The organism is Aliivibrio sp. S3MY1 (genome assembly GCF_028765575.1).
Classification (GTDB): Bacteria; Pseudomonadota; Gammaproteobacteria; order Enterobacterales; family Vibrionaceae; genus Aliivibrio.
The window spans coordinates 1-56,889 of sequence record NZ_JARACO010000021.1 but is presented as its reverse complement, the minus strand read 5'-3'; the positions used below and the strand labels follow the sequence as shown (position 1 = coordinate 56,889).

Here is a 56,889-nt window from a genome sequence, read left to right as displayed (position 1 = left end):
ATAATAGTTAATGGAAATGATAATGATATTCATTTTATCTATCCGTGAGGTCTATTACCCTGTATTATTTCCATCAATTTTTATTGCTTTGTTGTAGGAATTATTGTGGTCTTTGATTTTTCGATGTGGATTTGGCTATCGCTTGCTTTAGCTGTTGTTCTGGCTTTTGTCCAACAAATGAAAGTGAGCTTTATTTTACTTGGGATCAGTTTAATCGGAGCAATTATAGAGCAGAGATTAAACTTTACAGGGCTGGCAGGGGTAATAGTAGGCTTAGTCATTGCTTATAAAGCACCACGTTTAGAGCGTAAGTGGCAATATGGCGCTTATGCTTTTATGTTTATGTGGTCGATTGCATTATTCCTACATTTTATTCCCGGCTTTAGTAATGCTAAAGTTTTAGATTCTGTCGTTTCTGGACCATTAAGTATTCCATTTACGATGTATTTGAATTTAGATAAACCGCTAATATTTTTCGGATTATTACTGGCTTACCCTGCGTTATTAGGTAAAAAAGACACCATCAACAAACAAGCATTAATGCTTATTGCTGTTCCCTTATTGGCTTTGCTGCCTCTTGCGTGGGGATTAGGCGCATTAAAACCAGAGTTTACAATCCCTAGTTGGTGGTGGGTATTTGCTTTAAATAATTTATTACTGACTTGTGTTGCAGAAGAGGCCTTTTTCCGTGGTTTTATTCAACAAGAGCTAGGAAAACGTGTTGGTTGGGTTTCAGGTATAGCAGTAGCAAGTCTATTGTTTGGCTTGGCGCATATTGGCGGTGGTTGGTTGCTGGTTGCTTTTGCTACCTTAGCTGGTGTTGGGTATGGTTTAGCGTTTCATTACAGTAACCGTTTATGGGTGGCGGTCGGCTTCCACTTTTTGTTTAACTTTTTACATCTAGTGTTTTTTACTTACCCACTGATGCGTTGATAGCACCTTATATTTAGATAAGTATGATAGGCTTTAGTTAATGATTTATAATGTCATTAGTTAATGCCTCTCTATTTAAACAAGGATCTGTTATGTCTCTGGTTAACCAGCTTTCACTCTTTATTGATGTCGTACAACAAGGCTCGTTTACTAAAGCCGCTGCGCTGCATGATATGGATAATTCAGCCCTCTCTAAACAGATCAAAAAATTAGAGACAGAGTTAGAAGTTCAGTTACTTAACCGTTCGACGCGATCTTTCTCTCTAACGCCCGCAGGTGAAGAGATTTTAGAGCAAGCTCATCAACTGGTTAACACCATCAGTCATGTACAAAGCATTGCTGATTCTTACCATGTAGAGCCAAAAGGTCGAATACGAATTACAGCCCCTGTGCATATTGGACAACAATATTTGCAACCAGTGATCAGTAAATTCATGAAGTTGTACCCAGATGTAGAGATTGTGCTGCTAATGGACGATAAACGAACTGACATTATTACTGATCACTTTGATGTTGCTTTTCGTTTAGGCCGCTTGGATGATTCAAGTTTGATTGCCAAAAAGATAGCAGACATTGGTGCGGTTGTTTTAGCCTCGCACGAGTTCATTGAGCAATATGGCGAACCTACCACGCCAGAAGAGCTTATCAGTTTGCCTTCTGTTATTTACAGTAATGGCACGTTAACGGTAGACACACTTAGGTTTAGTGAAACACCAGATTCAAAACAGTATAAAAACTACAAAATGAAGGGTAACTACAAAGTGAATGACGTAAGAACACAGCTGGAAGGAGTGAAAGATGGCTTAGGTTATGCCGCAATCGCATCTTCTAATTTGGCGTGTTCAATCGAAGATATGAAATTAAAACCGTTATTAACAAACTATGCCATTTGCAATAAAGGGCTTGCAGTTTATGCTTTATATCCGCATAGAAAGCAGACCGCGTTAGTGAGAGAGTTTATTGCAGCAGTGCAGGAGTATATAGGCCAGCCGCCTCGTTGGGAGCAACATGTCCCAAACTTCGATACTATGTATCAAATCAATAAATAGAAACAGCCCAATAAATCAAAACAACCCCACGCAAAAAGAGCAGGGTTATTTTAAGAAACGGTAGGTTTTTTGAGTGTGAGATCTTAAAGAACCGTAATCACATCTTCCATGGCTAAACGTGCTTTTGGAAGACCATGGTTATAATCTTCAACGTCTTTGTGATATCCCAAAGCAAGTGCAAAATCACATACATAGCCATCAAGTTCATCTTTAAACTCTTCGCCAATCAATTGAGCATCAACACCTTCCATAGACGTAGAAGCAATACCCATACGAGCAAGTGTGTGCAGCGTGTTACCTAAAGCGATGTAAGATTGTGCTTTTGTCCAGTTGCCATTAAAGCCATTTTCATCAGTATTCAGTTCAACAAAACCATAAGCACCATCAAGCATATCGTTGTAACGTTCAGCAGGAAGGTGACCAGAGCTTACTTCAGCATCCACCACTTTACGGTATTGATCTTTATTAAATTTAGGATTGTGTGCAAACAAAATGGTATGCGATGCTTCTTTTGCGTGCGGTTGGTTAAACTGGAACATATTCGCAAATGTACCGTGGAAACGCTCTTTCGCTTCATCACTTTCAAGAACAATGAATTTCCATGGTTGAGAGTTAATTGAAGAAGCAGATAAGCGAATTGCTTCTTTAATAACATCCATATCTTCTGCTGAGATACGTTTAGTAGCATCGTATTTTTTTGCTGTATAACGAGTGTTTAAATCGACAATAATTGGGTGAGTCATATCTACTTCCTAAATTCGGTGAACAAAAGTGTCAGCGGGAATATCCAACCTACGCGCTGTTGATGGAAGTAAGATAAACAAAACACGCTAAGAGAAAAATAGCGTAATTATCCAATAACTATGGAAGAAAAGTACCACAATCATAATGTTTGTTTTCTTGGCTGCTAGATGATGTGAATGGGAGGGAAATGTTTCTTGTTTATCAGGACTCGTGTTTTTCTATAAGAGTCGAGCCATTTTTAAGAATAGGATAAATACAATATTTTAGATTATGCTTTATATATAAGCATGAGTTGTAACTTAAATGATAGATTTATCTTGATGTTTTATATGTATATACTCTCGATGGGCTGCATAGATGAGAGTATAAAAAACACACTCAGATCTGTTTAGATGCGCGATATAGGAAGGACAGATGTTAGCAAAGAAGATGGATGCGCCGTTAGATATGAAAAATGGCGTAAGGTTTAAAACCAAAAAGCACGGCTATGTTACCGTGATTGAATACTACAACACGCATACCGTGATTGTCGCGTTTGAGAATACAGGGAACATTCGTGCGATTAGTGCTGCTAAATTAAGAAGTGGCCAATTGGCTGATCGTTCAGTACCGCCGGAGTCCATTATGGTGGGTGAAATAATAGAGTCAGTAAAGCATGGCTTATTAACCATTGTTCAAGTGGAGTCAGAAAACATTGTTCTCTTAACCAATGAAAAAGGTGAAGAAGTACGGATGCTATTACCTGCAGTACAAAAAATGAAGCTCAAAGCAGGCGAAATACCAAAAGAAGAGCCGAAAATGCCAATGTCATTAAGCGCGCTTACAAAACGAAATAAAAAGACTAAAGACGTAAATAATTTATTGAAAAAAATGCTGACAGATTACGGGAAATAATTGACTAATACTTATTGATTATTTTTACAGTTCGAATTTAAAAACGCATCTATTTATAAATACAACACCCATCACAGTTTCAAATTCCTCAGAAAAAATTAACAAAGCATTTTGTTAATAAGACCGTATTAAGTAGATCTGCATCACAATCTCATTTTGGCTTTGTGATTTAGATCTATTTAAATCTGCGAATTACCCATTAAGATTCTCAGCATAATAAATAGGGAATGAAATATTACATTCCAAATTAATCCTACAGAGAGTATATAAAATGAAAAAGATCTTAGTTGTATGTGGTAACGGTTTAGGCACTTCATTAATGATGGAAATGGCGGTTAAAGAAGTAATCAAAAAAGTAGGTTTTGAAGCAGAAGTTGATCACGAAGATTTATCATCAGCAACATCAAGCAACGCTGATATCTGGGTTGCTGCAACGGATGTAGCAAGTCAACTAGAAGACGCGGGTAAACAAAATATCATTAGTCTTAAAAATATTTTTGACAAAGCGTCTATTGAAGAGCAACTAAAAGCATTCATGTAAGGTCTTATTATTATGATAAATTTCTTCGAATTCATGCTCGGCTTATTAAAAGAGCCAGCAATCATGGTGGGTTTAATTGCCTTTATTGGCCTTGTTGCCCAAAAGTCTGATATATCGACCATTTTAAAAGGCACCATTAAAACCGTAATGGGATTTTTAATTCTAGGTTTCGGTGCTGGTGCATTAGTTGGCGCATTAAATAACTTCTCAGTGGTATTTACAGAAGCGTTTGGTGTGAGTGGTGTTATTCCAAATAACGAAGCGATTGTGGCATTAGCACAAGAAGCCTTTGGTTATGAAATGGCATTAATTATGTTCTTCTCATTTATTGTGAATATCATACTGGCTCGCCTTACTCCTTTAAAATATATATTTTTAACGGGTCACCACACCATGTTTATGTCGATGCTTGTTGCGGTAATTTTATCAACAGCAGACATTACAGGTACAACATTAGTTGCAGTAGGCTCTATCATTGTTGGTTCGCTAATGGTTATCATGCCAGCGATTGCTCAAAAATATACTGAAAAAGTAATGGGCACAGACCAACTTGCAATGGGCCACTTCTCAACACTTTCTTATGTGGTTTCAGGCTATATTGGCAGCAAGTTTGGTGACACATCAAAATCAACAGAAGACATTAATGTACCAAAAAGCCTAATGTTCTTACGTGATACGCCTGTGGCTGTTGCTGCAACGATGGCACTGTTCTTCTTATTGGCTTCTAGCTTTGCTGGTGGTGAGTTTGTTGAGAGTGTATCTGGTGGACAAAACTGGGTGGTATTCACCTTTATGCAATCACTTACTTTTGCTGGCGGGGTTTACATCGTACTTCAAGGTGTAAAAATGTTGATTGCAGAGATTGTTCCAGCGTTTAAAGGCATTTCAGACACCTTAGTTCCAGGTGCAAAACCTGCGCTAGATTGTCCAATGGTATTCCCTGTTGCGCCTAACGCGGTATTAATTGGCTTCTTATCTTCATTCTCTGCTGGCCTATTAATGATGGGTGTACAAGGCATGATGGGATGGACAATTATTGTTGCTGGTGTGGTTCCTCACTTCTTCGTGGGTGGTGCTTCTGGTGTGTACGGTAATGCAACGGGTGGTTTACGTGGCGCTATCTTAGGTTCATTTGCACAAGGTATTTGTATCTCAATCTTACCAATGCTACTGCTTCCAGTGCTTGGTGGCTTAGGATTAGAAGCAACAACCTTCTCTGATTTTGACTTTGGTGTTGTTGGCCTACTACTTGGATGGTTTGTATCATGAGTTTATTAGAGTTAATTGGTGACGACGGTATTGTTATCACATCAGAGCGTAATTTAAGTGTCGATTCAGCGTTAGCGCTAACGTGTTCAGTATTGCTAAAAAATGGAAAGATTGAACCAAGTTACTTAGAAGCCATCAAACAGAAACACCATGAAATTGGTGCTTACTATGTGCTTGCTCCTAAAATTGCAATGCCACACGCAAGACCTGAAGATGGTGTAAACGAAGCGGCGCTTCAAATTACCGTGTTTAAGAATGGTGTGAACCTAGAGTCAGAAGACAATGGCGATGTGTACTTCTCAGTGACATTAGCTGCCATGGATTCAGACAGCCACATCAATACCATTATGGCGTTATCTGAGTTGTTCCAAAACGATGACGATATCGAGGCAATCATCAATTCAGATAGCCAAAGTGACATCGTTGAGATCCTAAAAAAATACTAGAATTCCCCCTCTAGTCAATCAAACTAAAACGCCGCGGTTAATACCTGCGGCGTTTTTTTATCTTAGCTTATAAATTTGAACAACAGGATAGATAAATAATCCCATTTTTGATTATGTGCGGTATTGATGTTCATATACTTGGGGAGTTTGAACAAGGCTATTTAGATGGTGGTTTAGTGAGGTGTGATCAAGTTTGTCAAGTTGAGAGTTTTATCAACTGACGTACCAATAAATGGTTATTTATGGTGGGAGCTTGTGGTTTATAAGATTTTTTAGATAAAAAAGTGTATGTTAGTTCCCTTGAATAATAAGGAATGACATTAAAAATTCTATAATTCAACAAACAGAACTACATACTTATAAAAGGTTATTCATGAACTCAGACAACCCATCAATTGCTCACATTCAAAGGACTGATTATGCCGAGCTAAATACTATTTTAATGAACAATGAACTTTTATCTTATTGGCAGTCAATTCAAAATATTCAAACCGGAGAACAATTTGGTTATGAACTGTTAATACGCGGTCCTATTGGCTCTCAATTACATACACCGGATAAGCTTTTTAGTGCAGCGATAGAAAATAATTGTGTCGATGAGCTAGAAATCAAGTGTCTAGAAACTCACTTATCTAAGATGCATGAGCTGGGTATTAAGCAAAATGTTACGGTGAATATATCGCCTAGAATGTTATTTAATGAAACGCTTCTTGAGATTTTATTTAATTATTCAACACCGGAACATATTAAGCTAGAGCTTACGGAGCATTTACCAGTCAAAGAATGGGATCCAATAAAAGAAAAAATGAATCAATTAAGAGCGGTGGGTTATGAGTTTTGGCTTGATGATGTAGGTTGTGGTTATTTTGATTTAGATCTAATCGATATTGTTCAGCCTGAAGTCGTAAAGCTCTGCATTAAACTGATGAAACGATTAGGCGAGGGTGACGAGTTTCTTAAAAAATTGCGAACAGTCGTCAATAAAGTACACCGTTATCATGGAAAAGTACTTGCTGAAGGCATTGAAGAGCAGTGGCAGCTAAATACAGTAAAACCTCTGGGTGTTAATTATAGTCAAGGTTACTATTTTGATAAACCTTGCTTGGTTTGTGCTTAATTGAGCATGTAACTAGACAAGTAAAGATCCTAAAAAATGCCACAGTGATTGTAAACTGCGGCATTTTTTATAACTTATCGATTTATAAACTTATCGATTTATAAACAAAATAAACTCTTACGCTTGGTCTTTCTTTGGCTTTCTCTTTTTATATACCACGCAGAAATTACCGCGTTTGGTACGACACTTAGAGCAACGCTCACAATCGACTTCTGCTCTGCTGCCTTCTTTCCAACGTTTAATTAACTGAGGCTCAGCAAGTAAAGGGCGTGATAAAGCAAAATATTGAATATTGGTGTTTTCAGCAATCGCTTCAATCGCACAAATATCGTTAAGACCACCTACCGTAATCACAGGGATAGAAATGTCTTCACTGATCACCGCACCATATTCACGAAAATAGCCTTCATCTTGCAAGGTATAACCATCGAACGATTCGCCAACCATGGTGCTTGCATTGCCGTGAATATTACCTGAAACGATAATGGCATCGACCCCAATCTCTTCCAGTTTTTTACAGATAAGGCGAGTGTCATCAAAGGTTAAACCGCCATCAAAAAATTCCGTGGCCGTTAGCTTAACTAAAATAGGGAAATCATTACCCACTAATTCTCTGATCTTGGCATAAATCTCAATTAAGAATCTCATGCGGTTCTCTAAGCTACCACCGTATTCGTCTTCACGACGGTTGTAATATGGGCTTAAAAATTGATTGATTAAATAAGTGTGCGCCGCGTGAATTTCAACACCATCAAACCCTGACGCTTGCGCTCGTCGGCTTGCTTGAGCAAAGGCATCAACAATGTAATCAATCTCCTCTTTAGTCATTGCTTTGCCAAGCGTTTGTGTACCTCTTTCGCATACGTCACTTGGTGCAAAAATAATACGCTCACCAACGTTATACGTAGTTTTAGTGCCACCATACGCCAACTGCATCGCAATTTTAGAATCATACTTGTGTACTAACTCTGTCAGCTTTTGGTACTCAGCAATAAAAGAGTCGTTGTACATCCCCATCATGCCAGCGTTGGGCTTTTCTTCCTCAACGATATTTGCATAACCTGTCACTATTAAGCCGACGTCACCTTGGGCTAGCTCTTCATAGATATCGTAAAGTTTGTCCGTCATATGGCCATCTTCAGTCGCCATATTTTCCCACGTTGCACTTCGAACAAAGCGGTTTTTTAGTGTCATGTTGCCAATCTGGGTTTGTGTAAACAAAGTGCTCAAGTGCAATCCTCTAGAAGTGTTTTGTCATGTCGTTGGGATAAAAGGGCGGCAATAGTAGCGCTAAGAAAAGAGCAAAACCTTAATCTATATTAAGAAGTGGGCATATAATTTATGAAGAAAGATGTTTGTCTCAATTTGCGCGATAAATCGCATGATGAAGCCCTTTAAATGGCGTTGCAAAACAATCACATGTGATAATGGCGGAGAGTCTACGGGTCATGCTAAGATAGCTAAGCATCTGAACTGTGGTATTTATTTTTCCAAACTGTAAAAGAGGTTAAATAGGCAGAGTTTTTGATTTATTCGAAACCTAGAAAGGCATTAAATTTTTGGACTATTGAACTCATGATAAATAAGCTTAAAAGTGCTGGAATAACCATCTTAGGCACGCTTGTCGTGGCGTTTTTCTTTTCATTATTTAAATCGGAAGGCATTAAGCTTTCTGGTATTGAACGCTATGCAGAAGAAATATCAGCACAAGAATCTCGGCAAGTTGGTTTTACTCTATTAAAGAATAAACAATATACCCAAGCGCGAGCGTTTTTTGAACAGGCTGCCAATAAAGGCGATATTCCTAGCCAAGTGACCTTAGCGACGCTTTATTATTATGACACGACTGTTGAGCAACACTTTAAAATTGCTTATCAATGGTTTAGCAAAAACTCAGATCATCCAATGGCGCAGTATTACCTTAGCCTTATGTATCACATGGGGGACTATGTCACTAAGAACCCTCAACTTGCACAGTATTGGCAACAAAAAGCGGCCTATCAATCTTTGCCTGTCGCGCAATATAACCAAGCGGTGATGTATTCAAATAATCAGCAGTACGCTGAAGCATTTATTTGGGCAAGCTATGCCAGAAATAACGATTTCTCAAGAGCAAATGACTTAGTGAAACAATCTGAAGGACACCTGACTCCTCAGCAAAAAGCGCTTGCCCAACAGCAATATAATGTAAACAAAAGTAAACACATTTGGCAGGGCGAAAGCAGTAATTCATTCAGTGCCTTGTTAGAAGGGGAATTTTAACTATGCATATCCAGTCTCTAACCTTACATGTAGACGATGATCAAAAATGTTACCCTGGCGTTATTACGAGTAAACGAGAATTAAAAGTAGCCCTCAATGACTTTTTGTCAGGCGTTGATGTTGATTTTTCAGCTATCGGTGAGCAGGGAATTGTACTGCCTTTACTTATAGCAGAGGTGCAAGTGAGTAATGGAAAAATTAAGGTCAGTTATGATCTTATTGATACTGATAGTGGTCTTCTCACTCTTTTCTATCAAAACAGTAAGGGGAAAATTCGTAAGAAAGAGTTCGGCCAAGTAACACGTAGCGAGCTTGAAGAACATCTCGAGCAAGTATTGATATTAGGAAAAAGGGCTTTTATTGAGCAATACTTTCCGCCCGTAGTGTTATTAGAGAAAGTGGCTAATGTAATGGCCATCAGTTTGTTTATTTTCGGAATATTCGGTGTAGGTTCGATGTTCTTTTTCTCTGATCTAATGTGGCATGATGAAGTGATAGACAGAATGTGGTCAGTTGTGGTGCCGGTTTATCTTATTAGTGGTGTAATGCTGCTGCCAAAAATGCTTTCTAAACAGACCCGAGAACGAGCCAGAATGATGGGCCAAGGCTTGCCGAAGCAAATATTTAGTTTAACGATAGGAAATTTATTACTGACGCTTAGTTTGATGTTGGGTGGCGCGAATGTTTGGCACTTCCTATACGCAAAACCGGCCCAAATTGATATTATTTTTTCCGATAAAGCACGTGATTACTACAGTAAAAATTGCAAAGGCTCGGTGAGCATAGATAAATTTTCAGGATCGATGTGTTTAGAAAATAAAGCCTATTGGCAAGTCATTAAACAAGGTACTCAAGCGAAAGCTACTGGACAGCTATCACCAATTGGTTTTGATTTTGAAGCGATTGAACTGAAATAATAGTACAAAGATGGAGTTGAAAAAACGTAACCCCATTGGGTGATTATAAATAATCAATGTTATTAGAGAGTGGGTCTAAAATATGTTATTTTTGAATAACAAATACCAAACACTCCCTCGGTATTAATGTAATGTCAGTTAAGTATTTCAAATTTTTCTTGTTTTACTAAAGGCAAGTACCATCATTAACAAAAAGTCATTTCTAGCTCTGATAATAGCGGTAAGCATATAGACATCCATCTATGCTCAACAGGAACCTGCTGTTAAAGGCAATAGAGAAAAATTGCGCTGTTAAGGTGGACGAAATGTTCGATATGAACTCCGTCCCAACATGACTATCATTTTTGAAAACTTATGTTACACGGGATGTGCCGCAAATATCTTGGTGTTTTTATCCTTGCTGTGTATGTTTAGCCAATATTAGTGAATAAGTACCAATAGAAAAATCATTGATACTTATTTGGGCAACCGTCATAGGGCAGCAGATGAACACGATCAAACAACCTAAAGGGCTATTCCACATTATTGCGATTCAAATGTGGGAGTTTTTCAGCTATTACGGCATGCGCTCTTTATTGATCCTTTTCTTAACCGAAAAGCTATTAATGTCAGATCAACATGCTTACGCCTTATATGGAGCCTATACCTCACTGGTCTACGTGACGCCAATCATTGGGGGTTATTTAGCGGATAAATATTTAGGTAACTATTGGTCAGTGATTTTAGGTGGTTTATTGATGGTCGGGGGGCACTTTGTTCTCAGTATTCCAAGTAGCGATCACACCACACTTTATATCGCACTATCATTGATTATCTGTGGTTATGGTTTCTTTAAAACTAACTCAAGCTGTTTGTTGGGCGAGCTATACCAAACTAAAGAGCAAGAGCACGGACGTGAAGCAGGTTTCTCTATCTCTTATATTGGTGGCAACATCGGCTCCATGATTGCGCCTATCTTATGTGGTTTTGCCGCCATGAAATGGGGATGGCACATCGGTTTTTCATTGGCAGGGGTAGGAATGCTTATTGGCTTGGGTGTCTTTATCTCAGGGCGTAAAAACTTTGCTCATGTAAGTCAACCGAACTTTACTGCACTACAACAAAAAAGCGCAGGCATTCCGCATTGGTCACTACTGATCATCGCTATTGCTGTCGCCACATTAGGCTTGGTATTTGTACTTGAAAACCTATGGGCAGGGTATATCTTATTTGTGATTTGTTTTATCTCAGTGATTCACATCATCAACTTATATCGTAAAAGTGATGCAGAAGATCGCCAAAAACTAAACGCAATTATGTACTTCATGCTCTTTGGTACTGTGTTTTGGGCTTTTGATCAACAAGGTGGCAGCTCAATCAGTTTATTCATCGAGCGTAACATCAACACCAATATTGGCGGCTTTACCATTCCAACCGCGTTCTTCCAAGCCATTAACCCCGTTGCGGTGATTGTTGGTGGTGCAGCGGTAGCATGGTTATGGAAAATATTAGAGTCAAAAAGTATCTCAGTAAGAACACTGACCAAACTAAATATCGGTCTTTTACTGTTAACCGCAGGCTTTAGTTTAATTACCTTGTCATCAAAATTAGCAATGGCAAGCGGTGAGACAACCTTCGTCTGGTTAATGGTTGGCTTATTGTGTATTGGTGTGGCAGAGCTGTTTATTGACCCTGCCGCCCTTGCCGCCATTACACGCTTAAACCCACAAGGCGCAACGGGTACATTAGCGGGTATCTATATGCTTGCAGGGGGCTCTGTTGCCAACTACTTGGCGGCAGATATCGCGCAGTTTACCTCAACAAATATTGGAGAAAATGCAGGAGCCCTAGATTTAATCGTCTCTGCAACGCAATATCATCACGTATTTCAAAGCATTCTATTTGTGACTATCGGTGTGTTTGCATTAGGTTTGATTGTGGATTTCAAACACCGCAAGCAAGCAGCAATGTAACAGATAGCCAATTTTACTTGGCGGATATAAAAGCCAGTGACATTCCTTTTTATTAAAGAGAATGCACTGGTTTTTTTGATCTAGCCTATAAATACGATGAGCAACCTATGTAAAAACACACAATCCAGATTAAAATAAGGCAAATTTTATTGAGCGTTTTTAAAGGATAATAAATGAAAATTAAAGCCGGATTATGCCTACTACTATCAATGCTATCTTTTAATGGCTGGGCATCAGAGCGCAGTGAGCAAGCGTGGGATCTTATCGAGCAAGGCGCATTATTAATAGACGTACGTACCCCAGGTGAATTTAACCAAGGACACCTAACCGACGCCGCAAACTTGCCATTAAATACCGCAGATACCGCCTTTGCCAATATCGATAAAGACACGCCTATTGTCGTGTACTGCCGCAGTGGTGCGCGCTCAGGTAGAGTGATGAGCTACTTACAACAAGCAGGCTATACCCAAGTACATAATGGTGGTGGTCTAGACGAAATGTTGTCGACCAAGCCATAAAGTTGTGCAAGTTGCTGAACTATTGCTTGACCAAAATAGCGCTTAGAATTAAATTTATAAAACAAGTAGGTAAGGGCTCAGAGACGTTATGAAAGTAGAAGCAATTGGCAAAATTCAAACCGAATCTATTGAAAGAGATAGAAGCCAAGAAGAGTTAAAAAACAGCATTAGTAACATGAAAATGCAGAACGAAGGTGTGTACGACCAAAAAGCCATTAACTTCGCAATGAAGCGCGGAGAATTAAGAGAGCAAGAAATTGAATCAAGAGTGAACCGATTAAAAGTCTACATGGACCAACAGCGTAATTTAAACAATATCGCCTAACGCTTGATGATTAAGACATTATTATAATAGCTTAATCATCAAGATATTTACTCGTTTATGATTAATCAAACCGAACCGCGACACCCACATAAAACGCATCATTATCATAAAACTCTTCATCAACGTCTTTGTATCCAGCTCTGATGGTCACACGTTCAAAATCGTACCCTACCTCAGCCCCAAGGCTGTAACTGTAATCAATATCGTCACTAAAATAGTGCATGCCGACAATTGGCGCTAGGTAGAATTGTTGCTTACGAAAAGCGGGCTTAATGTTGATACCAAATGAATGAACCTCTTGGTTCCATTGCGTGAAATCCATGTCATATCCAAAATCCAGCTCTGGGTTAACAGGGAAATAAAAACCAGACTGCAAAGAATAAGCACTGGAGTTTGAGAGGGCGTCAGCTCCAAAATACACCTGCGGCTTTGCTAAACAAACACCAGAGAATAGAGCTAATAATAAAGACCGCTTTTTCATTTAATACACATTATTCATTTTGGGAATACCTAATTCTAGCACGGCATAAAAGAAAGAAGCACCCTTCGGGTAATTATGCATTTATAGCAATAGCAGCCTCAAGGCTCTCACTTAACTCATTTTCTTTATGGTAAGTCGTTAGTAAATTATGGGTTGCTCTTGTCATACCCACATATAGACGACGAATATCTTCTGATCTATCGCTGCTTTTTTTAGGAATATTTGATGAGTTTAGAATGACAACAGTTTTAAACTCAAGCCCTTTACTACTTGGTATCGGCAGAACATTAACAACATTTGTGCTTGGGTTGTATTTTTTCTTATATTCAGATTTAGCGAGCAAAATATAAGGAATATCTTTAGCTTTTAATGCTTCAGATACTTTTTGTCCAATATGTTTACAGGGATAGATAATGGCAATATCACTCCACGCATAACCATTTTTTTGCCAATGAACTAAACATTTTATTGCATATTCAACTTCTTGATCCATTGTTGAAAACTTTTTAACAACAGGGTGTGTACCAGTAATGCCAGCAGATTCTGGGTGAATTAATGGGATTTCCTTAGCATCTGAATTTTCAAAATATTGCTTAGCAAAATTATATGAGAAAGACAGGATTTCTCTTGTATTACGATAATTTAAACGTAGTACAGTTGTTCGACCTTGAGCCTGAATACCAACGCTTGCTAGGCTAAAATCTAAATTATTTTTCTTTTTATAAATTGATTGAGCATCATCATAAAGCAGCAATAGAGAATTAGTATCAGGATCAATCATTTGAGTAACTAACGTAAGCCACTCAGCTTCAAAATCATGGCCCTCATCAATTAATAATGCACCGTACTGTCCTTTTGGAATATCTCCTTTTTCAACACCATTAATAACGGTATCAACTTGTCGCTCCCAGTAAGGTGCATCACCTTTAATGACATCTAAATGGTAGGTTTTGATCTGTTGCCCACACCAATCGTGGAAATGATAAACCTGAACTTGTCCTGAAATACCCTTTTCATCAATGAAACTGCGTAATCTTGCCGCTAACGTAATATTAAAACAAAGAACAAGAATTGGTTTTTTTAACTGTTCAGCTAAATGTAAACAGCGATAGCCTAAGATCAGTGTTTTTCCAGAGCCTGCCACACCATGAATAACACGGTGTCCGTCCCCTAAACTTCGAGCCAATTGCTCTTGTTGAATATCCATAATTTTAATGATGTCGGGAATATAGGCATTGGTATTTACTGATTCGTCATCACTCTCTAAAGGTAATAGAGTTTGTTGCTCTGGGCCTGAAATACGAATTTCAGGGAAAAGATGCCAACGGATTCGATCTATTTGAGGTAATGTTAATTTGTTCCCAAACTGATAATTAAACATATGCCACAGCTTCGATTGAAAACGCTCAGGATCTATTGTGCTTATCATCTCATCTTTACAGATAACCAAATGATGAGGGAGTATCGAGTCTTGTGCCTCTAATGGAATAGCTCTGTCTAATTGCATTCGAGTGATGTTGGTAAGTACAACACCATAACCGTAAGGAAGGCATAAGTTTCCTTTGTATTTCCCTTCTTGGTTAATGAGTAATTTATCGCGTTTAAGTTTATCGATTACTTGGTAACTGCATTGACGAACTTGCTCAATAGGATTGCTGGTTGTTTCAATGCCTTTAGGGGTCAGCAATTCAACTCGAACGGCATCAATATTATTGATGTTATCGAGCTTCCAGTCTTTCACTTCAAGAAATAGTAACCCACGAGCAGGGTGCAAAATTATAAAGTCTGGATAGCGACGTAAACGCCCTACAGGAATGTCATACCAACATATATAATCATCTTCTAATAAGTTCTCTAGACGCTGTGCAAAACGTCTTTCACCTGATGTCATTTTTGGTAAACAGGTATTTAATGTTGGTATTAATTCAGCCATGTACTACTCAGAACAAGAATTTTGGCCTGATTATAGGGTAATATTCCATTAAAAAAAGTGATGGATAACTAAATAAAGTAACTTTTTGATTTAGTGATGCTTTTCATGTTTTTTTTGTTTATTTACGATAAGATTAGTCCATTATTAATAAGTTTTAGAATGTATAGGATTATTAATCTTATGCTTTTAATCTAACTTAAATTTATTTATAGGATGAAGTATGTCCGTTGAGTATTATGTAGACAAGTTCCGTAATTTAAACATGAATAGTAGTAAGGGAAAGAAAAGCCCTCATAAAGTATGCATGTTACTTGCTGTTATGGATTTAATACAAGCAGGCTATATCTATGAGAATAAAATTAAACTTGATGCTACTTTGAAAAATCGGTTCACATATTTTTTTAATGAACGTAAACAAGGTCAAGATAGAGATACACCAGAAAACCCTTTTTATCATTTAAAAAGTGAAGGATTTTGGCATTTATCTTACCAAGAAGGTATTGATGTTTCCCTGATTAAAGGGTATTCAAATAAAGCAGTCGATTATGCTTATTTGGATTGTGATCTTTTTGATTACTTAAAAAGTTCAATAGTAGTTAATGATTTTAAAGATGCATTAGTAGAAAATTTATCAGACTTAACTGAGCTTTATATTCAATGGCTTATTGATATTGGTAAATCAGAGAAAACAGCGAAGAATTACTCTCAAGCGATTCGTGGGTCTATTTCTAATTGGATGGTGCAAGAGGGGCTTATAGATGCACCATTAACTGAGGTGAAGTCTTTTCGGGAGTTTTGTCGTCTTTCAGAAAGTGCTCGTTCGCTTGAAAAATTTAAAGAATTTAATGTTAGAGGGAATAGTATGTACAGTGCAGCATTAAACTCATATCAACATTTTCTTTCTGATTTATCCCAAATAGACGTAAAAGCAGATATTCAAGAGATTTTTGAGAATACAAAATTAACCCAAACTGAAAAATCAATAATGGTTAATACCAGAATGGGACAGGGAACATTTAGAAAGCAACTTATAGAGATGTGGAAGGGATGCTCAGTAACTGGATATAAAAATACACAGATGTTAGTTGCGTCGCATATTAAACCTTGGCGAGATGCTAATAATGATGAACGACTAGATAAATTTAACGGTTTGTTATTGCTTGCTAATTTAGATAAAGCTTTTGATCTTGGATTTATTTCGTTTGAAAATTCAGGAAAAGTAATGGTTTCTAGTCACTTGGAAAGACCCGAAATATTAGGTATTACTGACGGAATGTCTTTTCATGTAAATCGAGAACATGAAAAATATTTAAAGCATCATCGAATGACTTTATTTAAAGGGCGATAAGTACCTATAAAGAAGTTATCGGGAATTTAAGTTCTATAATTTAACATAATATCAATCACTTAAGTATTGATAACTTTCCCGTTAGTACTTAATAGAGCTTATACTAGAAATATTTTCAAATTGAGACTCTCAATAGGCTAACAAGGTAGTACATAGCACTTATGAAAAATATTCAATTCTATAATCAACATTCAGAAGAACTACTTCAAAATTACACATCAGTAACGTTTGAGAAAGTTCATGCCAGTTGGAAGCCATTTTGGCCGTTTTCTGGTGAGAAGATTTTGGATGTAGGTGCAGGTGTTGGTCGAGATGCCAAATGGTTTTCAGATCAAAAATGTACTGTTATTGCGCTAGAGCCCGCAAAGGAAATGCGAGAGTTAGGTAAAATACACACGGGTGAACAAGTGCAATGGTTGGATGATTTGTTACCTGAATTAAATCATACCATCGGATTAGGAATGCGCTTTGATGTGATTTTGGTTAGTGCTGTGTGGATGCACATTCCACCAAGTTCACGTGCTCGTGCTTTTAGAAAACTCTCAAATCTTCTTGCTCCAAATGGACGTTTGGTCATCAGTTTGCGTCATGGTGATTTTAGTGATGGCCGAAGCTCGTATTCATGTTCAATTGAGGAATTAGCTCAATTTTCAAAAGATGCCTGTTTACATACTCGTTTAGTCACCGACGTTGAGCCTGATGCATTAAAGCGTGATGAGGTTCAATGGCAAACGGTCGTCATGAGTTTACCTGATGATGGCTCGGGTGATCTCAATAAAGTTCGTCACATCATTGTTAATGACAGCAAAAGTTCAACCTACAAATTAGCACTACTGCGTGTGTTATTGCGTATTGCAGATGCTCATTCTGGCTGTGTTATGGATAGGACTGATGGTGAAGTTTCAATTCCACTAGGGTTAGTCGCTCTGTATTGGATTAAAGCATATAAACGATTAATTGATGTCGGCAATATTCAGCAAAACAGCAATACCAAAAAAGGCTTAGCGTTTATCACTGAAGATGGATGGGAGAAATTGATTCATTTATCAGCGGATGATTTAGCTATTGGCGCGGTATTTTGTAATGAAGATGCTAAAGCCTTACAAAAAGTAATGCAAGCGACGATAAAAACCATGAAAGATGGACCTATTAAGTTTATTTATTCAGGAGCTTTAGAAGATAATAATCAAGAGTTTTCTACAGTAGCCCCTTCTAAAAGACGTAAAGTAGAATCCAGTATCGTGCTTGATTCTGATTTTTTTGAGAGCTTTGGGTCGTTTGTTTTAAAGCAAAATCTTTGGGAGTGCTTCCGCCTTTATTATTCGTGGATTGAACCATTAGTTGTAAACCAGTGGATTTCTGAAATGCAGCGCTTTGAGGCGAACAGAGAGAATAATATAACGCTACAAACCTATCACGATTGTTTGGTTTGGTTAGATAAAAAGCATGATACGAATCGTATTCGGTCGAAAATAGAAGATTTAAAATCAAAGGGCCATTCAATTCAATGTGTTTGGGGGCAAACTAAAATCAATGACGAGTATCATGTAGATCATTGTTTACCCTTTGCATATTGGCCAAATAATGATCATTGGAATTTAATGCCTTCGAGCAAAGCGTTAAATTTGAAGAAAAGCGATAGAGTCCCCTCACTAAATAGACTTGAAAAATCTAAACCAACAATTTTGGCTTGGTGGGAAATGGCATGGAAAAATCCGAATGAGCAGCAACGCTTTTTTAATGAAGCCGCTCTTTCATTACCAAATATACCTCCTCAATGTAGAGATTTTGAGGAGGTATTTGATGCAATGGGATTTCAAATCAAAGGAGTTCAAAGCCGTTTGTTAGTTAGAGAATGGTAATTTCTGGTGGGAGACCCATCACTCCCACTTTTTAATCCTCCGCTTCTCTTTCTTTGGTATATCGGCTTTCTTTACTTTTAATCTTAATTCTCCATCTACTCGCTCTCTGGTGGGTATGGCTAACCTATCAATATCACCTTGTAGGGTGTGCGCTAAATCTTCGGAAAAATGGGTGCAGTGAAAGTGCCAAGAGTGCGTCCAGTTACCAATGGTTTGCTCTTCATTAGGTTGTATTAACGCTTGCCAATGGTCGCCACAATTTATGTTAACCACATTGCTTGGTGCATCCTCTGGTAAACCGACGCGTCCGCAGCGTGGGGCTAGGCCTGCTCGCTTTATGTTTGATATTTTTAAGGCGTTATCAAACGGGCTTTGGTAGTTGGTTATGCGACTGGCTTGGGCAAACAGAGGCTTTGATTTGTTGTCATCATGGCTGAGTGATTGTCTGGCAATGTCTCCACCTATAAAACACACTTGGCTTACGTTCCAGTGAATGCGCTGTAAGCTGCGGTTTTTACTGGCTTGGTAAAAAGCCTCTCGTATCACATAAGCCCCTGTTGAGTGACCCAGTAAATGCACATCAATATCACACTGGTTTTCATGCTCCTTAAGTTGATTTATCGCCAGTGGGGTAATACCTGCCGTGACCAATTTTAGTGCGCTTTGGTAGGCGTCCATTCTGTCTTCAAGGTAGTTGAGTGTATTCGTTGCACAAGGCCAATCAAAACTGACAATGGTGCCAGAGAATCCGTGTTGTTTTAGATGGGTATCTAATAATTTATGGCGTTCAATGACTTCTTCTTGGCTGTTGTTGTAGCCATGAGCAAAGAACAGAATATTACCTGTTTTAAACTCGGCGAGTGGGTGCTCGCTAGGGTGATGGCCTGTGGTGGCGTCTTGGGTTAACTTCTTTATCCACTGTTCTTGCGTTAATTGATGAGAGTTTGGATCGGGAGCGGTGGCGTTGTTGGGGAGCATAAGATAGTGCGCATCCCCTGGCTCATTTGAGTATTGATTATTTGGAATAGTATTCTTGATTTGTCGAGTGCTTAATATGAATATCACATAACATCCTTGTCACTGTATTTGAGTAGTAACTAGAGTAAAAGTTTTTATAAAGGTAACAAACTGCAATAAAAGAAATTGCGAACGAGGATGAAAGAGCAATGAAAGCGATGTCGAACTGTATCATTTTTAAGATTTCATGGCCTGAATCTAAATTAACTATTTGTTATATCAATAAGTTAAATTATATTTAAATTTATGAATCTAGATCATGGGATCGTGAATAAATCGTTTCAATTCAAAGGTAAATAAAGCATAATTCGGCGGTAACGACGAGATAAAACGCTTTTAAGTGAAGGTCCAGTAAATAGATGCATATAAGCACGGCTGGTCTAGGTGATATTGGCTTAATTAGTAATAAGACAAGGGTACGTTTTATATGGGTGGACAAAGCACATTCATGATATTTATGGGTTTTTTAATTGCAGGTTTAGCTGTAGTTATCATTCCTATGATAATAGACACCATTCGCATATTAAGAGAAAAAGAGTAATTTCTTAATACGTAGTATCAGTTAAACTAGGGCTTTCTTTTTTAGATCGGAAGCCCTAATGTCTCACTATTCTCTTATCGATATTCCTTTTAATCTCCGACATACCTGTTGGTTTTGTGGTGAGCCTTCGTTCGATCTCCTCTCTTTTCCTAAGTCATCACATCAAGTCAGTAAAATTGCTCATCAACCGATTGAATTGCCTGCATGTAAAGAGTGTTTGGCGCTGCCGTCGGCTGGGGTATCTGAATCTATCTGGTCGTTTCGTGATCACATTAAACACGCATTAATGAACAAGTACGCTAAGCATTTGGGTATTGGTTTGCAGTGGACGAAAGAAGAGCTTGAAGCTTCTGAGTTTCATGGGGCAATACTGGAGGGCTTTGGTAAAAGTGCATGGCCTATGTATGAAATTGCGAAAGAGCGTGTTGAATATATTGGTTGGGATTTAATGGTGAATGGCGAGCCTTTAGATGGGTTTGATGAAAGTTATGGTTATGAATTTAACGGTGTGCGTTATTTAAGTATTCAAGCGTGTATTGAGTACCATGTAAAAGCGATGTCGTTGGATCTGGTGTTGCTAGAAACCTTAATCGAGATTGTCGGCTCTGAGCGTTTTGCTTATGCGCTGCGTATTGCTGAGCTAAACCGTGATGTCTCTTATAAAGAGCGTTTGTCGATTATTGATGAGATAAAAAACCAAGAGCAAGATAAAGACGATCTTCGTGCGTTGAATGAGGCTGAGAAATTACGTGTTGTTCTTCCTCTTGTTGCTGTTGTTATGGATGAAGCGACGGCTCAACCAGAGGCGATTGAGTGGGCGATTACCCATTCATGTACCACATTAGAGTGCTTAATTGAGCAAGAAGATGCTTTTTTTGATGCGTTTGAGCATTTAGGTGGACCAACGGCGTTTGCGCTGTTTGATGGGTTGCAATGGTATTTGGCGGCACGTCGAGATAATGCATGGTGTGAAGAGAGTGATCCAAATGACGAATTTTGGCGTCAAGTTTAGCTCTGTGTTATCAATTAATATCTAGAGATATGATACGGCCTCTGCAGTTAGCAGAGGCCGTATTTTTATCATATAGAATGTTATGCCCAGAAGATGGAAGCAAACGCCGTTAAAATAACAACACAAACTAGATTTAAGTAAATACCTACGCGCATCATTTCTGATTGTTGTATGTGGCCTGAGCCAAACACAATCGCATTTGGTGGTGTTGCAACGGGTAGCATAAAGGCACAAGAGGCTGAAATAGCTATCATAGCTGAAAGTACCACAGGGGAGATCCCAAGCACTTCAGCAACACTGGCAAATACAGGTATAAGCAGCGCCGCACTGGCAGTGTTACTGGCAAATTCGGTTAAGAATACAACGAACGCCGCAACGGTTAAAATAGTAAATAATATGCCAGCTTGCGATAAAATATCACTTAGGCTGTGTGCTAAAAAGCTGCTTGTCCCTGTTGCTTTTAAAATATTACTTAAACAGATACCACCACCAAATAATAGCAGTACGCCCCAATCTGTGGTTTTTTCAACGTCTTTCCAGTGTACGACTCGAGAGAACCCAAGTAAGACAATCGCCATCAGTGCAACTAAGGTATCGAATTTTGAGAACCCACCTAACATGGCATTAATTGGTTTACTGAATATCCATAAAGTAACAGTAAGACCAAAGATCATAAGGGTAACGATTTTACCTTTATCCCACGTGACAGGCTCATGGTTTAGCTCGAATACGTCATTTAGATTGGGTTTTAGCATGACATACAATAGAGCAACGGTAACAGGTAATAGAATTAAGGTTACAGGAACACCAAATGCCATCCACTCCGTAAAGCTTAACCCTACTTCTGCCGCTGCAATTGCATTTGGCGGGCTACCTACAATCGTTGCTATCCCTCCAATACTTGCACAGTAGGCGATACCTAAAAGTACAAATACGTAAGTGTTATGGCCTGTTTTCGAATTTACTTTACTTAGTACCCCCAAAACCAATGGCAACATCATAGCTGTGGTAGCGGTGTTGCTTATCCACATTGATAAACCAGCGGTGACACCAAATAGCATATAAACCGCAGTACTCATTTTACCATTGGCTAAGATCAGTACTTTATCTGCGATGACTTTATCAAGTTCTTGTCGATGTAGAGCTGCAGCTAGAGCAAAGCCACCTAAAAATAAGAAGATGATTGGGTTTGAAAAATTACTTAGAGCTTTGGTGGTATCAAAGATCCCAAAGCCAACGGCGAGTAGGGGGACGAGTAATGCCGTAATACTGACGTGCAGTGCTTCAGTTAGCCACAAAATGGCAACAAAAACCAAGATACTTAATCCGAGAACGACATTTTGCTCAAAGGGTAAAAAATTATATAACAGGGCAAAAAGAGTGATATCGGCAAGAATGATTAAACTGTTTTTATTCAGAAACCATTCCTTGGTATTGGTGGGTAGGGGTAGATGTTCATTTTTGTGCATGACGAGCTCCATTCTAACGATGAATTTCAGACTAACTTGGCCGCCATTGTTACAGAATATTAACCGGAGTAAATGAGAGGCGATTAAGATTGTCGTTTTGATCGTTTTGTTGTTTTCATAATTATGCGAAAACTCACTTTTTAAACAGATTTCCATCTAAACTTGTTATTTTTGTGTTAATAGTATTTGCTGGGGTGACGTTGGTTGGAGAGGTTTTTTCGCTGTGTTACGTGGTATTTTTATCCATTTACAGTAGGGTAAATCAAAAAACCAACGCCATTACAAATAATGAACGTTGGTTTTAATTCATAAAAACCGCAGTTCTGTTTTTGTGCATATATTAATGAGGGGGGATCATCTTATTTTTTTAATCATTACGTTGTTTTTATGTAAATTATCACCGTATTTTAGTTTTATTTCGATAAAAATATAGACGATGTTTATTTCAAATTCGTTGGTTTTATAAGGTAAATAAAATGGATTTATGAATAGCGAGATGAACTAATTGTAAGTAAGTTTGTTGTTGTTATTTGTTTTGTGATTTCACTCCCAATAAATGGGTTTATTGCTCGTTTAGGCACCTATCTTCAACTAGATTCCTGCGCGCACAACGGATTTGGAAACTATTTGTGAGTAGGTCAAAAATAAAACGTTCAGTCTGTGTGTTAATAAAATAAAACTATAATTCTAATAAAGGAAAAGTAATGAATAACAGCTCAACAAAAACAATATTAGCCTTATCATTAATGGCGACGAGTATTGGTGTGTCTGCACATGGTTATGTGTCTGAATCAAACGGTGGCATCGCAGGCTCTCGTGCAGCATTGTGTAAGTTCCCAACCTCTGATACTCAAGAACAAAATAAAAATTGTGGCTCTGTACAATGGGAGCCTCAAAGTGTTGAAGGCCCTGAAGGTTTCCCTGAAAACGGCCCTGCAGATGGTCAAATCGCAGGTGCAGGTTTAGTTCAGTTCTCTGAGTTAAATGAACAAACGTCTGATCGTTGGGTTAAGCGTCCAATTACTGCTGGCGCACAAGCGTTTGAATGGACGTTTACGGCTAACCACGTAACAAAAACGTGGAAGTACTACATGACAAAACAGAACTGGAATCAAAACGCAGTATTAACGCGTGACTCTTTTGATTTGACGCCGTTCTGTGAGCTTGAATACAACATGGAAAAACCGCCACTATACCCACAAACATTCTCTCATGAGTGTGTGGTTCCTGAGCGTGAAGGTTACCAAGTGATCCTTGCTGTTTGGGATGTGGGCGATACGGCTGCTGCATTCTATAACGTAATTGATGTGAAATTTGAAGGTAACGGCGATGTTGTAGACCCAACGTGGACTCAAGGCGGTCAAATTAACCCAACACGTGATCTAAATGTAGGTGATCGTGTGTTTACTCGTGTATTTGATGCATCGGGTGAAAACAGCCGTTTATCGACAAGCGTAACGATTGAAAATGCGACTCAAGGTCAAGCAAATAACTGGACGCATGCATTAGCAACTAAGGTGAACCAAGAGCAAAAAAATATTGGTGCTGGTCAGCTAAATGAGAAAGGTGAATTTGTTCCTGTATTTGGTTCAAACCCTGTGTATTTAAAAGCAGGCAGTGGTCTAAAGAGTGTTGAGATTGGTTACCAAATCGAAACGCCAGAGCCAAGCTATGAGTTAGATATTCAAGGTCTAGAGTCTATGTATACTATTGGTGATACGGCGACAGAGTTAGATCTTAGCTTATACGCTGTGGGTGACATGAATGTAGAGCTAACTGTTTACAACCATGCAAAAGAAGCGTTATCAAATGCGGTTGTTGATCTAAAAGATGGTGATAATAAATCGGTATTAATGACGTTATCTAAATCAGAAAAAGGTCATCATATGCTTGTTTCTCGCATCAAAAATACAGAGGGTGAGTTAATTGAACAAGCGACGTCTGATTTCCATTTGATGGAAGAGCAAACACCGCCACCAGCAGGTGATTATGATTTCGTGTTCCCTGAGAATGTAAAAAATTACACAGCAGGAACAAAAGTACTGGCTGAAGATGGCGCTATCTACCAATGTAAGCCATTCCCTTATTCTGGTTACTGTGTTCAGTGGACTGAAACCGCAACAAGTTTTGCTCCTGGCGTTGGCTCTGATTGGTCAATGGCATGGGATAAAGTGAAGTAATTATCTCACTATAATTATCAGTGTAACTAAGATAATAATCAGGCCTATTCAGTAATGAGTAGGCCTGATTTTTTTATAGGTATTATTAAGACTAAATAAAAGGTGAGTTGAAAAGGTAGCGAGAAAGAAACTCATGTACAATAGAGAGACGTCGTGGATTTAAATCAATGAGTAAAAATAATGACAACACTGCGCTATTTAAAAGGCTACCCTGAGCATATTTTGGCACAAGTTGAGCCTATGATTGCAAATGGTAAATTAGCGGAATGGGTGAAGAATAAATACCCTACAATGCATGACATTACTTCTGAAAAGGCATTGTTTGATTACACTCAAGCATTGAAAAACAAGTACATCAAAAAATCTTCACCATTAAGTAAGGTGGTGTATGATCCTAAAATTCATATTGTAAATAATGCGTTGGGTTTACATACGTTTGTATCACGTATTCATGGCAATAAATTAAAAGCTAAAAATGAGATACGTATATCGAGTGTCTTTCGTAAAGCGCCAGAGCCATTGCTTCGTATGCTGGTGGTGCATGAATTGGCTCATATTAAAGAGAAAGCTCACAACAAAGCGTTTTATGCGTTATGTTGCCATATGGAGCCTGATTACCACCAGCTAGAGTTTGATGCGCGTTTGTATTTAACGTATTTAGAAACGATATAAGTTTGACTTAGAACTTGAAGGTCTATTTATCGATGCCCTGTTCTTTGCGCTCTTCTTCGCATTCGTAAGAGGCCATTTCAAACTCACGGCAGATCCACGGTCGGTTTTCATAAATAGTACACATTAGGGTGTCGCGATCTACAGCGGCACACCAACCATCATCTAGGCGTAACATCACTTCGCCTCCCCAATCATCATGATCAATATACTCTTCAGGTACGCCTGTATCGGTAATGATCATCACTTCTAATTTACAGCAGCAGGCTTGGCAGTTTTCACAAGTGATGCCAGAGGCGGTATTTGATGAGGCTGATGTTAACAGTGATTCTGTCGACGATGATTCAGTCAGGACGGTGATGTCGATAGCGTTGATGGTCATAGGTATCATTATTTTTATCAATATATACGCTAGGATAACTCAGAAAAGGGAAGGAGTAAAAAAGTGATGTAGCGCAATCACTTTTCTCTAGGGTAGAACTCTAAATGTAGTTCAATTGATATAATTAAGGATAGTGTTTTTTAGAAAAAAAATCACAAATATTACTCAGCTCACATTATGGGATAAATAGATTTAACAATGGTAATCGGCTTTGCTAAATATACACCCGAAGAGTATGGATTTAGGAGGTTATTATGTCTATTAATTCAATTGATCACGGTGAAATCACCGATATGAAAGGCAAGTATGAGATTGCTGATGAAGTAGTAACAAATATTACAGAGTGTCAGAAAAAAGCAGCAGCGCGTCGTCGTATTGAAGCAATGCAAGAAATTAGAGAAAGTGGTCTTACGCTGGAAGAAGCGAAAGACTTGGGCCTTATCCATTAATTATTGAGTTCTACCTTCATACCTTCAGTGTTTTATTATTAATGCGTCTATTACGGCGCATTTTTGTTGCCGGTAAGAAAAGTCTCCCTTTAGTTTTAGAGGTAGATAATATAACGATGAAGCATTACACTTTGTGGCTACTAAAAGATGTGATTAATTAAATGAGCTTGTTATGAAAAACTTGTCACTATTACCCCCAAAAGAAAAAAATGAAATCGAACTTGATAAACAAGCAGCGTTCTTTGTTTGGAAGGTAAAAAATGCAAAAGCAGGCCCAGACCTTTGGATTGTTGAAGCGGAAAAGCTTGAAGATGAGACGGAACGCCTGTTTTTTCAGCAATCTATCGAAAAATATAAATCAAAAATGGGCGTAGCGTAAGGTTCCTTGATCTTTACTAGCCTACAGCCTCAGTAATTTGGTAGAATCTGCCGATACTTTTTAAGTCCATAAACAACAAAGAGAGAATTCCGATGGGAAGAAGTTTTGAAGTGCGCAAGTCTTCAATGGCTAAAACACAAGGCGCAAAAATCAAAGTTTATTCTAAATACGGTAAAGAAATTTACATGTGTGCTAAGAATGGCGGTCCTGATCCAGACATGAACTTGTCTCTAAAACATCTTATTTCGAAAGCGAAAAAAGATCAGGTTCCTACACACATTATTGATAAAGCAATCGACAAAGCAAATGGCGGCGGTGGTGAAGATTACCAACACGCACGCTACGAAGGTTTTGCTCCAGGCGGCGCAAGCGTAATCGTTGACTGTTTAACAGATAATGGTAACCGTACTTTCCAAGACGTTCGTCAATGTTTCGTTAAGACTGGCGCTAAAATTGGTAGCCCAGGCACAAGTGCTCACATGTTTGATCACCAAGCTGTATTCCAGTTTAAAGGCGACGACGAAGAAGCAGTACTTGAAGCGCTTATGATGCAAGATGCTGACGTGACTGATATCGAACTTGAAGATGGCGTGATCACTGTATTCGCACCAAACACTGAGTTCTTTAAAGTGAAAACGGCACTGGCTGCTGAATTCCCAGATCTAGTTGTAGATGTGGAAGAAATTACGTTTGTACCTCAAAACCCAATGGCGGTTACAGGCGAAGACGTTGAGAAATTCCAAAAATTCTTAGATCTACTTGACGATTGTGATGACGTGCAACAGGTCTATCATAATGCGGAATTAGAAGATTAATTGATTCGTTTCGATTAATACGAAAAAGGCCGAGCTATTATGCTCGGTTTTTTTATAACGGTACTTTATCGGTTATGGTAATCAAAGATTGAGTAATCTCTCAGTTACTGTATCCTACAGCGCTCGCAGTTTTGCGCTTAATGAACATTATAGAGTACATATTAGTATGGGTTTTACCTCTCTGGGCTTATCTGCCCCTATTTTAAAAGCTGTAGAAGCTCAAGGTTACAGCACACCTTCACCAATCCAATTACAAGCTATCCCTGCGGTAATTGAAGGGAAGGATGTTATGGCGGCAGCTCAAACGGGTACAGGTAAAACAGCAGGCTTTACTCTTCCTCTTCTTGAGCGTTTATCAAAAGGCCCTACACGTAAGTTTAATCAAGTCCGTGCATTGGTATTAACACCAACACGTGAGCTTGCAGCACAAGTACATGAGAGTGTTGAAAAGTACAGTGTAAACCTTCCTCTTACTTCTGATGTGGTTTTTGGTGGCGTTAAAGCTAACCCACAAATGCAGCGTCTTCGTAAAGGGGTTGATGTATTGGTTGCAACACCAGGTCGTTTATTGGATCTTGCTAATCAAAACGCGATTAAATTTGACCAACTAGAAATCCTAGTTCTGGATGAAGCTGACCGTATGTTAGATATGGGCTTTATTCATGACATCAAAAAAATCTTAAATAAATTACCTAAGAATCGCCAAAACTTACTGTTTTCAGCAACGTTTTCTGATGAAATTCGTCAGTTAGCAAAAGGGTTGGTAAATAACCCTGTTGAGATCTCAGTTGCACAACGCAATACAACCGCAGAGACCGTTGAACAATCAGTATACGTTGTAGATAAAACGAAAAAAGCACGTGTGCTTACTAAGCTAATTAAAGACAACGACTGGAAGCAAGTATTGGTGTTCAGTAAGACTAAACATGGTGCCAACCGTTTAGCAAAAACACTTGAAGAGAAAGGCGTTAGTGCGGCTGCTATCCATGGTAATAAGAGCCAAGGTGCGCGTACTAAAGCGTTAGCTAATTTCAAATCAGGTCAGGTTCGTGTGTTAGTTGCGACAGACATTGCAGCTCGTGGTCTAGATATCGAACAACTGCCTCAAGTTATTAACGTTGATTTACCAAAAGTACCTGAAGATTATGTTCACCGTATTGGCCGTACTGGTCGTGCTGGTGCAACGGGTAAAGCGGTTTCTTTTGTGAGTGAAGATGAAGCTAAAGAGTTATTCGCTATTGAGCGTTTAATTCAAAAAATATTACCTCGTCATACGCTTGAAGGTTTTGAACCTGAAATGAAAGTGCCAGAATCTAGATTAGATACTCGCCCTATTAAAGCGAAGAAACCAAAGAAAACACACGCACCAAGACAAGAACATAAAGATGGCCAACGCTCTGGCGAAAACCGTAATGGTCATAAGCAAGGTGCAAAACCAGGTCAACGTCGTAATACTGATAATAAAGACGGTGGCGCTAAAAAAGAAGGCGGCGCGGATAATAAGCGACGCTCTATCATTAGCAAGCCTACAGGTTCAGGCAAACCAACTAGCTCTGGAAAACCAACTAGTTCTGGTAAACCAAGGTCAAAAGGCAACGGTGAAAATCGTGGAAATGGCAGCAACTTCAGTGGTGGAAAGCCAAAGACTGGTGGCTCATCAACCAGTAACTCACAGCCACGTCGTCAAGGCCCGCGCCCTGCTCGTAAGCCTCAACCGCAGCAATAATGGTTAGGTAACAAAGATAAACAGAAGCCAGCTCATGTCGCTGGCTTTTTTGTATATTCTATTTTTATATTTAGATTAGAAAAACTAATCCAAATCATATAAAAAATCTCTCCTGAAATAGCCGTGAATTAGATTGCCTGATTTATATAATCACCTTATTATCTCGCCCTATAAAGGCTTGGCTATATTCATAGTCGACTTAACCTATTTTATTGTTAAATGTTAACAATTGTTAATTTCATTAGCGTATCTTATTAATACTTTGCTTTTTTTCGGAGAGCAGTCATGCAAAAGTCGTATTCACTTGCGACGTTCAGTTTCCTGATCGTTATTTTAGTTGCTGTTGGTCAAATGAGCCAAACTATGTATGTGCCATCCATTGGCTACATGGCAAGTGAATTCAAAGTAAGCCCTGCTTCATTACAAGCGGTTATGGCTGTGTATTTGATCCCTTATGGTTTATCACAATTTTTCTACGGCCCAATCTCTGATCGTATTGGCCGTCGAGTAGTGATCTTATCAGGTCTTACTTTATATATTGCTGGCACAATCCTAGCGTTATTTGCTCATGATTATTCGTTATTTTTAGCGGGCTGTTTTGTGCAAGGTTTAGGTATTGGTGCTGCTGGTGTGATGTGCCGTACTATTCCTCGTGATTGTTTCTCTGGTGATGAACTACATAGAACCAACAGTATCATTAGTATGTGTATGATGTTTTCACCACTTTTGGCTCCTGTGTTAGGTGGTTATTTAACAGAAGCATTTGGTTGGCGTTCAAGCTACTTATTCTTGGCTTTGTTCAGTATTGCGGTATTGATCATCATGACAACGTCAATGAAAGAGACGTTACCATTAGAAGTGCGTCGTAAAGAGCCAGTATTGAAGAGTTACCGTCACGTATTATCTGAGCACCGCTTTCAAGGCTATTTGATCTGCTTGGTTGCTACATTTGCAGGGGTTGCCGTATTTGAAGCAGCAGCAGGGGTATTGCTGGGTGGTAAACTTAAATTAGCAGCAACAACAGTGAGTATTCTGTTTATTTTACCTATTCCAGGCTATTTAGCGGGTGCTGGTTTATCAAGTGTGATTGCAAAGCGTTGGTCTGAGAAGAAGTCATTAGATGTCGGTCTTGTGTCTATTGTTTTAGGTGCGGCGATTGTGTTGGTTCCTGGCATTATGGGATTAACAACAGCACCAACTCTAATTGGCGGTGCAGTATTGTATTTCTTAGGTGCGGGTATTTTATTTCCTGCAGCAACAACAGGGGCGTTATCACCATTTCCACAACATGCAGGAACGGCTGGTGCATTACTGGGCGGCATGCAAAACTTGGGGGCGGGTTTAGCGACAATGGTAGCGTCGATGATCCCTGCTAATAGCCAAATGCCTGTAGGGTTAATTATGTTCTTAATGGCGTTACTTGCGGTGTATGGTTTACGTAAAGTGCATTCAATTCCACCATCAAGCGAGATGCCATTAGCGGTGTAATACCAATCGTAGTAAATAATTGATTGCAATTAAAAAAGGCCGAGTAGAAATCATCTACTCGGCCTTTTTTGTATGTGACGCCAACTAAGCGATGTATCGAATTAGTTGACGTTACCTGTTTTGTATTCGCTATTAACCGCGCATACGGCTTACACGGAATGTACGGCCTTTCATTTTGCCTGTTGCGATCTTATCTAGTGCTGCTTTAGCAATTGAGCTGTGAACGGCAACGTAAGCGTGGAAATCAAACACGTTGATTTTACCTACTTTTTTACCGTCAACGCCATCTTTACCTGTTAATGCACCAAGGATATCGCCAGGGCGTAGTTTGTTTTTCTTACCGCCATCGATCCAAAGCGTTACCATCTCAGGGTAGTGAGGACGCTCATTTAGGTAATCTTCACTTGGTAGTGGCTCGTCATTAATAGTCATGCTCATGTAATCTTCAATTTGAGCAAAGCTGTTTGTTTCTTTGTTATTGAATAAGCTTAATGCGATGCCTTTTTTACCAGCACGGCCAGTACGACCGATACGGTGAACATGAACTTCAGGATCACGAGATAATTCAAAGTTGATGACGGCATCTAGAGATTCGATATCAAGGCCACGAGCAGCAACATCTGTTGCAACTAGGATAGACGTACTCTTGTTTGCAAAACGAACTAACGCTTTATCACGGTCACGTTGTTCTAAATCACCGTGAAGTGCCGTTACGCTGAAATCAAAGTGACGAAGTTCATCAGCCACTTCTTGAGTAACACGTTTTGTATTACAGAAGATAACCGTTGATTCTGGACGGTGTTTAAGAAGCAGGATTTGAAGTGCGCGTAGGCGATCTTCAAAATCATCTACTTTGTAGAAATGCTGTTCAATAGAGGTATTTTCTACTTTATCTTCCGCTTTTGCCATGATCGGATCATTCATGATGCGATCAGCAATTGATTTGATTTGTGGTGGGAACGTAGCACTAAACAGTAAGTTTTGACGCTTAGCTGGTGCGTGATCCAATACCATATCAATCGCGTCTTGGAAGCCCATTTCTAGCATACGGTCAGCTTCATCAAGAACAAACGTATTTAGGTTATCTAGGTTTAGGTAGCCTTTACGCAGATGCTCTTCAACACGACCAGGAGTACCTACGATGATGTGTGCACCGTGCTCAAGTGAGCCGATTTGTGGACCAAATGGAACACCACCGCATAACGTCAGAACTTTGATGTTGTGGATAGAGCGAGCAAGCTTACGGATTTCTACCGCAACTTGGTCTGCAAGTTCACGTGTTGGACACAATACTAGTGACTGAACGCGAAAACGTTTTACATCTAGGTTAGCTAATAAGCCTAAACCAAACGCTGCTGTTTTACCTGAGCCCGTTTTTCCTTGGGCAATGACATCTTTCCCTTTCAGCATGAATGGTAAGCTTTGAGCTTGAATTGGAGTCATCTCGTTGTAGCCTAAAGTTTCTAGGTTTTGAAGAAGAGATGGGTGTAGATCTAATGATGAGAAAGATGTTTGGCTCAAGGTGATTTCCTATAAACAAGTAGAAGCAAAGTAAGATTTGCCTAATGGAAAGCAGAGTAAAGAGAAGAGGCCTAAAAAGCAAGGAGGATCACACTTTTCAGCCTAAAAAATCAGCAAGTGAAGGCTCTGTTGAGGTTTAAATTGATAAAACTATTATCTGAGATTGTTCGGATCTATGGGGGGGGAATTTTGAACGTTAATTTTAAATTATTTTCGTTGCTATTTAAAACGAGCTTATTGGTTGGAAAGACAATTATTTACTATTAACAATCAAAAGTAATTAAATTGTATTTTTAGGGTGACTTTTGTGAATAACTGTTTGTTGTGTCCGTGTATTTGTAAAAAAATTGAGTATTATGAATATATAATCAACAGATGGTTAGTAAATGTTGGATATATTTAGATAATTATCAATTAGAGAAGGATGACAAATAATGGCATACGATACATTAATAACGATTGGGGTTCTGGTTTTCTTAGTGCTGGCATTAATAGCACTAGGTGTTAAGACGGTTCCCCAAGGCCACAACTGGACAGTAGAACGATTTGGTCGATATACCCAGACGTTACAACCGGGTTTGAATTTGATCATTCCATTTATCGATACGATTGGTCACAAAATAAATATGATGGAGCAGGTATTAGATATTCCTGCGCAAGAAGTGATTTCAAAAGATAACGCGAATGTAACCATTGATGCTGTGTGTTTTGTGCAAGTGGTGGATGCGGCAAAGGCTGCTTATGAAGTGAGCGATCTTCAGCATGCCATCCGTAATTTAACCCTTACGAACATGCGTACGGTGTTAGGTTCTATGGAGCTTGATGAAATGCTGAGTCAACGTGACATGATCAACGTCAAGCTTTTAGCTATTGTTGATGCGGCAACTAATCCGTGGGGCGTAAAAATTACACGTATAGAGATTAAAGATGTGCAACCACCAGCAGATCTAACGGCAGCGATGAATGCACAAATGAAGGCGGAGCGTCATAAACGTGCCGATGTACTAGAAGCTGAAGGTAAACGTCAGGCTGAAATACTAAAAGCAGAAGGTCATAAACAAGGTGAGATCCTAAAAGCGGAGGGTGACAAACAAGCGGCAATTCTTCAAGCCGAAGCTCGTGAACGTGCCGCCGAAGCCGAAGCAAATGCAACAAGAATGGTATCAGAAGCGATTTCTCAAGGTGATATGCAAGCCGTGAATTACTTTATTGCGCAAGGGTATACCGAGGCACTAAAATCAATAGGGCAGGCAGAAAACAGTAAGATTATTATGTTGCCTCTAGAAGCGACAGGCTTGATGGGATCGGTTGCAGGCATCGCCGAGATGTTTAAAGTAGATAAAGAGGGTTCTAAATAGGAGTTTATAATGGAATTTTTTGAGCAAATGAATCACTGGCATTGGCTAACTCTTGGTTTACTGCTACTTGCTGGTGAATTATTAGGAACGGCGGGTTACTTTTTGTGGATAGGACTATCCGCTGTAACCGTCGGTGTATTGTATGCCGTTATTCCACTTAGTTGGCAATTGCAGTGGGTTAGCTTTGCTGTATTTTCTCTTTTTACAACGTGGTTGTGGTGGAGATATCAGCATAAAAAAGATGAAACATCGGATGCTAAGCGGGCATTGAACCAAAAAGATAAGCAGTTAATAGGACAAACTTCTCGTTTGGAAGAGGATGTTATTGCAGGTTCTTGTCGAATTGTTTTAGGTGATACCACGTGGTCTGCAAAAAGTTTTCAAGATATTTCAAAGGGTACGTTGGTTTGTGTCGTCTCTGTTGACGGTATTATTTTGACGATTGAGCCAGTGGAGAGCTGATTTTACATTAGATCAAATTAACATGAGCAATTAATTAGCGTAATGCGTTAGTAAACTGCTCATTTTTTCACATCTGAAATTTAAATGTTAATAGCTCACCTTTGTTGTGGGCTTTTTGTTTCTTTATTAACATATAGCACGTTATAAATTAGTGTGATTTTTGTGGCTTTTTATTTAATGTTTTTTGAGTTTTGGTCGATATAGACTAAAAGCATTAAAAATAATTTCTATTATCGTAAATACTCATGGAGCGAGTTATTAATAATCAGTTAAGGTGTAAACATGAGTTATAAAAATTTAGCCGTTAGAAATAAAATTGCCGTTGTATTCTCGGTGATTGGCTTGGTGATGATAGCGTTCGCTATTTTCTTATTACAAGAATTAAATAAAGTAGAATCAGAAGTAATTAACTTTACTGATTCTACGATACCAAGTGTGATTTCTGTTGAGGATTTATATTTTGAAATGAATGTATATCGTCGTAATCAATTTGCTACGCTAGTCTATTCTAATGATAAACTAGGTGACTTGTTTGCTACCATAGAATCACAAGGCAATCGTATTAATACAGGGCTTGCTAATTATGGTGCGACAGTAGTAAGTGGAAATGAACGCAGTGTGTTTGATCGTCTTAACAATGCATGGGAAGAATATCTGCGTGTGTTAAATAATTTTAAAGCTCAAGTAACATCAAATCAAAAAGACGCTGCTCAAGTGGAATTGATAGCCTCTGCTCGTCAATTTAATGAAGTAGGCGAAGCAATGGATGCCTTGGTTAAGGTAAACTTAGGTTTTATTGCTAGTAACCGCACTAGAATTATGGGGAGTGTTGATAATGTAACAACAGCGACTCAAGTGTCGTTTACTGCGCTTATTGGTTTTATGGTCTTCATTACGTTCTTCTTAGCTCGCCAAATTTGTCGCCCATTAAATTTAGTTGTAGAACAATCTAAAGCGATTGCTGCGGGTGATTTAACGTTCAATCTTGCACGTAACGAAATTGGTAATGATGAGCTAGGTGAATTAGCCGATACTAATATCGAAATGCAAGATCAGTTACGTACATTAATCGAAGATACGATATCAGCGGTAACTCAGTTATCTGCTGCTGTAGAAGAGATGAGTGCGATTTCAGAGCAATCTGCTCGTGGTATGCAGCAACAACAATCTGACATTACAACGGTAGCCGCTGCAATGGAAGAAATGAAAGCAACCGTAGCAGAAGTAGCAAATAATACTGAAACTGCGTCTACGTCGGCTTTAGAAGCGTCTGAAGAAGCAAAACAAGGCAACCAAGATGTTCAGTCGAACATTGAGCAAATCCAAGTTGTGTCTCGTGATATTGAACAAGCTGGTGAGTTGGTTGAAGAGTTAGAGCGTGAGTCAAACAATATCAGCGTTGTGGTTGAAGTTATCCGTGGTATTGCTGATCAAACCAACTTACTTGCATTAAACGCGGCAATTGAAGCGGCGCGTGCTGGTGAGCAAGGTCGTGGTTTTGCTGTGGTTGCCGATGAAGTTCGCTCTCTTGCGGGTCGTACTCAATCATCTACCACTGAGATTGTTGACATTATTGAGAAACTGCAAGCAAGTGCGGCACATGCTAAAAATGCAACGGATCAAAGTTGTTCTAAGATCCGTGTTTGTGTAGAGCAAAGCGTTCAAACGGATCAATCAATCCAAATGATTGAAGAAACCATGATGAAGGTGACGGACACAAGTATTCAAATCGCAAGTGCGTGTAGTCAGCAAGATTCAGTAACAGAAGAGCTTGGTCGCAACATTCAAAGCATGAGCTTATCAGCAAGTGAAGTGGCGTTAGGTGCAGAGCAAACTGCACAATCAAGTGTTGAGTTAGCGCAGCTAGCAACAACGCTGCAAATGTCTCTATCTCGCTTTAAAGTGTAAGTAGATTTAGCGTTTATCGTTGACATCAAAAACTAAAATAAAAAAGGAGATCGTATGATCTCCTTTTTTTGTATCTTAGTTACATTAAATTGGTATTAGCTTTTTGCTTTAACCGCTTTGATAAGCACAGAAGTATCCATTCGACCTAACCCTTGTTCTTGAAGGTTTTTGTATTCTTGATCAACATCTTCAGTCAGTGGCAGTTTAATCCCATGAGCTTTTGCTTCATCTAAACAAATGCCTAAATCTTTTCTCATCCAATCAATGGCAAAGCCAAAATCGAATTTATCTTGTGCCATGGTGCTTGCGCGATTTTCCATTTGCCATGAACCCGCCGCACCGTGTTTTAGCGTATCAACTACAAGATCAATATCTAGATTGGCTTTTTCAGCAAGAATAAGCGCTTCGCTTAGGCCTTTTAATACGCCAGCGATACAGATTTGGTTTGCCATTTTACAGCGTTGGCCTTGGCCATTTTCACCCAGAAGAGTAATCGCTTTGGCAAAGCTTTGGATAACCGGTTTTGCGATATTGAATGCAGCTTCATTACCGCCACACATCACGGTTAATACCCCGTTTTCAGCACCGGCTTGACCACCAGAGACAGGCGCATCAATAAATTGGTTACCTTGTGCTTCACACGCTTTCGCCAGTTCAACCGCTAGAGTGGCTGATGTGGTGGTGTTATCAACTAAAATAGCGCCAGGTTTTAGGCCTGAAAGTACGCCATCGTCACCATAAATAACACTGCGAACATCGTCATCATTACCGACACAAACAAAAACGATGTCTGAGCCTTCAGAGGCTTCACGAGGAGTTGATGCTGATAGACCTTGGTATTTCGCAGCCCATTGCTTTGCTTTTTCTTCAGTGCGGTTATATACCGTGGTTGAAAAGCCTGCAGTTTGCAGGTGACGAGCCATTGGGTAGCCCATAACGCCTAAACCAATGAAGCTAACGTTAGTGATTTCCATGTCATTCCTTATTATGTGCTGTCGTTATTAGTGATTAAAACACAGCTTGTAACCATTTGACATAGGTCAATATTGAGATTGTTTATAATATTGTTATGAAATTAATTCATGAACAGTTGTATCTATTACTAATATCTATCTAGCAAGTCGACAGTAAAATCATCAAGCTCAAGCGTAAGGTTCATCTCTGCTGCTTGCTCATATACTTCATTTAAGCTTTTTTGAACCGCAGTAATGGTAAGGGTGTTGTTATCTAAGGTGAAGACTTGCTGTTGGGTAGTGTAGTAAAAAGCGAGAATTAACAAAGAATTATGCTCATTTCTTGTTGCTTTTTCTTTAATTTTTGCTAGCTTACGATAAATACGATAAATACGATAAATACGATAAATACGATGATGGGCTTGTTTTAATTTCCATACGTACATTATCTCATCAAAATAGGGGTGGCTTTTGACTTTATTCATGATAAAAGAGCTTGCTATGACTGCTAAGATAACACCCAGAACATTGAGATGAAAATTACCAGTAGAGCCTGATTCAGTAATGCCTTCTGAGCCAAATAACGCAATAAGAATCGAACCAAATAAAATGGCTAATACGGCAAGGCAGCCAACAAAACCTACCATGACCAAGTTAGTTTTTTTACGATACGTGTCTTTGTCTATTGTTAAGATCTTCATGGTACCTCTTCTCGATTAAAGTAAGTAGAAGACCAAGTGTAGTGCAAAAAGAAATGAAATTGGAATTAACAAAGAGTAACCGTTAGTGTCACCAACGTTTTATTTAAAATAGATGAGATTAGGAGACAAAAGCCATATCAAATTGAGTGATATGGCTTTGTTAGTATTGCGTATTATTTTTGAGGTGTTTAATCTTTAGAAGATAAATTGATATAAATAACCAGCACTTACTGCCATGCCTAGAATGACCACTAAGAACGCTGCAATCATTTGATTTTTGAAGATAGATTTAAGCAAAATCACTTCGGTTAAACTTGCCCCTGCGCTGCCAATGATTAACGCCATAACGGCACCAAGGCTCATTCCTTTTGCGGCTAATGCTGCACTTAGTGGGATAACCGCTTCAGCACGAATATAAAGAGGAATACCAATGACGGCCGCAACTGGGATAGCAAATGGGTTATTCTCACTTGCGATACGAGCAACGAATTCTGTTGGCATAAAGCCATAAATCATTGAGCCAAGAGCAATACCACCAATTAAATAAGGCAATACTTTCTTAAAATCAGTCCAAGTACTGTTCCAAATTTTCACCCATTTACTTTCTGGTGCTTTTTTCGCAACGCCACAGGTTGAACCACAACATTTTGGCTCAGGTGCGATATACGCGCTTTCTTTTACGTATTTTTCAAAGCCCAGTTTTTCTAGTGTGTAGCCTGCAATAATTGATACACCCATTGCAATCGCAAAGTAGAATACCGTTACTTTGAGACCAAATGTGACAGCGAATAGACCAATAATGATTGGGTTTAATAGTGGACTTGCGAACAAGAATACCATCATGGTGCCAAACCCCGCTTTTGCTCGTAGCAGCCCTTTTAAAAAAGGGATAGTTGAGCATGAGCAGAATGGGGTTATTGCGCCAAGTAAACCGGCAACAATATAACCTCGGCCATTTTTCCCGCTCAGAATACTTTGGATCTTCGCTGGTGGAATGTATTCCTGTAATACACCAACAAGGTAGCTAATTAATAGGAACAGTACGGTTAATTCTGCCGCTAAAAAAGCGAACATGTTTAAGGTGTCCATCACCATATCTTGTGTAATTGTAAACATAACCTAAATCTCTATATTTCTGGAATAGTCGAAATATACGCTTGGGGATTAGCATGATCAAGTTATTTCTAGTATTATCGAAATATAAAGTTAAAGAGGGCAACACTATGGACATCGAAATTGTCGCTAAAGCACTGAAAGAATTAGGTCATCCAACACGTTTGGCTATTTATAAAAGTGTAGTGAGAGCGGGCTACCAAGGGATAGCCGTTGGCGGACTTCAAGAAAAATTGGCTATTCCGGGTTCTACCTTGTCTCATCATGTATCGGGCTTAGCGTCTGCTGGGCTGATCTCACAACGTCGAGAAGGCAGAACTCTATTTTGTGTGGCTGAATATGAAAATCTGTCCTCAGTGATAGGCTTTCTACAAGACGAATGTTGCTTTGATGAAAGATGTAATAACGAGGAGTAATAAGATGAACGTATATACTCAATTTGACAGCCCAATAGGGATGATTACGGTTAATGGCAATGATGATGGCTTGTTGGGCGTTTGGTATGAAAGTCATGCTAGGGCGCTTAGTGATTTTGGAACGCAGGCAGATGATCACCCTATTTTGAAATTAACAGTCACTCAGTTACAAGAATATTTTGCAGGTACTCGCCGTGAATTTTCAATTCCTTTAGCAGCAAATGGCACAGAGTTTCAAAATAAGGTATGGAAAGCACTAACAACAATCCCTTACGGTAAAACTTGGTGCTATAAAGATCTCGCCATTGCTGTTGGTAATCCAAAAGCCTCTCAAGCGGTTGGTGGTGCTAATGGTAAAAACCCTATTTCGATAATTGTACCGTGCCATCGTGTGATTGGTAAAAATGGCAGCTTAACGGGCTATGCCGGTGGCGTTGATATCAAGCAAGCATTATTAGAGTTAGAAGGTCTACGTTAAGTTGGTTGGGGTTACAAGAGCAGGGCTGTAAAGGTAACCCAAGCTTAGAAACACAACTGACTTCTGGTGCTGTGATTTATTATATTGCTGATGAGCGCATTGTGGATCTAAATTGGCAGAAGACCATACTTAATTAAAGGTTATTTAGGGTTTTGTAAAAAGTGCTATTGCACAAGGCTTCGCTCAAGATTAGAATGCGAACGATTTACATTTGATTGGTGAGTAAACGTGTCCCGTATTTTAGTGGTTGATGACGACATTGCGTTATGTAATTTATTACAAGAAGTATTACAAGATGAAGGCTACGATGTTGATTGCGTGCATTGTGGCGAAAGTGCGCTAGAATTTATTCAGACACATTCCGTTGATCTTGTTTTGCTTGATGTCATGTTACCAAAATTAGATGGTTATCAAGTAGCCCGACGCATTTGTCAGCGCTTTGCTACCCCTATTCTTATGCTTACCGCTTTAGGTGATGAAGAGTCTATGCTTGATGGTTTGCAAGCAGGCGCGGATCATTTTCTTGCTAAACCTTTCAATGTCCCTGAATTATTGGTGCGTATTACGGCTATCTTACGTCGTGTCGGCTTAGAGCGTCAGCGCCAAAATTATGTGGGTGCGACCGAAGGTCTGGCAGAGCAATTTTTACGTTTGCCATTGACTGAAACAGAATCAGAATTACTGCAATATCTGATTAAGAATGCTGATGTAGTGGTATCTAAATCGGATCTTCAAATTAATATCCTTAAAAAAGAGCTGTGCCCGTTTGATCGTAATTTAGATATGCACATCAGTAATATCCGTCGTAAGCTACTGCAATCTGGTTTATCTAAACAACACATTAAAACGGTTCGTGGGCGTGGTTATAGCTTTATCAAAACGGTTAATAGTTGATGGATAAGGTTGAATGAAAATGTTTCGTTGCTTTGGTGCTTGTCCCTCTTTTGTACGTAAGCATAAAAATGGATTAGCGTTTCGTTTATTTAGTGCGTTCGCTGTCAGTTTATTTTTAATTATATCGTTACAAAGCTTGGCTGAAATTGCCTTAATGAAATCAATGTTGCGCATTCCTGCATCTATTCAAACCAAGATGTTAGATTTGGCTGAGCAAGCCAATGTGATGATTGAAGAGGGGGATATGGATGAGTTAGCTGATTGGGCAAGAGCGCAAGAGTATCATCTTTTTGTTCTTGATGAGAATAAGCGGCCAATTACTCATCGTGATATGCATCCTCATTTTGCATTTAAGCTCAGATATTTGCGACCATTAGATACGCAATTAGATAATCAAGTGAATCGTCCGATCATCGGTATTCCATTAAACGATGGGTTAACGATAGTGATTCAAATGCCGTATCAGTATCATCCCGCAAAAGATTTTCCTCTTTATTTTGGTATTATAAAGTTCGTTATTTCAGGGTTGATCTTAGGATTGTTCTCTTGGGTTATTGCTTACTATTTACAGCAACCATTAGCGAAATTACGCGAGGTCAGTCATAAATTAGCGCAAGGTGATTTTGAGGTTAAAGTGGGGGATGAGATTGGACATTCGGTTCGAGAGTTTAGTGAATTGGCCCATGACTTTGACAATATGACGTATGAGATCCACTCTTTGGCTGAAAAGCAGCAACGCTTGATCCGTGATGTTTCTCATGAGTTACGAACGCCATTAGCTCGACATAATTTAGCGTTACATTTACTAAGAAAGAAAGTAGACAGTGAACATCAACATTTATTGGATAGGTTAGAGAACGAATCCAATGAGATGAATGATTTAGTGGGTGAGATCCTAGAGTTTAGCCGTTTAGAGAATGCACGTTACTCCACAAAATTAGAAGCGATTATGCTAGAGAGCCACTGCAGTGCTCAAGTGGCTCAACGTCGTGTCGATTTAAAGTCAAATCAACGCTTAGAAATGACTGCTGCACAACCTATCCCTATGGCGATGGCAGACCCTCGCTTAGTGACTCGGGTTATCAGTAATTTGATTGGCAATGCAATTAAGTATGCTGGTGACAATGCGACGATTCAGGTTATCGTGACGCCATATACAGAGCAAGATAAAGAGTATGTCGCGATAATCGTAGAAGATGATGGGTTAGGTATTCCTGATCATCAGCTATCAGATATATTTTCTCCATTTACCCGCTTAGAGTCAGCCAGAGATAAGCAATCTGGTGGCTATGGGTTAGGCCTTGCGATTGTTAAAGAAGCGATGTCAGTAATGAAAGGGAAAGTAGTGGCTGAGAATCGAAAAGAGGGCGGCCTAAGGATCTCATTGTTGTTTCCTGTTTCTTAGGCATCAATCTAATTATTTATTAAAGTTTTTTAAATCAGTAATATATTTCATTCTGGCTAATTGGTAATGATAATCATTTAAACTTTGATGTGTGTCAATTTTTATGTTGATATAGTTCTATGTAGATTAATAAACTAGAGGTATAAATAAGGTTGAAGAAGCGGTTTGATTTTTTAGGGAATTTTATGAAAAATATAGTTAAATCAATTTTATGTATTACTTTAATTTCGACTAATGCATTTGCTGAACATGTTATTGGTGCAAATGTTGGCTATGGGAATCAAACGTTCAAATTAAATAAAACAACGAATGACGGTGATGCATTTAATATTGATGCCTATTACCGTTATATGTTAACACCGTTTGCTGGACTTGAAGGTGGATGGACATCTTCTATGGGGGGAATTGGCAGCATTATTGTTGGGGAATTTTCAGAAATAAAAGATGCAAGTTTTTCAGGTCCAAAGGCGAGTTTATTCTTGCAATATCCGCTAATAAATAATAATTATATTTATACTAAATTAGGGGTAAATAAATATACCGTCGATTACACCATAAATGATGTATCTAATGATGAATCCAAAGTGGGTTTTGAGGCATCGTTAGGCTTTGAAAGTCGCTTCAGTTCAGGTTTTGGTATTAACGTTGAGTATCGAAATATTAATAATGAAATCATTAAAGCTAACCAGTTTATGCTTGGGGCAAGTTATAAATTTTAATTTATGGTAATGCGGCATTTATTAACTGGAGGCAATGAGCCTCCAGTTTTTTATGCTATGTGATAACGATAAGATCACCCATTCATTGGTGGTGTAAACGCCGTTAATGTTGGTGCAACACCGGTGTATTTTTCAATTTTAACCACACCAGAGTTACCACAGTTACCATTCGCTAAACGAGAGGTTGGAATATCCATCGTTAATACGTTTGGTCCGCCGTTTTTACACATACCTGTTTTAGGATCTAAATCAGGCCATGCGCCTTCGTGGATACATACACTGCCTTTTTTGATGCCATCAGAAACATGTGCGCCCACGAGTACTTGACCACGTTGGTTATAAGCGCGAACTAAATCGCCATCTTTAATGCCACGTGCTTTTGCATCTTCAGGATGAATCGTAATAGGCTCACGATCTTGAATCGCATACTCTTTACGAAGGTCCGCATAGTTAAATTGGCTGTGCAAACGGTGTGCTGAGTGCGACGTCATTAACTGTAGCTCACCATCCGTGTAGTTAAACATCCACTCGGTTGGTTCCATCCATACTGGGTGTGGAGGACAATCATCCAATTTGTAACTTTCGATAGTTTTAGAGAAGATCTCAATCTTACCACTTGGTGTGCCTAGTGGATTCATGATCGGATCGCTGCGGAAATCACCAAAGCGAACAAACTCAGCATTCTTTGCATTCCACTTCATTTCGATAAGCTTGTTCGCTTCCCAAAACTTAGAGAAATTCATCATAGGTATACGTGCGTTACGACCGCCTTGCTGTGCTGTTTTATAGAAATCACGAAGCCATTCCATCTCCGTTTTGTTTTCCATATACACATTTCGGCCACCCGGTTTTAGGTACTCTGCCATATCAGCGAATACGTCAAGATCACTACGTGCTTCGTGTTGTGGCTCAACGGCTTGCTTCATAGGAACAAGGTGTTGGTTAGAGTAATCACCTGTCATCGTCATATCATTACGCTCAAATGAAGTCGTAATTGGTAGTACGATATCCGCATGTTTAGCTGCTGCAGTCCAGTACGGTTCTGAAATAACGATCATCTCAGGTTTTTGCCATGCTTTGATCAAACGGTTGGTATCTTGGTGATGGGTAAAGTTAGCACCGCCCGCCCACCAGATCATTTTCAACTCTGGGAAAGTTAGCGTATGGCCATTGTGTTGGTATTCTGTTCCCGGTTTTTCTAAACATTCAACAATGCGAGCAACAGGGAAAGCGGTAACTGAGCCTTGAATAGCCCAATCATTACCACCTGCCGAACTGCCACCTAGCGATGGAGACATTGCAGGTAGTACGCCTGCGTCACGTGTTGGGTTACCGCCATTTGAGTAGTGGTATGAATAACCAAAACCACCGCCAGGTAAGCCAACTTGGCCAAGCATTGAAGCTAAAACTGTCAGCATCCAGTGACGTTGTTCACCGTGTTGCTGACGCTGCATACCCCAACCAGCCATTAGCATGGTGCGGTTTTCTTTGAAGATCTTAGCCAGCAATTCCATCTGTTTTGCAGGAACACCACAAATAGCTTCAGCCCATTGTGGGGATTTCTCAATACCGTCTTCTTTACCCATTAAGTATGCTTCAAATTGCTCGAAGCCTACGGTGTATTTAGCAAGGAAGTCAGTATCGTGCTGTTGTGTTTTAACCAATTGATGAGCAATACCCATCATCATCGCTACATCAGATTGTGGGTTAGGAGCTATCCATTGTGCGTTATCACCAAAGAATTCAGCGGTTTCTGAACGCATTGGGTCAATGATAATCACGGTTTTGCCTGATTTTTTCAGTTGGTGGAAAAACTCAAGGCCTTGACCATCGGTTGAAGACCAAGCAATTTTTAAGGTGTTTAGTGGGTTTAAGCCCCACAACACAACCACTTCACTGCTCTCTAGAATTACAGGATAAGTGGTTTGTTGTTCATATACTTCGATAGAGCCAACCACGTGCGGCATGATAACTTGAGCTGCACCAGTAGAATAATCACCTAGGTGACCAGCATAACCACCAGACATACTCATGTAACGTTGCAATAATGTTTGAGCTTTATGTAATACGCCACTTGATCGCCAACCGTAAGAGCCTGCAAAGATAGATTGAGGGCCGTAAGTTTCACGAATACGCATATGCTGTTCGTGAATTAGCTTATAAGCGTCATCCCATGATACTTGTACAAACTCATCACTACCACGAACCCCTTGAGGGTTGCTTGGGTTTTCTAAATAACCCTTACGAACCATTGGGTATTTAACACGGGCTTTAGTATAAACCTGTGATGGACCCGTTTGTTGTAAGCTGTTTGGAACGGTTTGCGCTAAGCCACTTTTGGTTGAGATAAGTTGCCCATCTTTGACTTCACAAAGTAATGGCCCCATACGTCCAGCGGTTAGAATTAATGAATCTGTACGGCCAAGCGTAGAGGCGTTGACAGATAATGGAGCGATAGACGTGATCGCTAATGCACCAGCAGATGCACCTGCGCCTTTTAAAAAGCCGCGACGAGTAATGTTAGTCATAGTCACTCTCTCTTATTCGTGATTAGCCACGTCTTTCGCGTGGTTTTGGAAGAATTTAGTTAAGATCTCAAGATTTAGCTCAGAGATATCAGTACGTGCGCCCATGCTTTTTGCAACAGGACCCCAAGAGTTAACCGTGAAATGATTTGCTGGAATTTTCGCGTGACAGGTTGCACAGTAGACGTTATCTAGCTCTTCTGCGTAATCCCATAATGGTTGATTTGATGCAAGAACAGGGGCTTCAATTGTGCCTGTTAGCTCAGCGGTGCGCCACTCGTTTCCATAAGCATCTGTGTTCGCTTCACCTAGTGTCAGCGCTTTGATGCCGGTATCAGTAAGAGTCGCAATGATTGAACGTTGGCCTTCACCCATGTAAATAACCGATTCAGCGCCTTTCATTTGGTAACCTGAAACGGTAACAGTGCGTTTACCTTCATCGTTACTAACCGTCACTAGTTCAACAGTCGGGTTGATTGTTGCTAGGTCAGCCATTTTGATACTTTCAATTGGGTAGACTTTTTTGGCATCGGCTTTGGTGTTTTTCGCCATATCAAAAAGATGGTCAAATGCAGAGGTATCTAAGGTTGCTTGTGGTGCAAAGTGAGCAACGCCTTTATGACAATCAATACAGGTTTGGTTGTTTTCTCTGCCGTAAACATGCATTTTTTGTGCACTTGCTGATTGGTCGTAAGTTTCCATTGCATCAAAGCTGTGGCAAGAACGACAAGTCGCAGAATCGTTTGCACGCATTTGTTCCCATACGGTTTCAGCCATCGCTAAACGGTGTTCTTCGTATTTTTCATCGGTGTCGATTTTGCCAGTAACAAATTCGTGATAGATGTCTTTCGAGGCACGAATTTTGGTAATTAGGTAATCAATTGGTTCTTCTGGAATATGACAATCAGCACATTCGGCACGGATACCTTTTTGGTTACTGAAATGAACAGAACCTTGATATTCATGTAATGGTTTTTCCATCGTATGGCATGAGACACAAAATTCAGTGGTTGATGTTGCGTGAAGTACTGCTTGTGTACCGCCCAAGGTTATCCAACCAATGGCAATACCAACGGCAGCGATTAAAGCGATATAGCGTTTGTTCATAATATGATCCTTTAATTAGCCACATTCTCTGTGTGGTCACAATTAATATTACCACTTTGGGATTAATCTTATGTAACAAAAAGACTAAATGCTTTAAAAAATGTTACTGAGGGCTCAAAATCAATATCTCTATTAATATTTTTACCAATAGTTACTTATAACTTGTTATTTTGTTGAAATAAAATGGTTACTTGGTTTGTGAGGATTTTGGTTTTATTTTGTTACTCATAATAGCGTTTGGTTTAAATAGAGTATGATTTCTTTACGAATGCAAAGAATGTAAATTCAATGCAAATAGTAACAATTATCATTTATATTCCATCTCAGAAGTTAATCACCCGTTTTATTAATAAAAGATTTGGAGATAATGGAATATGTTTTCTAAAAGTCAGCTGGCTCTTGTTATTGGCGCAATTTTGTCTACCCCTTTTGCTTACGCTGAAACAGAGACATCAACTACTGATGAGCACATGGTCGTTACTGGTCGTGATTACGGTTATAAAGCCGATACAAACTCAACATCAATGCGTATGGAAGCAACGCAGCTAGAAACTCCAGGGCAAGTAACGGTTATTGATGAGCAGCTTATTGACGAGCAGCGCGCAAGCACGCTGGGTGAAGTTCTGAAGAATGATGCGAGTATTGGTGCTGGTGCTACAACTCGTAACCGCGAGCAATTTACTTTACGTGGTTTTGGCTTAAGCAGTAGTTCTGGCTTTTTACGTGATGGAAAACAACATTGGTCTCATTATCGTCAACCAATTGAATTATTAGATCGTGTTGAAGTGCTTAAAGGCCCATCGGGTTTGCTTTATGGTCAATCAGCACCTGGTGGTTTAGTTAATATGGTGGCTAAAAAACCTACGTATGAAACACAAGTAAGTGTAAGCCAAGATCTTGGTTCAAATAATGATTCACGTACCACAGCTGATGTGAGTGGCTCATTAAATGAAGACCAAACACTTCGTGGTCGTGCAATTGTTTCAAAACAAACGTATAACTCATGGCGTCAATACAGTGATGGTACAGTGCCATCGACTGAGCGTTTTGTTGGTGGTTTATTCCTTGATTATGATGTAACAGAAGACGTTACTGTGTCGTTGCATTACGACCGTACTATTGATGATGGTAGCGTAGATTCTGGTGCCTACATCAAAGATGGTAAAACGGTAATTGGTGATGACCATATCTGGGATGCTCAGTGGTCAAAAATTGAAAATGATGTTGAGAATATCGGTATCGATGTCGCAGCAAATTTAACGGACACATGGCGTATTAACGCAAGTTATAATTATCAAGATTTTAACCGCCATGATGTAGAAAGCTTCCCTAAAGAAGAGACGTATAACCCAACAACAGGTACTTATACACAAGGGGGGAGTGATCGTACAGACAAATGGGTATTCCAAACAGCAAGTATTGATCTTATCGGGGAATTTGATGCATTGGGTGTAAGTCACCAAATGTTATTAGGTAGTAACTGGTTAGGTTATAGCTATGATCGTTTAGAGTATTCATTTAACAATACAACAGCAACGGTGGGTGAACCAGCTCAGGCCCCTGTTCGTAATCCAAGTAAAGATCCTCGTGATACCAGTTCTGAATATAATAACTGGGGTTTCTATGCTCAAGATATGATTACATTTAATGAGCAATGGCAAGCACTTGTTGGCGTTCGTCTTGATCGACAAGTTGAAGAAGGCTTAGCTGAAGAGGCTACGTCTCCTAAATTTGCGGTAATCTATCACCCAACAGATACGGGTTCAATTTACGCAACTTATTCAGAAAGCTTTGAGATGCAAGGTGAAGTCTCTGGTAATGAATATGTAAATGATGGTCACAAGTTAGACCCATTACGCGGTAAACTATACGAACTAGGTACTAAATGGGAGTTAATGGATAACCAACTATTCGTATCTGGTGCTGTGTTTGATATAACACAAGAAAATTCTACGATTGATGTTGATTTAGGCGGTGGTAAGAAAGAGAAAACACAATCAGGTGAACGCGTTCACCGTGGTGCAGAATTAGCAGTACAGGGCTTTATTACTGAGCAACTATCAATGAGTGGTTCAGCAACCTACTTAGATGCTGAATATGCAAAAGATGAAAAGTATCAAGGTAATCGCCCAGCAGATGTGCCTGAATACTCAGCAACAGTATGGACTCGTTATGCATTTACAAATAATACCAATGCAAATCTAGGTGCAATTTATGTGGGTGAGCGTTACGGAGATGCAGCGAATACCTTTAAGAAAGATGGTTATACTCGTTTTGATTTAGGTTTATCTCATACAATCAAGTATGATCAAGATTTAACCTTTGTAGCTCGCTTTAATGTTGAAAACTTATTTGATACCGATTACCTAGCAGGTGGTGGTTCAACGGGGAAAAACGGTTATGCAACCGATGGTGCGCAAAATGTTGTTATTGGTGAAGGCCGAAACTACATGGCGACACTACAAGTTAAATACTAATTTAGCGCAGTAAATATAAGGGAGACTTCGGTCTCCCTTTAGTGCGTTTATTTAAAGGCAAATTTTTTAAGAGATAGAGCTTAAAAAAGAACAGTTAAGAAATAGATAATATGAATATTTTAAAAACCAGTATTGGAATAGCGTTAGCTACCGTGATCACAACGGCTCAAGCCTCTACACTTGAGCAAGCACGATCTATCGAAAATAAATCGAATACAGCCTCTGCGGTGAGCCAAACAAAAATTGATAAAAGTTCAGAAGCAACATTGGCATATAAAGCAGAGATCGAACAACTGCAAGAAGAAGTAAAGAATCTTGCGGTTTATCGTGATCACCTCACTGGTTTGGTGAATAGTCAGCAACAAGAAATGACTAATTTAAATACTCAAATTGAAACCATCAAAGACACTCGCCAAGGCGTTGTTCCATTGATGTATAAAATGTTGTCGGGTCTTACTGTGTTAGTTGAGCAAGATAAACCAATTAAGATCGCAGAACGCCAACAACGCATTGAAAAACTTGAACACATGATGACCAGAGCCGATGTGAGTGATGCAGAAAAATATCGTCGTATCCTCGAAGCGTATCAAATTGAGATGGATTATGGCTCAAAGCTAGGCACATACCAAACTCAAATCACGGTTGAAAATGATGAATTAATTGATGCTGATATGTTGCATTTAGGTCGTGTATCTTTGCTTGCTCGTCGTTTGGATTCTTCACAATACTGGAGCTGGAATACCTACCGTAATCAGTGGACGTTACTGGATTCATCATTTAATGACGACTTAGCTAAAGCGTACTCTGTTGCTTATAAACAAGTGGCACCGAGCTTATTGACTCTACCCGTTTCTTTATCACTGAAAGAGGTGAAATAACATGACGATTAAACCACTTATTTTAGCTATTTCAGTATTAAGCTTTTCAGCTAACATATCGGCAGCAAGCTCTGAATTGGTTCAAGACACCAAGCAAGCAAGCCAAATTCAAAAGCAACATAATGCACAGCGTGAGTCTGGTTTTAAACAAACAGAACAAAGTTTAAAAGCACAAAGAGATGCGTTAATAGCAGAGCGAAAACAGCTACAAAATGAGAGTGATAAGTTAAGCTCAACGTTCAGTAATAATGAAAAAACGTTAGCCTCTTTAGAGCAAAAATTGCATCTAGAAACAGGCAGTTTGGGAGAGCTGTTTGGTGTAGTAAGACAAACAGCAAAAGATGTCGAACTAGAGTTAAAGAACTCAGTGACAGGCCTTGATGATAAGAAAAATAGCCAAGTAATTAATGATATCGTTGCCGCTAAATCGTTGCCTTCGATGGGCCAATTGACCGGTTTGTGGCAAACAATGGCTCAACAAGCACAGGTAAGTTCACAACTGACTTTAGTTCCTGTGACTGTTATTAATGGTGCCGGTCATCGCGCAGAAGTGAATGCTTACCGTTTAGGCAATATGGCATTGGTTGGCGACGAAGGCTTTTTACGTTGGGATAATAAAAAGAACGTAGCAACGTATTATGCACAACAGCCAGAGCTTGCGCCATCAGTAGCAACAGTCGCTGATATGGCACAGCAACAAGTGATCATGATGGCAGTGGATCCATCGCGTGGCATCATGCTAGAGCAACTTGCAAATTCACCAACGCTAAAAGATCGCCTTCAAGCGGGTGGTGTGGTTGGACAAATCATTATCGCGCTATTGGCAATTGGCCTGCTTATCTCGTTATTTAATGGCGCTAGATTGTTGGTTATTCGTCAGCAGATCCGCACTCAATTAAAAGATCCTGCACACATCGGTAATAACCCTCTTGGTCGTGTTTTATCTGTTTATGATGCAGAAAAAACGCGCTCAGTAGAAGCATTAGAACTTCGCTTATTAGAAACTATTGTCGATGAGCAGCAAGGATTAGAAAAAGGTCTTTCAATGCTTAAGCTTCTTGCGGCATTAGCACCTATGTTAGGGCTTTTAGGCACAGTTACTGGCATGATCGAAACGTTCCAAGTGATCACACAATTTGGTAATGGCGATCCAAAAGTAATGGCGGGCGGTATTTCAATGGCACTTGTGACGACGGTACTAGGTTTGGTTGCGGCGATGCCACTGTTATTAACTCACAATATTTTAAGCTCACAAGCAGAGAGTATTCGCACCATTCTTGAAAAACAGGGCTTGAGTTTAGTGGCTGAACAAGCAGAAAAAGAAACAATAAACAAATCAATGGGAATTGCAGCCTAATGACGGCCTTCTTATCTCACTTTATGGCACAAGGCGGCCCCATTTTATGGTGGTTAGGCGCAGTTGTAGCGGTGTGTTGGTTACTAGTGGTTGAGCGTGTATTTTTCTTATCTTTCACTTTTCCGGCACAGAAAAAAGTATGGTTAGATAAATGGCAGCAGCGAGATGATCATGATTCGTGGTATGCGAAAACGATCCGTGATGGCTGGGTAAGCGAAGCACATCTTCAGCTTAATCAATACATGAATTTCATCAAAGTTCTTGTCGCCATTTGCCCAATGCTCGGTTTGCTAGGCACGGTAACAGGCATGATCTCAGTGTTTGATGTGATGGCAAATCAAGGCAGCAGCCAGCCAAAACTGATGGCATCGGGAATTTCGTTAGCGACATTACCCACCATGGCTGGCATGGTTGCTGCGCTAGCGGGTATGTTTGTTCATGCTCGTTTAGCCAAAGTATGCCGCCGTAAAGAACATCATTTAGAAAAAGCATTAAGGAGTCAGTCATGAGACTTGGCCGTCGTTCTTCAAATCAAGAAGAAGCACAAATAGATTTAACATCAATGCTCGATATCGTATTTATCATGTTGATCTTTTTTATCGTAACCAGTTCATTTGTACGTGAATCAGGGGTTGAAGTTAATCGCCCTCAAGCAAGCAATGTATCAAGCCAAAAAGACGCGGGTATTTTTGTCGCTATTACGGCTTCAAACGATATTTTCATTGATAAGCGTATGGTGGATGCAGAGCGAGTTCAAGCGACATTAGAGCATTTATTACTAGAGCAACCAGATGCATCGTTAGTGATCCAAGCAGATGAACATGCGTACAACGGTACGGTTGTGAAAGTCATGGATGCGGCTAAAGGTGCGGGAGTTAAAGGCATCGCATTGGCTGCGGAGAAAAATTAATGTGGCGATTATTGTTGGCAGTGCCTATTGCGCTTTCTATGACGGTAGGGCTATTCATGTTTATGGCGTGGATGGTAGACAACGGTCATAACGGTAAACCTGAAAGCAGTGAGACGATCCGCTTTGACATGGTGATGGTAGAGCAAGAGCAAGATATTCAACGTCGTCAACGACGAGTGCCAGAAAAACCAGAAACACCAGAGCCGCCACCAGAGGCAAAACCAATGGCGTCTCAAACTCAAACCTCAATGGCGACACCACAAAGTTCAATGCCACCAATGAGCTTGGATTCTGGAATTTCAGGGTTAGCGATTAATGCACCGAGTTTTGCCGATTTTACGGGTAACCAGCAAGCGATGCCATTATATCGTGTTGAGCCTCGTTATCCATCAAAAGCAATGAAAAGAGGCGCTGAGGGCTTTGTTGTTATGTCATTTACCATTGATGAGCAAGGTCGCCCAACCGATGTAAAAGTGACGGACGCTAAACCGCGTAGAATGTTTGAAAGAGAAGCCGTTAAAGCGTTGAAAAAATGGAAATATCAACCAAAAATAGTCGGTGGGAAAGCCATTGCTCAAGTTGGACAAACGGTGAAATTGGAGTTTACGTTAGCAAAATGATGAAATTAAAATTACATGCTTCTGTTCTTATTCTTAGCGCCGCTTTATTTTTTGCAGAGGCTGTGCAAGCTCAGCAACTTAGTCAATACAATGCGGGTAAAGTACAGCGAGCATTGCAACTACAACAGCAAGAAAAAATGCCTGAGGCAATTGCTGTTTTGGCAGAATTAACCCCTTCCCAGGATTATGATAAAGCCTATATTCAACGCATGTTAGGTGTGTTTCACTGGCAGGCTGGGAGCAGTAAATCGGCAGTTAAATACCTTACTAAAGCGGTAAATAGCCAGCAATTAGCCGATGAGCAAGCATGGATAACACAACGTATGCTTGCTGATTTATTATTAACCGAGCAGCGCTTTAGTGATGCGTTACCACATTATTATCAATTAGCGAACTCAGTGCCTGAAAAACAAAAAATAGGCGATTTATGGTTCCGTATTTCTCAAACTCATTACCAGTTGGCGCAATGGGAAAAGGTCCTTTCTGCATTAAACAAGCATGAACGTGTCGCGATATATAAGAAAAAAAGTGAAAGAAGCCAATCGCTAGTGTTGAAATTAGGGGCGCAACTGCAATTAAAACAGTGGAAATCGGCGATCCCAACATTGAACAGTTTAATTGTACTTGAACCAAATAAAGTGACGTGGTGGCAGCAGTTAACGAGTATTCAACTTCGTTTGAATCAACCTAAAAATGCGTTAGATACCCTTATTCTTGCAGAGCGACAAGGAATTGAGTTGAGTCAAGCGGAATTGAAATTATTAGCTCAACTTTATGCTCAACGCGGTATCCCAGAGAAAGCCGCAGAAGTCTTAAATCAGTTAGATGAAGCACAAAGTGATATTGATTTACTGACAATGCAGGCAAGCTATTGGCAAGCAGCAAAAGAGTGGGACAAAGCCACTGTTACTTGGTCAAAAGCAGCAGCACTAGATCCACGTTATTATTGGCAAGTGGCCCAATTGCAGATCCAAGAAGGTCACTATCAACAAGGCTTGAAGACTTTAGATAAGGTTAAAGATTACAAAAAGACAGGTGATATTGCATTAGCTAAAGTAAGAGCGTATTACAAGCTAAACCAAATAGATTCAGCCTTACTTTATGCCAAAAGAGCCAATGATTTTACGCCATCAAATGAAGCGAAAGGGTGGATAAAATATTTGTCTCAATTGCGAAAGACAAGCAAAAATTCAGCATAAAATTCATTTAATGCCCTTATCAAATGATGAGGGCTTTCACTCCTCCTATAAAAAAGAGATTAAATAATCTCCCAAACGTAAATAATGTAAATTGAATGTCAACGCAAATCATTATCAATTACATTACCTTCCATTATTCTTAAATGATCCTGTCTTATTCATGTTGCTGAAAAATAAACAAGTACAATTGTGGGCGCGTCGCTTACATGTCTACGTATCAATGGCGCTTTTACTTGTTGTCTTATTTTTCTCGCTCACCGGGATCACACTAAATCGTCCTGATTGGTTTGTTAGCCGTTCACCAGACATCAAAAATACCACTCTTTCTGTTCCTAGCAGTGTGCTTTTTTCTCAAGATGAAAAACAACACATCCTTTGGAATAAACCAAATACCGCCGCTTTGCTTGATTACTTAAATCAACACTCCGATCTCTCTGGAACGCCTTCTAATGTTGATGTTTTTACCGACGTTGAAGACGGTGAATTAGTCGAGGGTGAATTGTCATTAAATTATAAAGGCCCCGGTTATAACGCGTCTGTTTATATCGATTTAACGACAGGCATGGCGGATATTGAAAGTTCAAACTATGGCGTTGTTGCGCTATTAAATGACTTACACAAAGGACGAAACAGCGGTGAAGTTTGGAAAGCATTCATTGATATTACCGCGCTATTAATGATCTTTTTTGTACTCACAGGTGTGTGCTTAATTTTACCGAAAAAAAGAACACTAATGACCTCAATGAAGTGGATGGCATTGGGTTCATCAATCACACTTGCATTGTATTTTATTGCCGTACCTTAACCCTTTTAACCTGTACCCATAAGGACATCACAATGGCTTCACTCTCTACCTATTTACGACATTCAATTGCTGCAATGGTATTAACAACGCCTCTTTTTGTTAACTCAGCGGTTATTTCTGAGAGTGCGAAAGTCGATGTTGCTTTTGAGCTTCCGACGATGATGACCACCATGTATGCACGCCCTTATGTGGCGGTGTGGATTGAAAACAGCGAACGTAAGTCAGTAAAAACGATTGAGTTATGGGTTGGTAAAGATGAGTGGCTGAAAGATTTAAGAAGCTGGTGGCGTAAAGTCGGTCGTTACGATCGTGAATTAGTTGATGCTGTTACTTCTGCCACACGACCAGCAGGTAAATATAAATTCAGTTGGGATGGCAAAGATGACTCAGGTCAGACGCTGCCACAAGGGGATTATACGTTACATATCGAAGTGGTTCGCGAGCACGGTGGCCGTAACTATTTACGTCAAAAAATGACACTTGGTGATAATGATATGACTTACCAGTTAAAGCCAACAGAAGAGACTGGCGAAATCACCATTCATTATAAAAAATAATTTAGATGTCTATTTATCAAGGGATTACACACATTATGAAAACAACATTAATGAACAGTAAGTTCAAAGCAGCAGTATTAACCAGCGTGATGGCTGCAGGTTTATTGGTTGCAACGACAGCTAACGCACACCCTCGTTGGGTTTTACCTTCTCATTTTACCGTATCTAAAGAAGGTGGTGATTGGCTTACGTTTGATGTAACCGCGTCACACGGTACGTTTGTATTTGATAAGCCAGCAGGCAGTGACCAAGCACAAGTAGTGATGCCTGATGGTCGTACTGAGCGCCCAAACTTTGTCGTTAAAGGCAAACGTCGTTCAATGTTTGATTTCTATTTTGAAGAAGAAGGTACGCATAAAGTTCGTATCAATAATGAACCGACTTACTATACCCAATATAAAGCGGGTCGTCGTGATACGGTGAAATGGATTAAAGCGACCAAAGCCGATCGTGATTTAGTGTTGCCTAAGAAAGCTCGTGATGTGGTAAGCCAAGTGAGTTTCACTCGTGCTGAAAGTTACGTGACAGTAGGTAAGCCAACAACAGAAGCAATGAAGCTTGATAATACCTTGTTAGAGCTTAAACCATTAACTCACCCGTCTGACATTATTGAAGGCGAGCCAGTGACTTTCCAATTTTTCTTTAATGGTAAACCTCAAGCGGGAGTTACCGCTGATATTACTCGTGAAGGAACACTATATCGCAATCATCAAGAGCAAATTGATGTCGTGAGTGATAAAGATGGAAAGATCACCTTTACTCCTGAAACTGCGGGTCGTTACCTGATGAAATCAAATTACAAAGGTGAGCTGAAAGACCACCCACTTGCAGAGCAAGCCAGTGTAAATGTTCACTTAACGTTTGAAGCATTACTTCAATAATGTAGTTAGCACCACTTTCCATAACGGTTTGTGGTGCTGTTTATCGAGATTTTTTCCATGAATAAAGTAACCCTAAAAACCCTTTTTGTGTCTTCTCTTCTTTTTTCTTCTGCGAGTTTTGCTCATTTTCCATTAATGAGCTGTTGGTTTGAATCGAATTTAGTACTGTGTGAAACCGGCTACAGTGATGGCAGCAAAGCCGTTGATTATGATGTAAACATGTATGATTACGATGACAATTTGATTGCAAAAGTCACGACAGATAAACGCTCAATTGCGGAATTTACAAATCCTGAAACGGACTTTTATCTAGTGTTTGATTCAGGACACGAAAGCCCTGTGGAAGTCGATGTTGTTGAGATCTCAGAGAAATGATTATCCAACCCGTCACTCCAGATAATGGAAGCGCAGAGGGTAAATGGATCGCACTCATTATTGGGTGCATTTTGCTTATTGCGGTGATCGCATTGCCATACCATCAATCGAACGATGAGGGCGTAAAGCTTGAGCCACACCAAGTATTAATTACCGATTTAACGCAAGACGATTTAGCCATGATCGCTGAATTACGTTTAGCTTATGAAGAAATTTACGATATTCAGGCTGAATCCACAGAAGAAAAGGCATGGCCAGATATTGCTTACTTAGCGGATGAGTGGTTGCCTCCTTTTGTGCAAGATCAAAGCTGGGAGCGTCGCGGAAAGCACCAATGGCAGCATTTAGGCTCTGGGGTTTATCTGGGTTTAAAAGTGAAAAAAGAAGGGGCTGCGTCATTCATTTTTAATGTGAAAGCTGATGATATTGAACTTTGGCTCAATTCAGAATTGATGTCGACCTCTATCTCTTCTGATTCAATCTCTTGGAATAAAAGCGAACTCATTCAACAGCACTGGATGCAAGTTGTCTTTCCTGCTCATGATACTCATT

The 56,889-nt window shown here is 39.5% G+C and carries 55 protein-coding genes; 42 read left to right on the top strand and 13 right to left on the bottom strand.

Features of this window, described 5'->3' with window-relative positions:
• Nucleotides 1-105 precede the first annotated feature (105 nt).
• Complete coding sequence (locus tag PVK62_RS13520; RefSeq protein ID WP_274442738.1) at nt 106-933, top strand: CPBP family intramembrane glutamic endopeptidase; 828 nt, start codon at nt 106-108, stop codon at nt 931-933.
• A gap of 92 nt (nt 934-1,025) precedes the next feature.
• On the top strand, nt 1,026-1,982 hold the full coding sequence (locus PVK62_RS13515) for a LysR family transcriptional regulator (RefSeq protein WP_274442906.1): 957 nt from the start codon (nt 1,026-1,028) through the stop codon (nt 1,980-1,982).
• 83 nt (nt 1,983-2,065) lie between these two features.
• On the opposite strand, the gene PVK62_RS13510 is transcribed toward PVK62_RS13515, so the two are convergent.
• Nucleotides 2,066-2,725, bottom strand: coding sequence for a nitroreductase family protein (locus tag PVK62_RS13510; RefSeq protein WP_274442737.1), 660 nt, complete (start codon nt 2,723-2,725; stop codon nt 2,066-2,068).
• A 430-nt stretch (nt 2,726-3,155) separates the two neighbouring features.
• Here PVK62_RS13510 and PVK62_RS13505 point away from each other — a divergent pair, with 430 nt between their 5' ends.
• The 5 genes from PVK62_RS13505 to PVK62_RS13485 all read left to right on the top strand — a co-directional run bounded on the left by PVK62_RS13505 (nt 3,156) and on the right by PVK62_RS13485 (nt 6,993).
• Nucleotides 3,156-3,620, top strand: coding sequence for a hypothetical protein (locus PVK62_RS13505; RefSeq protein ID WP_274442905.1), 465 nt, complete (start codon nt 3,156-3,158; stop codon nt 3,618-3,620).
• A 271-nt stretch (nt 3,621-3,891) separates the two neighbouring features.
• Nucleotides 3,892-4,161, top strand: coding sequence for a PTS sugar transporter subunit IIB (locus PVK62_RS13500; protein WP_274442736.1), 270 nt, complete (start codon nt 3,892-3,894; stop codon nt 4,159-4,161).
• Nucleotides 4,162-4,173: 12 nt separating this feature from the next.
• Nucleotides 4,174-5,430 (top strand): PTS ascorbate transporter subunit IIC, encoded by a 1,257-nt coding sequence (locus tag PVK62_RS13495; RefSeq protein ID WP_274442735.1) that lies wholly within the window; start codon nt 4,174-4,176, stop codon nt 5,428-5,430.
• Entirely contained in the window at nt 5,427-5,876 is a 450-nt protein-coding gene (locus PVK62_RS13490) for a PTS sugar transporter subunit IIA (protein ID WP_274442734.1), read from the top strand. The genes PVK62_RS13495 and PVK62_RS13490 overlap by 4 nt, the downstream gene beginning before the upstream one ends.
• Before the next feature lie 373 nt (nt 5,877-6,249).
• Nucleotides 6,250-6,993: an EAL domain-containing protein gene (locus tag PVK62_RS13485; RefSeq protein ID WP_274442733.1), complete on the top strand. Its 744-nt coding sequence runs from the start codon at nt 6,250-6,252 to the stop codon at nt 6,991-6,993.
• A gap of 117 nt (nt 6,994-7,110) precedes the next feature.
• Here the strand turns inward: PVK62_RS13485 and PVK62_RS13480 are convergent, their stop codons facing one another.
• Complete coding sequence (locus tag PVK62_RS13480; RefSeq protein WP_274442732.1) at nt 7,111-8,223, bottom strand: NADH:flavin oxidoreductase; 1,113 nt, start codon at nt 8,221-8,223, stop codon at nt 7,111-7,113.
• A 345-nt stretch (nt 8,224-8,568) separates the two neighbouring features.
• On the opposite strand from PVK62_RS13480, the gene PVK62_RS13475 reads away from it, so the two are divergent.
• The 5 genes from PVK62_RS13475 to PVK62_RS13455 all read left to right on the top strand — a co-directional run bounded on the left by PVK62_RS13475 (nt 8,569) and on the right by PVK62_RS13455 (nt 12,967).
• Entirely contained in the window at nt 8,569-9,255 is a 687-nt protein-coding gene (locus PVK62_RS13475; protein ID WP_274442731.1) for a tetratricopeptide repeat protein, read from the top strand.
• Nucleotides 9,256-9,257: 2 nt separating this feature from the next.
• Nucleotides 9,258-10,172, top strand: a complete 915-nt coding sequence (locus PVK62_RS13470) for a hypothetical protein (protein ID WP_274442730.1) — start codon at nt 9,258-9,260, stop codon at nt 10,170-10,172.
• 485 nt (nt 10,173-10,657) lie between these two features.
• Nucleotides 10,658-12,124, top strand: coding sequence for a peptide MFS transporter (locus PVK62_RS13465; RefSeq protein WP_274442729.1), 1,467 nt, complete (start codon nt 10,658-10,660; stop codon nt 12,122-12,124).
• Nucleotides 12,125-12,297: 173 nt separating this feature from the next.
• Entirely contained in the window at nt 12,298-12,642 is a 345-nt protein-coding gene (locus tag PVK62_RS13460; protein ID WP_274442728.1) for a rhodanese-like domain-containing protein, read from the top strand.
• Between the two features lie 88 nt (nt 12,643-12,730).
• A complete protein-coding gene (locus PVK62_RS13455; RefSeq protein ID WP_122032487.1) occupies nt 12,731-12,967 on the top strand; it encodes a hypothetical protein in 237 nt (78 codons plus the stop codon).
• 61 nt (nt 12,968-13,028) lie between these two features.
• Here the strand turns inward: PVK62_RS13455 and PVK62_RS13450 are convergent, their stop codons facing one another.
• Together PVK62_RS13450 and PVK62_RS13445 are read right to left on the bottom strand one after the other, a co-directional pair.
• Complete coding sequence (locus tag PVK62_RS13450; protein WP_274442727.1) at nt 13,029-13,448, bottom strand: hypothetical protein; 420 nt, start codon at nt 13,446-13,448, stop codon at nt 13,029-13,031.
• A 73-nt stretch (nt 13,449-13,521) separates the two neighbouring features.
• Complete coding sequence (locus PVK62_RS13445; protein ID WP_274442726.1) at nt 13,522-15,381, bottom strand: 3'-5' exonuclease; 1,860 nt, start codon at nt 15,379-15,381, stop codon at nt 13,522-13,524.
• Nucleotides 15,382-15,601: 220 nt separating this feature from the next.
• On the opposite strand from PVK62_RS13445, the gene PVK62_RS13440 reads away from it, so the two are divergent.
• Both PVK62_RS13440 and PVK62_RS13435 read left to right on the top strand, forming a co-directional pair.
• Nucleotides 15,602-16,729, top strand: coding sequence for an HNH endonuclease (locus PVK62_RS13440; protein ID WP_274442725.1), 1,128 nt, complete (start codon nt 15,602-15,604; stop codon nt 16,727-16,729).
• Between the two features lie 161 nt (nt 16,730-16,890).
• Nucleotides 16,891-18,591 carry a class I SAM-dependent methyltransferase gene (locus PVK62_RS13435; RefSeq protein WP_274442724.1) on the top strand — a complete coding sequence of 567 codons (1,701 nt, stop codon included), beginning with the start codon at nt 16,891-16,893 and terminating at the stop codon, nt 18,589-18,591.
• Between the two features lie 18 nt (nt 18,592-18,609).
• Here PVK62_RS13435 and PVK62_RS13430 read toward each other — a convergent pair whose 3' ends face one another.
• Nucleotides 18,610-19,656, bottom strand: a complete 1,047-nt coding sequence (locus PVK62_RS13430; protein WP_274445005.1) for an alpha/beta hydrolase — start codon at nt 19,654-19,656, stop codon at nt 18,610-18,612.
• Between the two features lie 551 nt (nt 19,657-20,207).
• Here PVK62_RS13430 and PVK62_RS13425 point away from each other — a divergent pair.
• Nucleotides 20,208-21,161: a hypothetical protein gene (locus PVK62_RS13425; protein WP_274445004.1), complete on the top strand. Its 954-nt coding sequence runs from the start codon at nt 20,208-20,210 to the stop codon at nt 21,159-21,161.
• 80 nt (nt 21,162-21,241) lie between these two features.
• Here the strand turns inward: PVK62_RS13425 and PVK62_RS13420 are convergent, their stop codons facing one another.
• Complete coding sequence (locus PVK62_RS13420) at nt 21,242-22,630, bottom strand: SLC13 family permease (RefSeq protein ID WP_274445002.1); 1,389 nt, start codon at nt 22,628-22,630, stop codon at nt 21,242-21,244.
• A gap of 704 nt (nt 22,631-23,334) precedes the next feature.
• On the opposite strand from PVK62_RS13420, the gene gbpA reads away from it, so the two are divergent.
• Together gbpA and PVK62_RS13410 are read left to right on the top strand one after the other, a co-directional pair.
• On the top strand, nt 23,335-24,810 hold the full coding sequence (gbpA, locus tag PVK62_RS13415; protein ID WP_274445001.1) for an N-acetylglucosamine-binding protein GbpA: 1,476 nt from the start codon (nt 23,335-23,337) through the stop codon (nt 24,808-24,810).
• A gap of 180 nt (nt 24,811-24,990) precedes the next feature.
• Nucleotides 24,991-25,482 carry a M48 metallopeptidase family protein gene (locus PVK62_RS13410; protein ID WP_274445000.1) on the top strand — a complete coding sequence of 164 codons (492 nt, stop codon included), beginning with the start codon at nt 24,991-24,993 and terminating at the stop codon, nt 25,480-25,482.
• 22 nt (nt 25,483-25,504) lie between these two features.
• Here PVK62_RS13410 and PVK62_RS13405 read toward each other — a convergent pair whose 3' ends face one another.
• On the bottom strand, nt 25,505-25,861 hold the full coding sequence (locus tag PVK62_RS13405) for a YkgJ family cysteine cluster protein (protein ID WP_274444999.1): 357 nt from the start codon (nt 25,859-25,861) through the stop codon (nt 25,505-25,507).
• A gap of 254 nt (nt 25,862-26,115) precedes the next feature.
• Here PVK62_RS13405 and PVK62_RS13400 point away from each other — a divergent pair, with 254 nt between their 5' ends.
• From PVK62_RS13400 to emrD, 5 genes are all read left to right on the top strand, one after another.
• A complete protein-coding gene (locus PVK62_RS13400) occupies nt 26,116-26,310 on the top strand; it encodes a hypothetical protein (RefSeq protein ID WP_274444998.1) in 195 nt (64 codons plus the stop codon).
• Nucleotides 26,311-26,482: 172 nt separating this feature from the next.
• Nucleotides 26,483-26,689 (top strand): DUF3283 family protein, encoded by a 207-nt coding sequence (locus PVK62_RS13395; RefSeq protein WP_122032501.1) that lies wholly within the window; start codon nt 26,483-26,485, stop codon nt 26,687-26,689.
• A gap of 92 nt (nt 26,690-26,781) precedes the next feature.
• The gene (locus PVK62_RS13390) at nt 26,782-27,504 is read left to right on the top strand and encodes a YebC/PmpR family DNA-binding transcriptional regulator (RefSeq protein WP_274444996.1); all 723 of its coding nucleotides are present in this window, start codon (nt 26,782-26,784) and stop codon (nt 27,502-27,504) included.
• Nucleotides 27,505-27,670: 166 nt separating this feature from the next.
• Nucleotides 27,671-29,230 carry a DEAD/DEAH box helicase gene (locus PVK62_RS13385; protein ID WP_274445012.1) on the top strand — a complete coding sequence of 520 codons (1,560 nt, stop codon included), beginning with the start codon at nt 27,671-27,673 and terminating at the stop codon, nt 29,228-29,230.
• A gap of 285 nt (nt 29,231-29,515) precedes the next feature.
• Nucleotides 29,516-30,718, top strand: coding sequence for a multidrug efflux MFS transporter EmrD (gene emrD, locus PVK62_RS13380; protein ID WP_122032505.1), 1,203 nt, complete (start codon nt 29,516-29,518; stop codon nt 30,716-30,718).
• A 132-nt stretch (nt 30,719-30,850) separates the two neighbouring features.
• On the opposite strand, the gene dbpA is transcribed toward emrD, so the two are convergent.
• Complete coding sequence (dbpA, locus tag PVK62_RS13375) at nt 30,851-32,239, bottom strand: ATP-dependent RNA helicase DbpA (protein ID WP_274444994.1); 1,389 nt, start codon at nt 32,237-32,239, stop codon at nt 30,851-30,853.
• A 434-nt stretch (nt 32,240-32,673) separates the two neighbouring features.
• On the opposite strand from dbpA, the gene PVK62_RS13370 reads away from it, so the two are divergent.
• The 3 genes from PVK62_RS13370 (at nt 32,674) to PVK62_RS13360 (ending at nt 35,967) form a co-directional block, all read left to right on the top strand.
• The gene (locus PVK62_RS13370; protein ID WP_274444993.1) at nt 32,674-33,597 is read left to right on the top strand and encodes an SPFH domain-containing protein; all 924 of its coding nucleotides are present in this window, start codon (nt 32,674-32,676) and stop codon (nt 33,595-33,597) included.
• Between the two features lie 9 nt (nt 33,598-33,606).
• Entirely contained in the window at nt 33,607-34,059 is a 453-nt protein-coding gene (locus tag PVK62_RS13365) for an NfeD family protein (RefSeq protein WP_274444992.1), read from the top strand.
• Between the two features lie 282 nt (nt 34,060-34,341).
• Nucleotides 34,342-35,967, top strand: coding sequence for a methyl-accepting chemotaxis protein (locus PVK62_RS13360; protein ID WP_274444991.1), 1,626 nt, complete (start codon nt 34,342-34,344; stop codon nt 35,965-35,967).
• Nucleotides 35,968-36,062: 95 nt separating this feature from the next.
• Here PVK62_RS13360 and PVK62_RS13355 read toward each other — a convergent pair whose 3' ends face one another.
• From PVK62_RS13355 to PVK62_RS13345, 3 genes are all read right to left on the bottom strand, one after another.
• Entirely contained in the window at nt 36,063-36,941 is an 879-nt protein-coding gene (locus tag PVK62_RS13355; RefSeq protein WP_274444990.1) for an NAD(P)-dependent oxidoreductase, read from the bottom strand.
• 128 nt (nt 36,942-37,069) lie between these two features.
• Complete coding sequence (locus tag PVK62_RS13350) at nt 37,070-37,621, bottom strand: DUF3087 family protein (protein ID WP_274444988.1); 552 nt, start codon at nt 37,619-37,621, stop codon at nt 37,070-37,072.
• A 195-nt stretch (nt 37,622-37,816) separates the two neighbouring features.
• Complete coding sequence (locus tag PVK62_RS13345; protein WP_274444986.1) at nt 37,817-38,737, bottom strand: permease; 921 nt, start codon at nt 38,735-38,737, stop codon at nt 37,817-37,819.
• Nucleotides 38,738-38,844: 107 nt separating this feature from the next.
• Here PVK62_RS13345 and PVK62_RS13340 point away from each other — a divergent pair, with 107 nt between their 5' ends.
• The 5 genes from PVK62_RS13340 to PVK62_RS13320 all read left to right on the top strand — a co-directional run bounded on the left by PVK62_RS13340 (nt 38,845) and on the right by PVK62_RS13320 (nt 42,646).
• Nucleotides 38,845-39,150 carry an ArsR/SmtB family transcription factor gene (locus PVK62_RS13340; RefSeq protein WP_274445011.1) on the top strand — a complete coding sequence of 102 codons (306 nt, stop codon included), beginning with the start codon at nt 38,845-38,847 and terminating at the stop codon, nt 39,148-39,150.
• A 4-nt stretch (nt 39,151-39,154) separates the two neighbouring features.
• Entirely contained in the window at nt 39,155-39,628 is a 474-nt protein-coding gene (locus PVK62_RS13335; protein WP_274444984.1) for a methylated-DNA--[protein]-cysteine S-methyltransferase, read from the top strand.
• A gap of 228 nt (nt 39,629-39,856) precedes the next feature.
• Nucleotides 39,857-40,522 (top strand): response regulator transcription factor, encoded by a 666-nt coding sequence (locus tag PVK62_RS13330; RefSeq protein ID WP_274444983.1) that lies wholly within the window; start codon nt 39,857-39,859, stop codon nt 40,520-40,522.
• Nucleotides 40,523-40,535: 13 nt separating this feature from the next.
• Complete coding sequence (locus PVK62_RS13325) at nt 40,536-41,927, top strand: histidine kinase sensor domain-containing protein (protein WP_274444982.1); 1,392 nt, start codon at nt 40,536-40,538, stop codon at nt 41,925-41,927.
• A gap of 185 nt (nt 41,928-42,112) precedes the next feature.
• Complete coding sequence (locus PVK62_RS13320) at nt 42,113-42,646, top strand: porin family protein (protein ID WP_274444981.1); 534 nt, start codon at nt 42,113-42,115, stop codon at nt 42,644-42,646.
• Nucleotides 42,647-42,720: 74 nt separating this feature from the next.
• Here PVK62_RS13320 and PVK62_RS13315 read toward each other — a convergent pair whose 3' ends face one another.
• The gene (locus PVK62_RS13315; protein WP_274444979.1) at nt 42,721-45,174 is read right to left on the bottom strand and encodes a molybdopterin guanine dinucleotide-containing S/N-oxide reductase; all 2,454 of its coding nucleotides are present in this window, start codon (nt 45,172-45,174) and stop codon (nt 42,721-42,723) included.
• 12 nt (nt 45,175-45,186) lie between these two features.
• Nucleotides 45,187-46,278 carry a NapC/NirT family cytochrome c gene (locus PVK62_RS13310; protein WP_274444978.1) on the bottom strand — a complete coding sequence of 364 codons (1,092 nt, stop codon included), beginning with the start codon at nt 46,276-46,278 and terminating at the stop codon, nt 45,187-45,189.
• A gap of 374 nt (nt 46,279-46,652) precedes the next feature.
• Here PVK62_RS13310 and PVK62_RS13305 point away from each other — a divergent pair, with 374 nt between their 5' ends.
• From PVK62_RS13305 to PVK62_RS13250, 12 genes are all read left to right on the top strand, one after another.
• Nucleotides 46,653-48,755 (top strand): TonB-dependent siderophore receptor, encoded by a 2,103-nt coding sequence (locus tag PVK62_RS13305; RefSeq protein WP_274444976.1) that lies wholly within the window; start codon nt 46,653-46,655, stop codon nt 48,753-48,755.
• A gap of 110 nt (nt 48,756-48,865) precedes the next feature.
• On the top strand, nt 48,866-49,633 hold the full coding sequence (locus tag PVK62_RS13300; protein WP_274444974.1) for a DUF3450 domain-containing protein: 768 nt from the start codon (nt 48,866-48,868) through the stop codon (nt 49,631-49,633).
• Between the two features lies 1 nt (nt 49,634).
• Nucleotides 49,635-50,990: a MotA/TolQ/ExbB proton channel family protein gene (locus PVK62_RS13295; protein WP_274444973.1), complete on the top strand. Its 1,356-nt coding sequence runs from the start codon at nt 49,635-49,637 to the stop codon at nt 50,988-50,990.
• Entirely contained in the window at nt 50,990-51,499 is a 510-nt protein-coding gene (locus PVK62_RS13290; protein WP_274444972.1) for a MotA/TolQ/ExbB proton channel family protein, read from the top strand. Before PVK62_RS13295 ends, PVK62_RS13290 begins: the two co-directional genes overlap by 1 nt.
• The gene (locus PVK62_RS13285) at nt 51,496-51,900 is read left to right on the top strand and encodes an ExbD/TolR family protein (RefSeq protein ID WP_017021643.1); all 405 of its coding nucleotides are present in this window, start codon (nt 51,496-51,498) and stop codon (nt 51,898-51,900) included. The genes PVK62_RS13290 and PVK62_RS13285 overlap by 4 nt, the downstream gene beginning before the upstream one ends.
• Nucleotides 51,900-52,520, top strand: coding sequence for an energy transducer TonB (locus tag PVK62_RS13280; RefSeq protein ID WP_274444970.1), 621 nt, complete (start codon nt 51,900-51,902; stop codon nt 52,518-52,520). The genes PVK62_RS13285 and PVK62_RS13280 overlap by 1 nt, the downstream gene beginning before the upstream one ends.
• On the top strand, nt 52,517-53,719 hold the full coding sequence (locus tag PVK62_RS13275) for a tetratricopeptide repeat protein (protein WP_274444968.1): 1,203 nt from the start codon (nt 52,517-52,519) through the stop codon (nt 53,717-53,719). Before PVK62_RS13280 ends, PVK62_RS13275 begins: the two co-directional genes overlap by 4 nt.
• A gap of 160 nt (nt 53,720-53,879) precedes the next feature.
• A complete protein-coding gene (locus tag PVK62_RS13270) occupies nt 53,880-54,524 on the top strand; it encodes a PepSY-associated TM helix domain-containing protein (RefSeq protein WP_274445010.1) in 645 nt (214 codons plus the stop codon).
• A 74-nt stretch (nt 54,525-54,598) separates the two neighbouring features.
• Nucleotides 54,599-55,081 carry a DUF2271 domain-containing protein gene (locus PVK62_RS13265; RefSeq protein ID WP_274445009.1) on the top strand — a complete coding sequence of 161 codons (483 nt, stop codon included), beginning with the start codon at nt 54,599-54,601 and terminating at the stop codon, nt 55,079-55,081.
• Between the two features lie 50 nt (nt 55,082-55,131).
• The gene (locus PVK62_RS13260; protein WP_274445007.1) at nt 55,132-55,962 is read left to right on the top strand and encodes a DUF4198 domain-containing protein; all 831 of its coding nucleotides are present in this window, start codon (nt 55,132-55,134) and stop codon (nt 55,960-55,962) included.
• Between the two features lie 57 nt (nt 55,963-56,019).
• Nucleotides 56,020-56,337: a hypothetical protein gene (locus PVK62_RS13255; RefSeq protein WP_274444966.1), complete on the top strand. Its 318-nt coding sequence runs from the start codon at nt 56,020-56,022 to the stop codon at nt 56,335-56,337.
• Nucleotides 56,334-56,889, top strand: a 556-nt coding sequence (locus PVK62_RS13250) for a DUF6162 family protein (RefSeq protein WP_274449412.1), incomplete at its 3' end; no start/stop codon positions are given. The genes PVK62_RS13255 and PVK62_RS13250, both read left to right, overlap by 4 nt.

Excerpts from the sequence above, each read along its gene's own strand:
- PVK62_RS13255 (WP_274444966.1), top strand. The coding sequence starts at position 56,020 with ATGAATAAAGTAACCCTAAAAACCCTTTTTGTGTCTTCTCTTCTTTTT.
- PVK62_RS13345 (WP_274444986.1), bottom strand. The coding sequence starts at position 38,737 with ATGTTTACAATTACACAAGATATGGTGATGGACACCTTAAACATGTTC.
- PVK62_RS13405 (WP_274444999.1), bottom strand. The coding sequence starts at position 25,861 with ATGACCATCAACGCTATCGACATCACCGTCCTGACTGAATCATCGTCG.
- PVK62_RS13295 (WP_274444973.1), top strand. The coding sequence starts at position 49,635 with ATGACGATTAAACCACTTATTTTAGCTATTTCAGTATTAAGCTTTTCA.
- PVK62_RS13265 (WP_274445009.1), top strand. The coding sequence starts at position 54,599 with ATGGTATTAACAACGCCTCTTTTTGTTAACTCAGCGGTTATTTCTGAG.
- PVK62_RS13445 (WP_274442726.1), bottom strand. The coding sequence starts at position 15,381 with ATGGCTGAATTAATACCAACATTAAATACCTGTTTACCAAAAATGACA.
- PVK62_RS13505 (WP_274442905.1), top strand. The coding sequence starts at position 3,156 with ATGGATGCGCCGTTAGATATGAAAAATGGCGTAAGGTTTAAAACCAAA.
- PVK62_RS13435 (WP_274442724.1), top strand. The coding sequence starts at position 16,891 with ATGAAAAATATTCAATTCTATAATCAACATTCAGAAGAACTACTTCAA.
- PVK62_RS13475 (WP_274442731.1), top strand. The coding sequence starts at position 8,569 with ATGATAAATAAGCTTAAAAGTGCTGGAATAACCATCTTAGGCACGCTT.
- gbpA (WP_274445001.1), top strand. The coding sequence starts at position 23,335 with ATGAATAACAGCTCAACAAAAACAATATTAGCCTTATCATTAATGGCG.
- PVK62_RS13395 (WP_122032501.1), top strand. The coding sequence starts at position 26,483 with ATGAAAAACTTGTCACTATTACCCCCAAAAGAAAAAAATGAAATCGAA.
- PVK62_RS13310 (WP_274444978.1), bottom strand. The coding sequence starts at position 46,278 with ATGAACAAACGCTATATCGCTTTAATCGCTGCCGTTGGTATTGCCATT.
- PVK62_RS13420 (WP_274445002.1), bottom strand. The coding sequence starts at position 22,630 with ATGCACAAAAATGAACATCTACCCCTACCCACCAATACCAAGGAATGG.
- PVK62_RS13470 (WP_274442730.1), top strand. The coding sequence starts at position 9,258 with ATGCATATCCAGTCTCTAACCTTACATGTAGACGATGATCAAAAATGT.
- PVK62_RS13365 (WP_274444992.1), top strand. The coding sequence starts at position 33,607 with ATGGAATTTTTTGAGCAAATGAATCACTGGCATTGGCTAACTCTTGGT.
- PVK62_RS13370 (WP_274444993.1), top strand. The coding sequence starts at position 32,674 with ATGGCATACGATACATTAATAACGATTGGGGTTCTGGTTTTCTTAGTG.
- PVK62_RS13270 (WP_274445010.1), top strand. The coding sequence starts at position 53,880 with ATGTTGCTGAAAAATAAACAAGTACAATTGTGGGCGCGTCGCTTACAT.
- PVK62_RS13300 (WP_274444974.1), top strand. The coding sequence starts at position 48,866 with ATGAATATTTTAAAAACCAGTATTGGAATAGCGTTAGCTACCGTGATC.
- PVK62_RS13500 (WP_274442736.1), top strand. The coding sequence starts at position 3,892 with ATGAAAAAGATCTTAGTTGTATGTGGTAACGGTTTAGGCACTTCATTA.
- PVK62_RS13450 (WP_274442727.1), bottom strand. The coding sequence starts at position 13,448 with ATGAAAAAGCGGTCTTTATTATTAGCTCTATTCTCTGGTGTTTGTTTA.
- PVK62_RS13460 (WP_274442728.1), top strand. The coding sequence starts at position 12,298 with ATGAAAATTAAAGCCGGATTATGCCTACTACTATCAATGCTATCTTTT.
- PVK62_RS13400 (WP_274444998.1), top strand. The coding sequence starts at position 26,116 with ATGTCTATTAATTCAATTGATCACGGTGAAATCACCGATATGAAAGGC.
- PVK62_RS13350 (WP_274444988.1), bottom strand. The coding sequence starts at position 37,621 with ATGAAGATCTTAACAATAGACAAAGACACGTATCGTAAAAAAACTAAC.
- PVK62_RS13440 (WP_274442725.1), top strand. The coding sequence starts at position 15,602 with ATGTCCGTTGAGTATTATGTAGACAAGTTCCGTAATTTAAACATGAAT.
- PVK62_RS13390 (WP_274444996.1), top strand. The coding sequence starts at position 26,782 with ATGGGAAGAAGTTTTGAAGTGCGCAAGTCTTCAATGGCTAAAACACAA.
- PVK62_RS13285 (WP_017021643.1), top strand. The coding sequence starts at position 51,496 with ATGAGACTTGGCCGTCGTTCTTCAAATCAAGAAGAAGCACAAATAGAT.
- PVK62_RS13510 (WP_274442737.1), bottom strand. The coding sequence starts at position 2,725 with ATGACTCACCCAATTATTGTCGATTTAAACACTCGTTATACAGCAAAA.
- PVK62_RS13280 (WP_274444970.1), top strand. The coding sequence starts at position 51,900 with ATGTGGCGATTATTGTTGGCAGTGCCTATTGCGCTTTCTATGACGGTA.
- PVK62_RS13385 (WP_274445012.1), top strand. The coding sequence starts at position 27,671 with ATGGGTTTTACCTCTCTGGGCTTATCTGCCCCTATTTTAAAAGCTGTA.
- PVK62_RS13425 (WP_274445004.1), top strand. The coding sequence starts at position 20,208 with ATGTCTCACTATTCTCTTATCGATATTCCTTTTAATCTCCGACATACC.
- PVK62_RS13455 (WP_122032487.1), top strand. The coding sequence starts at position 12,731 with ATGAAAGTAGAAGCAATTGGCAAAATTCAAACCGAATCTATTGAAAGA.
- PVK62_RS13315 (WP_274444979.1), bottom strand. The coding sequence starts at position 45,174 with ATGACTAACATTACTCGTCGCGGCTTTTTAAAAGGCGCAGGTGCATCT.
- PVK62_RS13340 (WP_274445011.1), top strand. The coding sequence starts at position 38,845 with ATGGACATCGAAATTGTCGCTAAAGCACTGAAAGAATTAGGTCATCCA.
- PVK62_RS13485 (WP_274442733.1), top strand. The coding sequence starts at position 6,250 with ATGAACTCAGACAACCCATCAATTGCTCACATTCAAAGGACTGATTAT.
- PVK62_RS13410 (WP_274445000.1), top strand. The coding sequence starts at position 24,991 with ATGACAACACTGCGCTATTTAAAAGGCTACCCTGAGCATATTTTGGCA.
- PVK62_RS13465 (WP_274442729.1), top strand. The coding sequence starts at position 10,658 with ATGAACACGATCAAACAACCTAAAGGGCTATTCCACATTATTGCGATT.
- PVK62_RS13515 (WP_274442906.1), top strand. The coding sequence starts at position 1,026 with ATGTCTCTGGTTAACCAGCTTTCACTCTTTATTGATGTCGTACAACAA.
- PVK62_RS13355 (WP_274444990.1), bottom strand. The coding sequence starts at position 36,941 with ATGGAAATCACTAACGTTAGCTTCATTGGTTTAGGCGTTATGGGCTAC.
- PVK62_RS13495 (WP_274442735.1), top strand. The coding sequence starts at position 4,174 with ATGATAAATTTCTTCGAATTCATGCTCGGCTTATTAAAAGAGCCAGCA.
- PVK62_RS13325 (WP_274444982.1), top strand. The coding sequence starts at position 40,536 with ATGAAAATGTTTCGTTGCTTTGGTGCTTGTCCCTCTTTTGTACGTAAG.
- PVK62_RS13260 (WP_274445007.1), top strand. The coding sequence starts at position 55,132 with ATGAACAGTAAGTTCAAAGCAGCAGTATTAACCAGCGTGATGGCTGCA.
- PVK62_RS13275 (WP_274444968.1), top strand. The coding sequence starts at position 52,517 with ATGATGAAATTAAAATTACATGCTTCTGTTCTTATTCTTAGCGCCGCT.
- emrD (WP_122032505.1), top strand. The coding sequence starts at position 29,516 with ATGCAAAAGTCGTATTCACTTGCGACGTTCAGTTTCCTGATCGTTATT.
- PVK62_RS13320 (WP_274444981.1), top strand. The coding sequence starts at position 42,113 with ATGAAAAATATAGTTAAATCAATTTTATGTATTACTTTAATTTCGACT.
- PVK62_RS13335 (WP_274444984.1), top strand. The coding sequence starts at position 39,155 with ATGAACGTATATACTCAATTTGACAGCCCAATAGGGATGATTACGGTT.
- PVK62_RS13305 (WP_274444976.1), top strand. The coding sequence starts at position 46,653 with ATGTTTTCTAAAAGTCAGCTGGCTCTTGTTATTGGCGCAATTTTGTCT.
- PVK62_RS13490 (WP_274442734.1), top strand. The coding sequence starts at position 5,427 with ATGAGTTTATTAGAGTTAATTGGTGACGACGGTATTGTTATCACATCA.
- PVK62_RS13360 (WP_274444991.1), top strand. The coding sequence starts at position 34,342 with ATGAGTTATAAAAATTTAGCCGTTAGAAATAAAATTGCCGTTGTATTC.
- PVK62_RS13290 (WP_274444972.1), top strand. The coding sequence starts at position 50,990 with ATGACGGCCTTCTTATCTCACTTTATGGCACAAGGCGGCCCCATTTTA.